Raw genomic sequence first — 55,837 nt, forward strand, 5'->3', positions numbered from 1 at the left:
GCTCGAAAGAGTGGCCTTTTTTGTGCCTGGCAGAAAAAGCTCTACATTACAAATATTTTGTAATTATTTTCCTTCGCGGGGATTGGTAACTTGGCTGGATACCCCCATCCTGTCGCGCATAGCTCAAGAGGTGATTGATGCGCGCCCACTCGTCTGACCCGCAAGACCCTGTTACTGCAACACAACCGATCAAAGCCGAACGATTGCGCTGGCTGGATCGGATCAGTCAATACCGTCAGCCTATTGGTCTCGCGGTCACGTTGCTACTGTTTGCGATTGCCTTGATTGCCTGTCGCCACTTGCTGAGCGAGCTCGATCTTTACGCCCTGCACGATTCAATTCTGGAAGTGCCACGACCGGCCCTGCTGGGCGCGATCGCCGCCACGGTAGCCGGCTTCATCATTCTTTTGGGCTACGAATGGTCCGCCAGCCGTTATGCCGGGGTGACACTGCCGCCACAAACCATGGTCCTGGGTGGGTTCACCGCGTTCGCCATCGGCAATGCCATTGGCCTGTCACTGCTGTCGGGCGGCTCTGTTCGCTACCGTCTGTACGCGCGTCATGGCCTGGGGGCCTCGGATGTCGCCCACATGACGCTGTTCGCCAGCCTGTCCCTGGGCTGCGCGTTGCCGCCGTTGGCGGCCCTGGCGACGCTCAGCAACCTGCCCGCCGCGTCCGCCGCGCTGCACCTGCCTGCGACTTTGCTGGGGGCCATTTCCGTGGCGGTGCTGCTGCTCACCAGCGTGTTGGCCATCGGCATTTACCGCAGACGCCTGCCGGAACAGCCTCATCGTGACAGCCTGCTGGTAAAAGCCGGGCGCCGCACACTGCGCCTGCCGGGCCGACGCCTGACCTTCCTGCAACTGGTGATCACCGCGCTGGATGTCGCCGCCGCCGCCACCGTGTTGTATCTGTTGCTGCCCGAAGCGCCGCCGTTTGGCGCCTTCCTGCTGGTGTACCTGCTGGCGTTGGCTGCCGGGGTGCTCAGCCATGTACCGGGCGGTGTCGGCGTGTTCGAAGCGATCCTGCTGGCCGCGTTCGCCGACAAACTCGGGGCCGCGCCACTGGCCGCCGCGCTGTTGCTGTATCGCTTGATCTATGTGCTGTTGCCGATGCTGGTGGCCTGCGTACTGTTGCTGATCAACGAAGCGCAACGGCTGTTCCAGACGCGCCAGAGCCTGCGGGCGGCATCGGGTTTCGCTGCGCCGATCCTGGCGGTGCTGGTGTTTCTTTCGGGCGTGGTGCTGCTGTTTTCCGGGGTGACACCGGAAATCGACACCCGCCTGGAGCACATCGGCTTCCTGATCCCTCATCGACTGGTCGACGCTTCGCACTTCGGCGCCAGCCTGGTGGGCGTGTTGTGCCTGTTGCTCGCCCAAGGCTTGCGCCGTCGCCTGTCAGCCGCCTGGATGCTGACCACGGTCTTGCTCCTGGTGGGCGCCCTGCTCTCGCTGCTCAAGGGCTTCGACTGGGAAGAAGCCACGTTACTGACCCTGACGGCCGCCCTGCTGGCGGTGTTCCGGCGTTCCTTTTATCGTCCCAGCCGCCTGACTGAACTGCCCTTTTCCCCACTGTTCCTGATCGCCAGTATCTGCGTGCTGGGCGCGTCGATCTGGCTGCTGCTGTTTGCTTACCAGGATGTGCCCTACAGCCATCAACTCTGGTGGCAGTTCACGCTTGATGCCGACGCCCCTCGCGGCCTGCGCTCCCTGCTGGGGGCCGCGGTGTTGCTGGTGGTGGTGTCCCTGACCTGGTTGCTGCGCACCGCACGACCGGTGATCCATTTGCCGACGACAGAAGAACTGGAGCGGGCCAAGACGATTCTCATGACGTCTTCGCAACCCGACGGTGGACTGGCCCTGACCGGCGACAAGGCGTTGCTGTTTCACCCCAACGACGAAGCGTTCCTGATGTATGCCCGCCGTGGTCGCAGCCTGGTGGCGTTGTACGATCCGATCGGTCCTACCCAGCAACGGGCTGAAATGATCTGGCAGTTCCGCGACCTGTGTGACATCCACCACGCCCGCCCCGTGTTCTATCAGGTACGTGCCGAGAACCTGCCGTACTACATGGACATCGGCCTGACAGCCATCAAGCTGGGCGAGGAAGCACGGGTCGACCTCAAGCGTTTCGATCTCGAAGCCAAGGGCAAAGAGATGAAGGATTTGCGCTACACCTGGAACCGCGGCACCCGTGACGGCCTGTCGCTGGAGATCCACGAACCGGGCCTGGCGCCGATGGATGAGCTCAAGGTCATTTCCGATGCCTGGCTGACCGGCAAGAACGTGCGTGAGAAAGGTTTCTCCCTGGGCCGTTTCAGTGATGACTACCTCAAGCATTTCCGCATCGCCGTGATTCGTTTCGAGGGCCGGCCGGTGGCGTTCGCCAACCTGCTGGAAACCCACAGCCACGAACTGGCCAGCCTCGACCTGATGCGCGCCCACCCCGAGGCCCCGAAACTGACCATGGAGTTCATGATGGTCGGTCTCATCCAGCATTATAAAAATCATGACTACGCCCGCTTCAGCCTCGGCATGGTCCCGCTGTCAGGCCTGCAACCGCGTCGCGGCGCACCATTGACCCAACGCCTGGGTTCGATGGTGTTCCGCCGTGGCGAGCAGCTCTATAACTTCCAGGGGCTGCGCCGCTTCAAAGACAAATTCCAGCCTGACTGGGAACCTCGCTACATGGCCGTGCCCGCCGGACTCGATCCGCTGGTGGCGCTGGCTGATACCGCCGCCCTGATTGCAGGCGGCCTGACTGGATTGGTGAAACGCTGATGATGCAACGCTCCTGGCGATACGTAGTGGCCGCCCTGCTGGTGCTGGCGGTGATTCTCGGTGGTGGTTACTGGTACTGGAACCGCCCGGCCCCGCAACCGACCCTGGAACAACTGGCGCCCACCGATGGCGTCGCGATGACTCGGGTCATCCCCGGCACCAAGCCGCGCGCCCAGGTGCTGGTGGCGGTCAATGAAGACCAGAAGCTCAGCGACACGCAGTTGACGACCCTCAGCCGCAGCGGCTCGGCGCAGATCGTTCAGGTGATCCTGCCCAAGGACTGCCTGTTGCAAGGTCGCGCCCTGCAGATGGGTCTGCGGCAGCTCCAAGGGTCAGCCACGCTGGTCAGCGGCATCGGCCCTGGCGCTGTGCTGGCCTGGCGCTGGCTGGCCGAGCAGAAGGATGACAAGGCCAAGGCCGTGTCGGTGGACCTGGCCCTGGAAAAACCCGGCTGCACACACTTGCTGCCCAAAAGCGCAGCCCACGGCCACTGGCTGGTGGCCTGGAACGATAACCCCGACGACACCAGCGCCGGCTTCGTACGCGATCAGTCGAATGCCGAGACCAGCATCAGCGACTACGACATCAATCTGCCGCAAGTCCTGAACAACGAACTGCGCAAGATCCTGGTCGACACCGACAAGGCCAAGGGCGGCCTGAGCATCCCGGTGGTGGAAGTCCCAGCCAGCCAGACGCGGGATACCGTGACCCTGTTTCTCTCCGGAGACGGCGGCTGGCGTGATCTGGACCGCGACGTGGCCGATGAAATGGCCAAGATTGGCTACCCAGTGGTCGGCATCGACACCCTGCGCTACTACTGGCAGCACAAGAGCCCGGAGCAAAGCGCGGCGGATCTGACCGAACTGATGCAGCACTACCGTCAGGTCTGGGGCACCAAGCGCTTCATCCTGACCGGCTACTCCTTCGGTGCCGACGTGTTGCCAGCCATCTACAATCGCCTGCCAGCCACCGAACAACAGCGGGTCGATGCGATCATCCTGCTGGCTTTCGCCCGCACCGGCAGCTTCGAGATCGAAGTCGAAGGCTGGCTCGGCAACGCCGGCACCGAAGCCGCCACCGGCCCGGAAATGGCCAAGCTGCCAGCCGAGAAAGTGGTGTGCATCTACGGCGGTGAAGAAGCCGACGAAAGCGGCTGCACCGACAAGACTGCCGTGGGTGAAGCCATCAAGCTGCCCGGCGGCCATCACTTCGACGAAAACTACCCGGCCCTGGCCAAGCGCTTGATCGATGAGATCAACGAGCGGCAGAACAAGGTCGCCGAACAGTAAGTCGACACACGCCTGACAAAAAGCCCCGGCAGCCTCAAGGTTGCCGGGGCTTTTTTGTGCTCGACTGCCCCACCTCTATGGGAGCTATTACCGTTCATTCAAGAAAAATGATGGACCCGTGGCGAGGGAGCTTGCTCCCGCTCGACTGCGAAGCAGTCGCAAACCGGCGGGTGCGGTGTGCCTGACTCCCCGCATTTGGCAGGTTTTGGGGCCGCTTCGCGGCCCAGCGGGAGCAAGCTCCCTCGCCACGGGCTTGTCGATTGCCTTAAGTGAACAGCATTACCTTGGCATCAGCTTTTGTGTCGCCTACAAAAAAGCCCCCGCCGCCGCAAGGCAACGAGGGCTTTTGTTTTCCTGATGCTACATCTCCACCTGCGTCCCCAGTTCAATCACCCGGTTCAACGGCAGATTGAAGAAACGAAGGTTGCCGTTGGCATTTTTCAGCATGAAAGCGAACAGTATCTCGCGCCAGCGGGCCATGCCCTCAAGCTTGGAGGCGATAACGGTCTCGCGACTGAGGAAATAGGTGGTGCGCATCGGGCTGAAGTCCAGATCATCGAGATGACAGAGCTTGAGCGCCTGCGGAACGTCCGGCTCGTCGGTAAAGCCAAAGTGCAGGATCACCCGGAAGAACCCTTCGCCGTAGGCATCGACCTCAAAGCGCCGTTGCGGCGGTACCCGGGGAATGTCTTCGTACACCACCGTCAGCAGCACCACTTGCTCATGCAGCACCTGGTTGTGCAATAGATTGTGCAACAGGGCGTGAGGCACAGCGTCCGAACGCGCGGTCAGGAACACGGCGGTGCCCTGGACACGGTGCGGCGGCTGCACGCGGATGCTGCTGATGAAGATCGGCAGCGGCAGCGCCCCTTCATCCAGGCGCTCCACCAGCAATTGTTTGCCGCGCTTCCACGTGGTCATCAGCACGAACAAGGCAATACCGGCGATGACCGGGAACGCACCGCCCTGGATGATTTTCGGCACGTTGGCGGCGAAGTACAGGCCGTCCACCAAAAGGAAACCGAGGAGCAACGGAACAGCCAGCAGCGGCGGCCACTTCCACAACAGCAGTATCACGGCGGACACCAGGATCGTGGTCATCAGCATGGTACCGGTCACCGCCACGCCATAGGCCGAAGCCAACGCGCCGGAAGATTCGAACCCCAGCACCAGCAGTACCACGCCGACCATCAGCGACCAGTTCACCGCACCGATATAGATCTGGCCCTGCTCGGCGCTGGAGGTGTGCTGGATGTACATGCGCGGGATGTAACCGAGCTGGATCGCCTGGCGCGTCAGGGAGAACGCACCGGAAATCACCGCTTGCGAGGCAATCACCGTGGCCAGGGTCGACAGGCCCACCAACGGGAGCAGCGCCCAGCTCGGCGCCAGCAGATAAAACGGGTTGCGCGCCGCTTCCGGGTCGCCCAGCAACAACGCGCCCTGGCCGAAGTAATTAAGCACCAGCGCCGGCAACACCAGGATGAACCAGGCGCGGGCAATCGGTTTGCGGCCGAAGTGCCCCATGTCGGCGTACAGCGCCTCGGCGCCGGTCAGCGCCAGCACCACGGCACCGAGGATCGCCACGCCCATGCCCGGGTGGACGATAAAAAAACGTACGGCCCAGACCGGGTTCACCGCCTGCAACACTTCCGGATGTTGAGCGATGCCGTACACGCCCAGGGCGCCGAGCACCAGGAACCAGGTCACCATGATCGGGCCAAACAGGGTGCCGATCCGTGCAGTGCCGTGGCGCTGGATCAGGAACAGCCCCACCAGCACCACCAGCGACAAGGGCACCACCCAGTGATCGATGCCTTCGAACGCCAGGCCAAGGCCTTCAATGGCCGAGAGCACGGAGATCGCTGGCGTGATCATGCTGTCGCCGTAGAACAGCGCCGCGCCGATCAGGCCGCAGACCACCAGCAATTTGCGCAACCTCGCCCGTCCCGCCGCTGCCCGCCGCGCCAGGGCGGTAAGCGCCATGATCCCGCCCTCGCCCTGGTTGTCGGCACGCAGCACGAACATCATGTACTTGATCGACACGACCCAGATCAGCGACCAGAAAATCAGCGAGAGAATCCCCAGTACACCATCATGATTGACAGGTACGCCGTAGGCACCGGAAAACACTTCCTTGAGGGTGTACAACGGGCTCGTGCCGATGTCGCCATAAACCACTCCGACCGCCGCGACCAGCATGCTCAGCGGTTTCGCTGCCGAATGCTCGGCACTTGCCGCCTGACTACTTGCATGACCCATCCAACACTCCTGATTCCAGACCTGGCTTCTTGAACGAAGCACTATGCTTTGTTGAGGCAGCATGCGTTGTTTTACGTATTGTTACAGACGTTTTGTTGACTGTAGCAATCGTCAGAACGCAAAGGCGCGAAGCATAGCGCAGCACTCGTCGCATTTCCCGGTATAAAGCTGGTCAAGCAGCCCGGCCACAGATAGAATTGCGCACTTTTTGATCAGAGGCGCGCCAGGCGCCCTGTCTCGGCAAGAGACGATCCCCCTACACCGAGGTTAGACATGTCCACCACTACCGCGCCCGCCAATCCGAAGGTTGGCTTCGTATCCCTGGGTTGCCCGAAGGCTCTGGTCGACTCCGAGCGCATCCTGACCCAGTTGCGCATGGAAGGCTATGACGTTGTGTCCACCTATCAGGACGCTGACGTGGTGGTGGTCAACACCTGCGGCTTCATCGACTCGGCCAAGGCCGAGTCCCTGGAAGTGATCGGCGAAGCCATCAAGGAAAACGGCAAGGTTATCGTCACCGGCTGCATGGGCGTGGAAGAAGGCAACATCCGCAACGTGCACCCGAGCGTGTTGTCCGTGACCGGTCCGCAGCAGTACGAGCAGGTGGTCAACGCCGTGCACGACGTCGTGCCGCCACGCCAGGACCATAACCCGCTGATCGACCTGGTGCCGCCGCAAGGCATCAAGCTGACCCCGCGCCACTACGCCTACCTGAAGATTTCCGAAGGCTGCAACCACAGCTGCAGCTTCTGCATCATCCCGTCGATGCGCGGCAAGCTGGTGAGCCGCCCGGTGGGCGATGTGCTTGACGAGGCCCAGCGCCTGGTCAAGGCCGGCGTCAAGGAACTGCTGGTGATCTCCCAGGACACCAGTGCCTACGGCGTCGACGTGAAATACCGCACCGGCTTCTGGAACGGCGCGCCGGTGAAAACCCGCATGACCGAACTGTGCGAAGCCCTCAGCACCCTCGACGTCTGGGTTCGCCTGCATTACGTCTATCCATACCCGCACGTCGACGAACTGATCCCGCTGATGGCCGCCGGCAAGATCCTGCCGTACCTGGACATCCCGTTCCAGCACGCCAGCCCGAAAGTCCTCAAGGCCATGAAGCGCCCGGCGTTCGAAGACAAGACCCTGGCCCGCATCAAGAACTGGCGCGAAATCTGCCCGGACCTGATCATCCGCTCGACCTTCATCGTCGGCTTCCCCGGTGAAACCGAAGAAGACTTCCAGTACCTGCTGGATTGGCTGACCGAAGCCCAGCTCGACCGCGTCGGCTGCTTCCAGTATTCCCCTGTCGAAGGCGCACCGGCCAACGACCTGGACCTGGACGTGGTGCCGGACGACGTCAAGCAGGACCGGTGGGAACGCTTCATGGCGCACCAGCAGGCCATCAGCTCGGCGCGCCTGCAAATGCGCATCGGCCGTGAAATCGAAGTGCTGGTGGATGAAGTGGACGAGCAAGGCGCCGTGGGCCGCTGCTTCTTCGACGCCCCGGAAATCGACGGCAACGTCTTCATCGACAATGGCAGCAACCTCAAGCCGGGCGACAAAGTCTGGTGCAAGGTGACTGATGCCGACGAGTACGATTTGTGGGCTGAGCAGATCGGTTGATCCAGGCTTCTTGGGCTCAAGCCGAGCCGGCTTTTGTGGCGAGGGAGCTTGCTCCCGCTCGATTGCGCAGCAATCGCAAAAAACCGGGGGCCGCTGCGCTGCCCAGCGGGAGCAAGCTCCCTCGCCACAGGTTCTGTGCCTCCAGCCATTGCTCGGCCACCTCGAAAAAACTGAAAAGCCCTGCCTTGCGACAAGATGCGGGGCTTTTTTACGGCTATCGTATGGAGAAACACCGAACATCCAGCACAAGGAACAGGCGGGCATGCGTCAGCATTCGGTCATCCACACACCGAAACCGAGCGACTACCAGGAACTGACCCAGGTGTGGGAGGCATCGGTACGAGCCACCCACGACTTCCTGCCGGACAGCTACATCGAGCTGCTGAAAAACCTGGTGCTCACCCGTTACCTGGATGCGGTGATGCTCATTTGCACCCGGGACTCGCGCCAGCGGATCACCGGTTTCGCCGGCGTCGCGGCCGGCAAGATCGAGATGCTCTTCATCGACCCGCAGCACCGTGGCCAGGGCCTGGGCAAGCAACTGCTGCACTACGCCATGGAACAGCTGAACGCCGATCAACTGGACGTCAACGAGCAGAACCCGCAAGCCCTGGGCTTTTACCTCAAGCAAGGCTTCGAAGTGGTCGGGCGCTCGGCGAAAGATGGCATGAACCAACCCTACCCGCTGCTGCACATGCGCTACAAGCAGCCCGACCTGAAGGCTGGACGCGGCTAAAAACGGCATGAGGCAAATGGACCCGCGATTAACCGGCGCCAGGCAGGTACAATGCCCACCCTCTTTTTGTTACGGCCCCCGTCATGACTGACCCGATTCGTCTCTCCAAACGCCTCATCGAACTCGTCGGCTGTTCCCGTCGGGAGGCTGAGTTGTTCATCGAGGGCGGCTGGGTCACCGTGGATGGCGAAGTGATCGATGAACCGCAGTTCAAGGTCACCACCCAGAAGGTCGAACTCGACCCCGAGGCCAAGGCCACCGCGCCGGAGCCGGTGACGCTCCTGCTGAACGTCCCGGCGGGCATGGATGTAGACACCGCAATGGCCTCCCTTGGACCGCAGACCCTGAGCGAAGAACATCGCTTCGGCAAACGCCCACTCAAGGGCCATTTCCTGCGCCTGAGCGCCAGCGCCGATCTGCAGGCCAACGCCAGCGGGCTGCTGGTCTTCACCCAGGACTGGAAGATATTGCGCAAGCTCACCGCCGACGCCGCCAAGATCGAGCAGGAATACGTGGTGGAAGTCGAAGGCGAGATGGTCGCCCATGGCCTCAATCGCCTGAACCATGGCTTGACCTACAAGGGCAAGGAACTGCCGGCGGTCAAGGCCAGCTGGCAGAACGAGAACCGCCTGCGCTTTGCCATGAAAAACCCGCAGCCCGGCGTGATCGCCCTGTTTTGCCAGGCGGTCGGGCTCAAGGTCGTCGCCATTCGCCGCATTCGCATCGGCGGCGTGTCCATCGGCAAGGTGCCGCTGGGCCAGTGGCGCTACCTGTCTGCCAAAGAGAAATTCTAATTTTCCGGCGCCGCACCGAACCGGGGCGCCCACTGCCGATCGATCAGGACTGCACACATGATTCACAACGACGTACTGCGCAGCGTGCGCTACATGCTCGACATCAGCGACAAGAAAGTCATCGAGATCATCAAGCTGGGCGGCCTGGAAGTCTCCCTGGCCGACCTGGCGGGCTACCTCAAGAAAGACGAGGAAGAAGGCTTCGTGTTCTGCCCTGACGAGGTCATGGCGCATTTTCTCGATGGCCTGGTGATCTTCAAGCGCGGCAAGGACGAAAGCCGCCCGCCGCAGCCGATCGAAGTGCCGGTGACCAACAACATCATTCTCAAGAAACTGCGAGTGGCGTTCGAGCTGAAGGAGGACGACATGCACGCCATCCTCAAGGCCGCCGAGTTCCCGGTGTCCAAGCCGGAACTGAGCGCGCTGTTCCGCAAGTTCGGCCACACCAACTATCGCCCGTGTGGCGACCAGTTGCTGCGCAATTTCCTCAAGGGCCTGACGCTGCGCGTGCGCGGCTGACGCTGAAGGATTGCTGAATCCTGGGGGCTTTTGTGGCGAGGGAGCTTGCTCCCGCTGGACGCGCAGCGTCCCCTCGCGGTGTGTCAGACAACACCAGGGGGGCCGCTTCGCAGCCCAGCGGGAGCAAGCTCCCTCGCCACAGAGGACCGTGTCGATTTCAGCTCTCGCGTTATCATGCCCTCTCCATCTCGCCTCGATTTCAACCCATGACCTACAGCGTCTCCCCCATCGGCTTCGTCCGCTCCTGTTTCAAGGAGAAGTTCGCCATTCCCCGCCAACCGCAACTGGCCCCCGCCGCGCGCGGAGTGCTGGAGCTGGTGGCGCCGTTCGATCAAGGCGAGGCGGTGCAGGGGTTGGAGCAGGTCAGCCATGTCTGGCTGCTGTTCCTGTTCCACCAGGCCCTGGAAGACAAGCCGCGATTGAAAGTGCGGCCGCCGCGCCTGGGTGGCAATAAGTCCATGGGCGTGTTCGCCACCCGCGCCACCCACCGTCCCAATGGCATCGGCCAATCGGTGGTGAAGCTGGAGCGGGTCGAAGCCGGGCGTCTGTGGATCTCGGGCATCGACCTGCTGGACGGCACGCCGGTGCTGGACATCAAGCCCTACGTGCCTTACGCCGACATCATAGGCGCGGCGTCCAACAACATCGCCAGTGCAGCACCTGAGCTCATCCCCGTGCAATGGGCGGACACAGCCCTGCTACAAGCCCAGGATCACGCCACGCGCCTGGCAGAGCCCTTGGTGGCGCTGATCGAACAATGTCTGGCCCAAGACCCACGCCCGGCATACCAGGTTCCTACAGCGGAACGGGAATATGGTGCGCAGTTCTGGGATGTGGACGTTCGCTGGCATTACCCGCAGCCGGGGTTGATCCGGGTGTTGGAAGTGATTCCAGCTAAGCAGTGATCGCCAGGAACGAAAAAGCCCGCGCGGCCTTATTCAGGCGGCGCGGGCTTTTTTTTGTGGACAACTGTTGGACCGGGTCACGGTCATCAGCCACTCCACAGACTGCAGCTTACTTCTCTACAAACGCCCGCTCGATCAGGTAATCACCCGGCTCGCGCATACGCGGCGAAACGGTCAGGCCGAAGCTGTTAAGCACTTCGCTGGTCTCGTCGAGCATGCTCGGGCTGCCGCACAACATGGCGCGGTCGTCCTGCGGGTTGATCGGTGGCAGGCCGATGTCGCGGAACAGCTTGCCGCTGCGCATCAGGTCGGTCAGGCGGCCTTCGTTCTCGAACGGCTCGCGCGTCACGGTCGGGTAGTAGATCAGCTTGTCACGCAGCGCTTCGCCGAAGAACTCGTTCTGCGGCAGGTGTTCGGTGATGAACTCGCGGTAAGCGACTTCATTGACGTAACGCACGCCGTGGCACAGGATCACTTTTTCGAAACGCTCATAGGTTTCCGGATCCTGGATGACGCTCATGAACGGCGCCAGGCCAGTACCGGTGCTGAGCAGGTACAAATGCTTGCCAGGCTTGAGATCGTCCAGCACAAGGGTGCCGGTGGGTTTCTTGCTGATGATGATCTCGTCACCTTCCTTCAGGTGCTGCAACTGGGAGGTCAGCGGACCATCAGGCACCTTGATGCTGAAGAATTCGAGATGCTCTTCCCAGTTCGGGCTGGCAATCGAGTAAGCGCGCATAAGCGGGCGGCCATTGGGCTGTTGCAGGCCGATCATCACGAACTGACCGTTCTCGAAGCGCAGACCCGGATCGCGGGTGCACTTGAAGCTGAACAGAGTGTCGTTCCAGTGATGAACACTGAGGACACGCTCGTGGTTCATGTTGCTCATGTACGGGGACTCCTGGGAATAATGCCTGCGCCGATAATCTGCGCAATTGCATCGCATTCTAATGGCGGCGACAATATCTGTTAAATGGATTATTAAGATAAGGGTTATCGGTTATATCGATATGCGATTTACTCTCCGTCAACTTCAAGTCTTCGTCGCCGTGGCCCAGCAGGAAAGCGTGTCTCGCGCTGCGGGCCAACTCAATCTGTCGCAGTCGGCGGCCAGCACCTCCATCACCGAACTGGAGCGGCAATCGAGCTGCCAATTGTTCGACCGTGCCGGCAAGCGCCTGAGCCTCAATGCCCTGGGCAAACAACTGCTGCCCCAGGCAGTGGCGCTGCTGGACCAGGCCAAGGAAATCGAAGACCTGCTCAACGGCAAGTCCGGTTTCGGCTCACTGGCGGTCGGCGCGACACTGACCATCGGCAATTACCTGGCGACCTTGTTGATCGGCGGTTTCATGCAGCGCCATCCAGAAAGCCAAGTGAAGCTGCACGTGCAGAACACTGCCAATATCGTGCACCAGGTTGCTCACTATGAAATTGATCTGGGTCTAATCGAAGGTGACTGCAGCCATCCGGACATTGAGGTGCAGAGCTGGGTCGAGGACGAACTGGTGGTGTTCTGCGCCCCTCAACACCCGCTGGCCAAGCGCGGCCAGGCGACGATGGAGGAACTGACCCATGAGGCGTGGATTCTACGGGAACAGGGTTCCGGCACACGCCTGACCTTCGACCAGGCCATGCGTCATCACCGTAGCGCGCTGAATATCCGCCTGGAGCTGGAACACACCGAAGCCATCAAGCGCGCCGTGGAATCCGGCCTGGGCATTGGCTGCATCTCACGCCTGGCCCTGCGCGACGCCTTCCGCCGAGGCAGCCTTGTCGCAGTGGAAACCCCGGACATGGACCTGGCGCGGCAGTTTTATTTCATCTGGCATAAACAGAAGTACCAGACCTCGGCCATGCGCGAATTCCTCGAGCTGTGCCGGGCCTTCACCGCCGGGGCCCAGCGCAGCGACGAAATCGTGCTGCCGACCATTGCCTGAGCCGTTACAGCAGGATCAGGCCCCACACCAACGCGATCATCGTCAGGGCGACGAACTGGGCCGCGCTGCCCATGTCCTTGGCGTTTTTCGACAACGGGTGCAGCTCCAGGGAGATGCGGTCGATGGCCGCCTCCACCGCCGAGTTGAGCAATTCCACGATCAATGCCAACAGGCACACGGCAATCAGCAGCGCCTGCTCGACACGACTGACGTTCAGGAAGAATGACAACGGAATCAACACGACATTGAGCAACACCAACTGACGGAAAGCCGCTTCACCGACAAAAGCTGCACGCAGCCCGTCCAAGGAATAGCCGGAGGCGTTGAGGATGCGTTTCAGGCCGGTCTGGCCTTTAAAAGGTGACATAGAGTGGGCAACTGATCGAAAAGGAGTGGAGAAGCTAATTCAAACCCGGTCAAAAAAGCGTGAACCGGAACACTAAGCCTGCGGTGAAATTGACTCAAGTTGTTGCAGCAGCAAGGCCGCCTGGGTCCGGGTGCGCACGTTCAGTTTACGAAAGATCGCCGTGACGTGAGCCTTGATGGTGGCCTCCGAAACGTTCAGTTCGTAGGCAATCTGTTTGTTCAGCAAGCCTTCGCAGACCATGGTCAACACCCGGAACTGCTGCGGCGTGAGACTGGCCAGCCCCTCGCTGGCGGCCTTGGCTTCCTCGGACACGCTCACCGCCTCGAACGCCTGGGGCGGCCAACAGACATCGCCGTCCAGGACCGCCTTCACGGCCTTCTGAATCATCTCAAGGGAACTGGACTTGGGTATGAATCCGCTGGCGCCGAACTCCCGGGCCTTGACCATCACCGAGGCTTCTTCCTGGGCCGAGACCATGACCACGGGGATCTGCGGGTATTGGCCCCGCAACAGCACCAGCCCTGAAAAACCATAGGCACCGGGCATGTTCAGGTCTAGCAGCACCAGGTCCCAATCGGCCTTCGCCGTCAACTGGACCTCCAGTTCCGCGATACTGGCCACCTCCGTCAACCGGACAGCCGGACCGAGGCCCAGGGTCACAGCCTGATGCAATGCGCTGCGAAAGAGCGGATGGTCATCGGCAATCAGGATTTCGTATGTGGCCATTTTTCAGATGATCCTGTTTTTAATGGCAGGCCCGATGCATTCGCGCCTCGCCAAGACAACTCAAGACACCGCCATGCAGCGGCATCCACAGGGGCACATTCAGCGCCAAACACGGCGTTTCAAACATTGGCGGCGCCCCGGTCGGCGCCAAGCATGCCCAGCGAAGCCGGGGTGGTCAAGCAGCTCGGCCATCACAGTGTCAAGTATGCGCCACTATTGGTCCAATACTGCTTGCGGCGTACGGATAAAGGGTTGCAACTCGGCGTGGGCCGGGGTCGAGACGTTCACCTCCTGCTGGCCCTTGGCGCCCAGGTAATGCTGGCTGAACACATCGAAATAGGCGTCCAGGGCCGAAGCGGCAGCGCTGTCCCCCGCCAGCTCCAGACACAATGCCGCCACTTCGGCGGTGCACAGGTGCTCGCTGCGGGTCGAACGGCGCAGGCGGTAACGCGACAGTCTGTCAGGCAGCAGGCTCAGGATCGGCAGTCGGTCGAAATACGGGCTTTTACGAAAAATCTTCCGCGCCTCGGTCCAGGTCGCATCCAGCAGAATGAACAGCGGGCGCTTGGAATGATCAAGATCAACCGTATGGGTAACCCGTGATGGCTCGACGTATTCGCCCGGAAACACCAGGTACGGTTGCCATTGCGGATCGTTCAGCAGCGCCAGCAGTTGCTCGTCGACGTCGGTGCGCGACCAGATGAACGCGTGATTGTCGCGCACGACGTCGGCAATCAGCCAACCGGTGTTGCTCGGTTTGAACACTTCCTTGTTGGTCATGATCAGGCAAACCCCGGAGCGGGTCTCGACACTCGGACGCCAGGCGCACAGGCAATGGCTCTGGATCACTCGGCAGGCGCCGCAACGGGGCGCACGCCAGCCACGGGCCTGGATCGGCCTGATTCCTTCATCGATGCGCTGGTCGCGCAGGCGGGCTACGGCGTTAGGGGCGTGATTCATCATGGGCAACGCCGGCAGAAAGGAAAACTCGACACGAACAACACTCGGCAGGGCAATAAAGGCCGGCAGTCTACCAGAGCGCACGAGCCTGTACCGTCCACCCTGGTGCCCCTATAATTCCCGGCCACTGAACGCACAGTCATGTGATCGGTCGAACCACCAGTCACTGAACCAGGAGAGTTTCATGCTGCGCCTTATCGTCCCTACCGTTGCCGTTCTGCTGGCGACGTCCTTCAGCGCTCAGGCTGCTTCGCTGAAAGAACTCGAACTGAACAAGATGCTGCAGAACGTCGCCAAGGAAAGTAGCGTCGGAACGCCGCGGGCAATCAACGAAGACATTCTCGACCAGGGTTATACCGTCGAAGGCACCGAGCTGATCAACCATCTCAGTGTGCAAAGCAGTCACGCCCAGAAAATGCGCGCAGACCCCAAGGCTGTGTATTTCCAGTTGGGCTCTACGGTGTGCACCAATCCAGGTTTCCGCAAGTTGATGGCCAAGGGCGCAACCATGCGCTACGAGTTCACCGAGGTTAAGACCAACCGCCCGGTCGCGACCGAGCGCTTCCAGGAATCGGATTGCCCGAAACCGGCCAAGACGAAGAAGTAGTCAACCTGAATTTGCGCGCCGCTGCTCATCGTCGGCGCGCAACTCCGCCACCAGCGCCTGCAAGTAACGCGAGCGCCATGCTCGCCCTCCCAGCCGACGACAGCATTCGTCCTCAAGACTCACCCGATTGGCCTGTGCCGACTCCAACAACATCAAGTACAACTGCCTGTCGAGCTCCAGAGTGACCCTGGTCATTTCTCCCGCCTCCCTGCCCCGATTCGCTGCAATCCATCACGTGGCACCCAACCCTGGGCGTCAAATTGCATTGGCACGCTTGTTATCAGTAAATCAGAGCGACACGCACCCGGCCGGCAATCTGACGAGCGGTGCAATCGTTCACGGCATGTATCAGCGGTTGCCAACGGTCACTTTTGCGCGCCATGATCAGGGCAGCAAAGATCGGCATGACGGTCTAGATTCAAAGTATCCATAGTATTTTCATCGGGCAGAAAGAGGCTGCCTGGCCAACACCTTGGTGTGTGATTGTTTTTTATCAAAGGGAAAAGCAGAACCCGCTGGATGGCTTGGTCGCCTTGCTGCAGACCGCGTCAAGCCAGGTCACCCTCCAGGCCGATGCTTGGGCTGACAACGACACACGGAGTGTCGTGGCCTCGATGAATCTCTCGTCCGGGCCGGGGTCCTGTTAAGAAGGAGAAGCTGAATGCCTTACAAACCGAATGACCTGCTCAGTCGTCATTTTGAGAACCATGGCCACGACCTCACCCGCAAGGTCGAAGAGCAACTCAACCTGGTCTCCCCCAACAGCCCCAACCTCCCCATTTACCGAGACATGATCCTGACCGTGCTGCGCATGGCCCAGGAAGATCACAACCGCTGGAATGCCAAGATCACACTACAAGCCCTGAGGGAACTGGAACACGCCTTCCGTACCCTCGAGCAGTTCAAGGGCCGACGCAAGGTCACGGTCTTCGGCTCGGCCCGAACACCCATCGAACATCCGCTGTATGGCCTGGCCCGAGAGCTGGGGGCGGCGCTGGCCCGCTCGGACATGATGGTCATCACCGGCGCCGGCGGTGGCATCATGGCCGCCGCCCATGAAGGCGCAGGGCGCGACCACAGCCTGGGATTCAACATCACCCTGCCTTTCGAGCAACACGCAAACCCGACCGTCGAGGGCACGCCGAACCTGCTGCCGTTCCACTTCTTCTTCACCCGTAAACTGTTTTTTGTCAAAGAGGCCGACGCACTGGTGCTCTGCCCCGGCGGTTTCGGCACGCTTGATGAAGCGCTGGAAGTCCTGACGCTGGTACAGACAGGCAAGAGCCCTTTGGTACCGGTGGTCCTGCTGGATGTTCCAGGGGGCAAGTTCTGGCAAGGAGCCCTGAACTTTATCCGCGAGCAACTGGAGGAAAACCGCTACATCCTGCCCACCGACATGAAGCTGATGCGCCTGGTGTACAACGCCGAAGAGGCCGTGGAAGAAATCAACCAGTTCTACCGCAACTTTCACTCCAGCCGCTGGCTCAAGCATCAGTTCGTGATCCGCATGAATCACAAGCTAAACGAACAGGCGTTGCAGCAGATGCAGGGAGAATTCGCCGATTTGTGCCTCAACGACTGTTTTCATCAACATGACTACAGCGGTGAAGAGCACGACGAAGCCCAGTTCAGTCATCTGACCCGACTGGCGTTTGCCTTCAACGCCCGGGATCACGGTCGCTTGAGGGAACTGGTGGATTACATCAACCTGCCGGAAAACTGGGCCCAGCCCGCCTCAAAACCCCACCCCCTCACCTGGGAGCCGATCAAGGTAACCTGAGCCCATAAAAAAACGGCCTGCTATCGAAATAGCAGGCCGTTTTTGTTTAATCATCCATACCGCGACCGCTGAACAAGCGGTTGATCATTTCCATGGAGTAACCTCGATACGCCAGGAAACGCCCTTGTTTGGCTCGTTCCCGTGCATCGATGGGTAAATGTCCTGAGAACTTGCGGCGCCAGGTGTCCGTCAGTTGCTCCTGCCAATCGATACCGCTTTCGCGCAAGGCAAGTTCGATATCCGGGCGTTGCAAACCACGCTGGCCCAGTTCCTCACGAATTCGCAAAGGACCATAACCGGAGCGAGCGCGATAAGAGACAAAGCTTTCCAGGTAACGGGACTCCGACAGCAAGCCCTCTTCGGTCAAACGGTCGAGGGCTGTGTCGATCAACTCATCGGGAGCGCCGCGCTGACGCAGCTTACGCGTCAGCTCGACTCGACCATGCTCGCGCCTGGCGAGCAGGTCCATCGCGGTTCGTCGCACCGCGACGAGGGTATCGAGTACGACGGTCATCGATTCGATCAGATGTCAGCGTCTGCCAGGTCGTCAGCGGTCTCGCGATTAGCCACGGACTTGACGTCTGCCACCGGGCTCAACAGCTTGTCACGCAGTTGCTTCTCGAGAGCAGCGGCGACTTCCGGGTTATCCGCCAGGAACTTGGCCGAGTTGGCCTTGCCCTGACCGATCTTGGTGCCGTTGTAGGCATACCAGGCGCCCGACTTCTCGACGAAACCGTGCAGCACACCCAGGTCGATCATCTCGCCATTGAGGTAGATGCCCTTGCCGTAAAGAATCTGGAACTCGGCCTGACGGAACGGCGAAGCCACCTTGTTCTTCACGACCTTGACGCGGGTTTCGCTGCCGACCACCTCGTCACCTTCCTTCACCGCGCCAGTACGGCGGATATCGAGGCGAACCGAGGCGTAGAACTTCAGCGCGTTACCACCGGTGGTGGTTTCCGGACTGCCGAACATCACGCCGATCTTCATACGGATCTGGTTGATGAAGATCACCAGGCAGTTGGCGTTCTTGATGTTACCGGTGATCTTGCGCAGGGCCTGGGACATCAGGCGAGCCTGGAGGCCCACGTGCATGTCGCCCATTTCACCTTCGATTTCAGCTTTGGGTACCAGTGCCGCCACGGAGTCGACGATGATCACGTCAACCGCGTTGGAACGCACCAGCATGTCGGTGATTTCCAGGGCCTGTTCGCCGGTATCCGGCTGGGAAACCAGCAGGTCGTCGACGTTGACACCCAGTTTGCCGGCGTATTCCGGGTCCAGGGCGTGTTCGGCGTCGACGAAGGCGCAGGTCGCGCCGGCTTTCTGGGCCTGGGCGATCACGGACAGCGTCAGTGTGGTTTTACCGGAAGACTCAGGACCGTAGATTTCAACGATTCGGCCTTTTGGCAGGCCGCCGATGCCAAGCGCGATGTCCAGGCCCAGGGAGCCGGTGGAGATGGAAGGAATAGCCTGACGGTCCTGATCGCCCATACGCATTACGGCACCCTTGCCGAATTGACGTTCGATCTGACCCAAGGCCGCAGCCAAGGCTTTCTTCTTGTTGTCGTCCATTAAAGTCCTCACGTAATCAATAAGGCCTGACGGCCAACACCTGTATAAGTAGCCAGTATTATTCCACAGCGATTGAGGATCGCCTACCCCTGATTTGAGATTTCTACAGCGGCATGTTGCAGCAGCCCCTCTAGCGCGGCCTTCACCGTTTGTCGGCGGACCTCGTCGCGGTTGCCTGCAAAGAATCGCTGCTCGCTGATCACCGCTTCGCCAACGCCCCAGGCCAGCCACACCGTGCCCACCGGCTTGTTCGGCGAACCACCATCCGGCCCTGCTACACCGCTGACCGCCACGGCAAAACGCGCCAGGCTTTTATGCTGGGCGCCTCGCGCCATGGCCTCGACCACCTCGCGGCTGACCGCCCCTACCGTGCCGAACAACTCGGCCGGTACGCCCAACTGCTGGGTCTTCTGGCGATTGGAATAGGTGACGAAACCGGCCTCGAACCAGGCCGAACTCCCGGGAATCCGGGTAATCGCCTCGGCAATCCCGCCGCCCGTGCAGGACTCAGCCGTGGTGACGTGGGCATTGAGCAACTGCAGGCGCCTGCCCAGCTCAGCGGCCAGTTCGGTGATGTCGTCCATGGTGCTCTCCTGATTCCACACAATTGAGGCCTACCGTACACGAGCAATGGAAGCTTGCAAGGCTTGGCGGATTACCGATCCAGCGCTCTGATATAGGCCTGACAGGCCTGCAAGGCAATCAATCCGCGATCACCGGCGTCGGTGATGGCGATAATTCGTTGAGCATGCGCCGGGTCAAGTCGGGCGCGTGGGGCGCCATGATCCAGGCCGCCGGCGCCGGTGGCGGCAGGCACTGCACAACCGGCGGCAACATCGTTGGCGTCGAGGAGGACTGACAGCCGGACATCGGCAGTAGCAAGGCGATCGCGCAGGCGATCCTGGTCACGTTGGGCATCGCTCAAGGCTCGGTAATGGGTTTGTTCGCTGGCGGACAGCTGCTGCTCAAGGGCTAGACGTTTGTCTTGCTCGGTCTTTTGCCGCGTTGCGGCCGCTTGGGTTATCTGATTCAACATCGCGGCCTGGGCTTGGGCCAACTGCGCCAACTGCTGGCCATAACGCCAATCCTGGATTCGCCACGCCAGCATCGCCGGGCCACCCGCCAACAATGCCAGTAAAACGACGATACCCAGGGTACGAGCAGAGAAAGGCATCAGGCCAAAGGCTGGCATAACACCGCCCTCGCCCGCGCCCAGAGTTGCAGGCGATCCTCCAAGCCGTTCAAACCGCCATTGATGCGTCGGGTGATGCTGTTGAACTGATCACGATCGGCCAGCTCGTTCAAGCCGCTCTGCTCCCAGAACCAAGCGGCGGATTCGGATGCCCATTGCGGCTGCTCAAGAAGCTCAGGCAGCGTCAGCAGCCGTTCATCACCGAACAAGCCAAGACTACAACGACGATAATTGTCACGGCCGGTAATCTGGATCAGACCTCGGCCGCGATACTTCTGGCCGTCACCGTCCGCCACCGGCGTATTGCCCAGGCGAGCGGCCAACGCGCCGGTGTCGTATTTGCTTAGATAGGCTTCGCTGCCCAGCTCGCGCACATACCGTAGCTGCCCCGACTCGTGGCCGATTTGCGCCAGGAACGCAGCGATGCGTTTAGGCGTGGCGATACGGTGACGGGACATGGCGATGTTAAGGGCTGAAACAAAAACGCCCGCTTGGGAGCGGGCGTTGGGCATGATGTTGATAAGTTGTGCTTGGGTGACGTCCATAGACCGTCCCTCGAAAAAACATTACTGAAGTTGCGTTGCCAGCCAGGGCGGCGCGACGATGCCCGGCCGCGGGGAACCACTCATCCTACGGCCACGCTCCCAGGGCATGTTGAGAGAAAGTGCAGTCACCAGCCCCACAGGAATGGCGTCAAGCCTTGGCATCCAGGCAGGTCGCATCAATCAGGCAGCGATAGCTTTTTTCCCGGTCGCCACTGGCGGTGACCTTGTCGATCGACCAGCGACCGCGCATGAAATCCGGCCAGGTGGCGTCCAGCAGTACGATACCCTCGGCGGACAGCCCCGGGTTGCCAGGGCACTCGATCGCCACCTTGAGGGCTTCGCGCATCATCCTGCGCACCTCGCCTTCACCGGCAGCGCGGGCGTCATCTGCGCTCTGGAAGCGCTGGCGCAGGGTCTTGAACGGCGCGAGGCCGCTCTCCTCGACCTGCAGCTTGCCGGCCGTCGCGTCCCACCAACGGGTCTTGCAGCCTTGGTATTTCGCCCGGGCGGTTTCATCCAGCTTGGCCGAAATAAAAGCCTGGTCGCCAGGACGATTGTTGGTCGTCACCGACAGTTTTATCTCGGGCAGGACCTTGCCCGACAACGACTTCGCCTGGCCGCGCCGAGCCAGCACATACAGCTCGTTGATCGGCTTGGCGACGGCGTCATAACGATGGGCCAGGCGCGTCAGGAACCCCATGTCGGTTTCGTTGGACTGGTCGATGTGCTCGATCTTGATCAGCGCCAGGTCTGGCGCCACTCGGGGAGAAAAACCGTGCCTGGACGCCAGTTGACGAAACAGCGCGCCCAGGGTCGTCGGTCCATGGCTGACGGATCGGCGCTGCTTGAACCCGGTCTGGTCCGCCGCGCTGAACGGCGCGGCCATGGCCACCAAGGTCAGGCGCAACGGGAACAGCGTCGGCGTGCGCCGGGTGATGACGAACTCGCCCTTGTCCACCAGCCCCGACTCCAGGTAGCCGACCCGCAAACCGATTTTCCCGCCCAGGCTGGGCAACCCTTCCAGCCCGTCCAGGCTGATAGTGAGGGTCAATTGATCCGACTCGATTCCTGCCGCGTCGACGTGTGTCCAACTGAGCAATCGTGCGTTGAGCAGCGCGGCGTTCGCGCCGTACACTTCCACCGCAGGCGTGAAACCCAATGACATGTTGCCTCCTTAATCCCAGGCCGAAACCGGTGGGGTTGCCACGGGCTTGAGGTCCACTTCCGGCAAGACCACCCATACGCCCGCCGGCAATACAGGCCCCCATTCAGCCAGCCCCGGATTGAGCCGCCAGAGCGCCTCTTCGACGATGTCGTCACAGCGCTCAAGCTCGCGGTACAGCAACAGATTCACCGAATCACCGGCGATACTTCGAACCCTACGCATTGGCGAACTCCGTCAATTCAACCACCCAGCCGACCACCATCGCCGTGCCGTCATCAATGATCTCGGTCTGGGTTTCCGTCACCTTGTTGATCTGCCACAGGCCCCAATTGCGACCGACGCCATCGACCAACGGCACGGGGACTCGCTGCGCCTGCAAGGCACGCAACTCATCGAGGCGATCCATGGCGGTGGCGTACATCGACTTGCCGGTGATCGTCAGCCCTTGCAGGCCTTGGCCGACCTGGCTGGACTTGGGTTTGCTGGTGAGGATGTCGATGCTCTTCCAGCCACCGTCCGAGGTGCGTACCAGGCTGTGGTACGCAAAGTTTCTCGACAAACCGAAAATGAAACTGCCGAGTGCCATTTGCTGACGCATCACGTACCTCCGTCGGTCAGGGCCGCGTCACTGCGCATGGCGAGTGAGTTGGGCATGGTCGTCAAGCCGAATTGGCCCGAGAGCTGCTGCACGACCAGGTTGGCCAACTGACTCGCGCTGGCCTGGTCCTGGCCGTTGATGTAGATGTTTGCGGTCATGGTGTTCTGCGCGATGGTGGCCTGGGCATTGCTCAGATCCTTGGCGGCTTGATCCGGAGGGGGGAGTTTGTCGGCGGGCGCGGCGAGTTTGTCACCCAGCCAGGCACCCGACTCTCCGCCAATCCAGCTCCCCGCCAGTCCGCCTGCGACCGCACCGAGCGCACCACCAATAGCCGCGCCAAGCGGACCGAAAAAAGCGCCGACAGTAGCTCCGCCGGTAACGCCTGCCGACGCTCCCGCCCAGCCGCCGCCAGCACTGCCCAGGCCAGCCCCGACCTGGCGGGGGTCGCCGTCCATGGCCCCGCCCACCACCTCGGGGACCGCGCTTAACGCGAACATGCCGGGGATCCAGCGGGTAAACGAGCGCAACGAGGCCATCATGCCTCCCGAGGAAAGTGCGGAGCTCCCCACAGCCTGCGCATCCGTAACGCTCGCAGTCCCCAAGACTCGTTTGGCCGCTTGGCTGCCCACCTCATCCCCGAGGGCTTTGAGCAGCATGCCCACCAGCGGTTTGATCGCGGCGGCAACCAGCACAACGGCAGCGGTGGCTTTAGGTGAGGATTCGGCCAACTCGCTCATACCATCCGCCACCGAACCCAGCGCTTGAAGCGAGATTTCCTCGACGGGCGCCAGGGCATTGCCCGTGGTCACCGATAGCCGCTCGGCACGCGCACTCAAGACGTTCAACTGACCTTGCCGAGTGTTCGACAGCGCCAACGCGTCCTGCCTCACGGAGCCCCCATTCCCCAACTGCGATGTGGCGTACTGGGCTGGGTCTTTCACCTGTCCGAAGGCTTCATTCACATCGGCCAGTTTCTGCGCCATGCGCAGCACCGCTTCATCACCGGAGCTAAACAACGTGGAGGCCAGCGCCGAACGCTTCTCGGCAGGTTGCGCGCTCAAAGCCGCAAGCACCGACATCACTGTGCCAGGCGCGGTGTCCTTGTCGCGCAAGCCGCTCGCCACCGCGTTCGGTTCCAGCCCCAACTGCTTCCAGGCCGCTTGCTCAGTGGCGGAGGCTTGATCGCCCTTGCCCATGGCAGTCGTGAAGCTATTGAGCGCTACGCTGGCTTCAGTTTGTTGCGAACCGGTATTGAGCAATGCCGCTGTCAACGCAGCGGCTTGCGCAGGGGCCAGGCCCGCCACCGTCGCGGCCGCACCGTCACGCTGCAACACTGTGCCGATCTCACTCGCTTTCGCACCACCGGGAATCTTGCTCAGGTGGTTGGTAGCGTCCGCCAGATCAAACGCTTTCTCTGCGCTGAGCTTCATGGAGGTGCGCCAGCCAAGCAGCATCTCGGCGGCTTCCATGGCTGGCATTTTGAACGTCGATGCTGTAACACCCGCATCACTGGCGAAACGCAACAGCGCCAATTGCCGGTCCGAGGCATTGGGCAAATCGCTGCCGACTCCTGCCCTGGCCGCCAGGCTTTGCATCCTCACCACCTCAACCGCCGTGGTCCCGCCGGCCGCCACCAACGGCGCACTGGCGATACGCTGGGTTGGCTCCGCCATTTCTGCAATCTGGCGAGGCGTGAAGTGGCCGGCCTGCTTCAGATCGGCCATGGCCGAGTCCATCGCTATCGCGGGTTTGAGCAGCGCCGGTGGTTCGATACCGCCACCCGACTTACCCTTTGGCTCATTGGCCGACTCACCCTTGGTGCCAGCGCCCATCGTTTGGGAAAACAATCGTTGCGCCGATAGCTTCACGGTCAGCGACTCGATCGCCGTGGTCAGCAACCCGAGTTTGAGCCCAAGTTTCTCCAGCGCCAGGTCGAGGCCCGACAGCTGATCCCTCGCGAACGTGCCTGGTGCTGACACACCGTTCGTAGGGCTGGTATTACCGAACGCCAACCCACTCTCATTGAAGGCTGCGTATTTGAGCGAATATCTATCGTCCGCCATCCCGCTCTACTCCTGTTTCACGCCAAGGCGAGTGATCGCAATGTCGTAGCGGCGCAAGGCCTTGCCGGCGTCCCACTCCAGGATTTCCGCCTCACTTACCGAGTAAATGAGCGGCACCACATCGAGGATCACTTCGATGTCGCGCTCCGAAAGAAGTCCGCCGGTTTGTTTAAAAAATCGTCGATGCGCACCTGCAGTTGCGTCCAGTCGGGCACGGTCAGCCGGTCCAGATCGGGAATCATCAGGCCGGTGCAGTGGGCGGTGATGAACTCGGCGCGCTCCTTGGCCGTCTTCAGTTTTTTCATCGCCTTGGTCGCACGCAGCACCGGCATTTCCAGGGTCAGCGACGTCAGGCTGCGACCCGCGACGTCGAGCGGTTGCAGCAGTTGCACCTGGTCGGGATCGCCCTGTGGCTCATCCAGAAAGTGCGACGCCGGGCGCGTCGACATGTCGTGCACGTACTGGGCAATGCTCACGTAGTCCGGGCGCTTGAGCTGGTCGAGTTCCTTGACCGACAGCCCGGTGGCCAGTTTGGCCAGTTCGAAGAACTGATCGTCTTCATCATCGCCGGCGCGGGCCAGGGCGTCTTTTTGCGCGGCGTAGTACAGCGGTTTGAGGGGGAGCTGCTCGATCTGCGCATCGTCGTCACCGATGATCGGCGACAGCAAGACGTGAACGGGAGGTGTCCAGGGCATGGAATCAGTTCCTTGGTAAATCAGAGGACAACCTGTGGGAGCGAGCTCGCTCGCGATGACGTCGGATCAGTCAGCATCGATGTTGGCTGACACACCGCTATCGCGAGCAAGCTCGCTCCCACAAGGATTGGGTTCAACTGACGGGCATTCGTTTACGGCAACAACACCGCACGGCGAGCATCGCCGAGGATGTCGACGCCGTTGAGTACGAACTTCTGGGTGCGCACGTCAATGTCGATCACCGGGACGCCGTTTTCCAGGCGGTTGTAGGTGCGGCAGGACAGCTCCAGGTTGGTCTTGGGTTTCTCGCCCATTTTCAGCAGGGTTTCCTCGAGGGACTTCAACTTGCCACCCACCGTGTGGTAGGTAAACCAGGTGTTGCCGTCCTGATCCTGGCCGGCTTCACGCACGTTCAGCAGAATGTCGTCGCCCACGCTCACGCCCAGCGCCAGCATGACTTCCGGACCAAGGCCTTGCAGCGTCAGCTTGGCTGTCAGCACTTTGCCGGCCTTGGCCATCTCCTCGCCAATGAAACGGCCGCCACGCATCTCTTCCATGTCGAATTCGATCTTCGGCGGGGTGAACTCTTCCACGGTCGCCGACAACGGCAAGCCTTGCAGGGTGGCCGCGATGGCCTGTCTTACGCGGTTGGTAAACATTAGAGAACGTCCTCCAGGAACTGCTCGATGATTTCATCGCGGGCATTGAGTTGATAAATCATGTGTTCGTTCGGCGCGTAGCGGCCGTAGTCGATGACCACGTACCAGGTGCCGTTCTTGTACTTCTCGACGCTGTTCAATTCAGGGTGCAGGTACACGCTGCCGCCGGGAATGGTTTCGTCGGCGACCAGGGTTTGCAGCCAGTCGTTGATGCGCTTCACTTCCTGGTCCATGAACGACTTGGTCAGATTCTTCGCCATGGCCTTCTGCCCGGCCTTGACCAGCTTGCGGCTGATGGCGTCTTCCAGGCCGACGTAGCTGATGAACTTGCCGGTGATGGAGCGGTTGCCCAGCAAGGAGAAGCCGCCAAGGATGGTCCGGGCGTAGTAACTGACGCCGTAGCGGTTGAGCAGATCGCCTTCGGTGGAGGTGTCGAGGATGTTGTATTCCACGGTGCGGGAAACGTCTTCGGCGTAGGTGACCTGGTTGCCCGGGCTCTCCCATTGCTTGACCTTGGCGAGGGCGGCGATGGCCAGGCTCGACGGCGCCAGGAAGACGTTTTTCTTCGCGGCCTTGGAGTACACCGCCGGCATGTTGTGCACCACCAGGCAACGGTCGAAACCGAGGTCCGCACCGCCCAGCTCCTGGCTGTAAGTCACCTGGTCGGCGACCGAGGCATCCTTGCCATCGAGCACCACACGGGCCTTGATGCGCTTGCCGAACGAGGCGAACTCACTGGCGACGGCCTTGGTGCCGGTAAAGCCTGGCGCGCCGATGATGGTCAGGTCTTCAGCGACCCCACTCAACGCCGCCAAGCCCAACTTGCGACCGGTCTGCGCTTCGATGCCGCCGATCACATTGTTCTGCGTGTCGGCCAGCGTGGCGCCCTCTTCGACGATGACGACATAGACCGGCACCTTGACCACTTTGAGGATCTGGTAGACCGCCTGGAACAACGTCCCCGCTTCGGCACCGGTCGGGTCCAACTGGGCCTGGGTGGTGAAGCTGTTGATGCGGAACGGGGTGTTTTTCGGAATCAGCGGATTGGCATTCGGCGCGGTGCCGACCAGCCCGATGACGTTGTCACCCAGGCCACCCATGGCCTCGGGAGATTCAGTGGCATTGACGGTAATGCCGTTGTGCTCGAAGTTCAAAACCTCAGCCATGGTTATTCAGCCTTTTTGGTGGCGGCCTTCAAGGCCTTGGTGGTTGGGGTGGCTTGCGTGTCAGCAGCCGGTTTCTGCGTATCCAGGACGCTGGTCAGCTCGAGACGACCGGCACTGCGCAAGGCATTGGCCTCGACATCCAAGAGTTCGAGTTTCTGGCCGATGCTCGACCAGTGGCCGCCACCGGTAGGAAATGGCAGCACCACGGTGTATTGCTTACGAATAGGCATCTACGGTCTCTCCAGATGCGAAAAACACAAAAGCCCTTAGCGGGATTTGGTGCGGGCGAAAAAAAACCGCTTTCGCGGTCGTGGTCTACTTGATGAAATCTGGCAGTACAGGCCAGAGCAGCCTGGACGGCTCCGCATCCGTTTCGGGGATGTCTCGCAAGGCCTGGCGATAAGCCTTGATCTCGGCCAGCTGGGCTTCTGTTGCGGGGAAGTCCGCTAATTGGGTGAAGTCCGTGTCTCGTAGCAGTTGGTTGCGGCGTGTGCGAATGGCGGCCCATTCGATTTCACGCGACGGTACGGCGATTGGAGTTTCGGGAGTGTCATTGTTGGACAGATCAGACATGTTCATTCCTTAGCTGAAAACAACGGTTTCGGCCAGCGACAACCTAGTGGTCAAATCCCCAAGATTGAATAGCCGACCATTGCCCACGCGCATGGTGTCAATACGCACGGTGGTGTAATAAACGTTGGGAATCAGAATTCGCATGACGACATTGCCGTTTGTATCGGCATAGACAGCAGGGGTCATATTCCCAAAGGTCGAAACGCTATGCAGAACGCGAGTGGGCTGATAGCAATACCCCACCAGCGTTTCGTCGATTATTTTCGCCGTTCCATAGCTGTAGCCCTTGATGTTGAACCAGAACATCTCCGAATTGACATTGATGTTAAGCGGCACTCTGAAATGCATGTACACATTTACGCTGGCACCCAGGTTGGTAGTGACAAAGTCCCCCTGCGCATTTGCGCTGTAACTGCCGCCAGTGCCATAAACATGTCCTTGCAAGACGCCACGACGAATCGTGCCCAGGGCACTCGGGTCCCCTTCCACGTCCTTCAGGCTTCGCCATTCATTGAACTGGGTCAAAGCCGTGGCCATGGTCGTGTTGATACTGCCGATTTTTCCATTGACCACAGTGGTCAAGTTATTGGCCGCTGATACCAGCGATGCGATAGTGGTTTCCAGACTCACATTCAGGTTCCTTGTGCTATTTGATTATTTGGCTTCGAGCGCCATCACCCGAAACATCAGGCCAACGTGTCGCGCCATGTTGTCGATATTGGCCGTCGCCACGGTGGCGACTTCCTCGCTCAACAGGATGTTCAGATTGTCAGACCCGACCACCACCGTGACGCTTTGCGCCGGTAATGGCGAAATATCCAGCGTGAACTTTTGCAGTACACGGGCCGCGGCCGCCTTGTAGGTCAGCAACTTTCCAGCCACCGAATACACCGCCAGCAACGTCCCAGTTGACAGATAAAATCCGAACTCACCGATCTCGTATTCATCTGCCCCGTCGAACAGCGCGGCCATTCTCAGTTGTCCAGGATCAAGGTCTTCGTAATCCACAATCGCCACGCGCTGCCGTTCATTGCGAAGCGCTGTTTCCGATCCATTTGGATCGTAGCGGGCGGTGCCGGCACCAATGTGAGTGATTTCACCTTTCAAACCTTGGTTCTTTGCCTGCAGCACCTCCGCCAAGCCGGCGGAAGTGAAGCGAACCAAACGCGTTATATCTTCTGTCATGGCTGCGCCCTAAGGTCGTAATCGTTAATGATGTAGGGTTGGAAAAACCCGGTATTGGCAAGCCTCGCGTCGAGTTCGAGCATGGGCAGCGTCCCGCACAGAAACAGCTCTGCGTCGCTCAGCGGGCCGTGCATGGCTGCGGTTGCTGCGAGTCCTCCGCTCGTTTGATGCACGAGTGTGATGGTGGCTTGGTCGCGCTCGCTCTTGGCTGCATTGATTCGCTGTATCAGCCGATTGTGATCACCACTGGCCCAGCTTTGGCCGATGATGGCTTGCACATCAAAGGTGTAGGGGTGAGCGTGAGGGTGCTGTTCATACCAAGCAGTAACCTGAGGTGTGAACCCCAGAGATTCGACGGCGTGGTTCAAAGCCTGGCGAGTACCGGCCTGGCGCTGGGTCTGCCAGGACAATGAAACCGTCAAACGTTTTTCCTGATCGCTGGCTCGCGCATCCCATTCGCTGACACCCCGATCCGCCGCCAAGTAAGGCAAGAAGGCGGACGCGGTTTCACCTGGGTTCATCAACTCGGGAAACGGCGGATCGATGCGTTCGAGCAGCCGAGCGAACCCCAGATCCAGTGCCCTTTCCAACGGTGAGCTGTTGACCGGCAGCAGGCTCGGGCGAGGTATGTCGTCACTCATAACGTGTCCACCTCAACCTCGACGCCTGTGCAGTACGGGGCTTGGAAAGCCGTGGTCACAATCGGCACCAGCGGTTCGAGAATCTCAAGCTGGACCGCGCCGGCGCTATGCAGCGTGTAGTCGATCCAGCTCGGGTCCACCCGCCCTTCCAAGCGATGACAGGCCTGGGCATACGCCTGCAACTGCTGCTCGGCGGCAACCTGGGTCAAGCCCGAATCCGGGCCGGCATTGATCCTCGCCACGACACGGATTTTGTAGGGTTTGATTTGTGCGGCCTGCACGATGACCAGGTCGGTTTCCGGTCGCACATCAGGCCGGGCGAAGTGCTGGCGAACACCATTGAGCAGCGCTTCGGACGGTGTGCCGTCGCCCTCGCGGGAAAGCACTGTGACCGTGACCTCCCCCGGCGCCGTCCGGCGTCCGTTGCCGTCCTTGACCTGCGCGGCGAGACCGTCCGGATCGAATGTGTAGGTCACGTTCACGACACCGCCAGCGGCACTGTCCACCTTCACCACTGGCCGTTCACCCAAGGTAAAAATCTCCCGCCGATACTGCATGCGCGAGCCGGCCGCTGGCGCATGAGGCGCCAGGTAGTAGCGCAACCGCGCATCGTCATCGCTCTCGTAGACCGGGGGGATGGGCGGGAAGGCCGCCGGGTCGCCCGGTTCGAGCAACTGACGCTCAAGGCCCATGTCCGCGAGACGAGCGTCGAGGTTGGTCCCGGTGGCCCACCACGCCAACATCTGCTTGATGCGGGCGTTGTATTTGCGTTCGTGGGTTTGCAGCCGCACGCAGAACGCCTCAAGCGCCAGGGTCAGCAGTTCACTTTCGTTTTCAAGACTGTCCACCAGCTTCGCCGCACTTGCTGGCGAGCGTGCGCCGACGTACTCGACCACGAAGGTCTTGAACTCTGCGAGCAAGTCCTCGAACGCTTCAACAGTGACGATGGCCGGTTCGGCCAACTGGTTCTGGCCGGGTATCAGCATGCTCATGTCACCACCTCGAACGTCTGTTTGCGGTTTTTCCAGGTGCCGGCGAAACGCAACAGCAAGCCGGCGCCGTGTCGACTGGCGACAATGACCTGCGGCTCGAAATCACCGATGCCGTTTTGTGGGTTGTAGAACGCTTGGGCCGCGTGGCTCTGGGCGAGAATCAGCAGGTCGTCACCAAGGTTCTGCCCCAGCAACTGCGTGAGTGCGCAGCCATACAACGGGCGCTTCTGGCGAGTGCCCAACGGCGTCGTCAACGCCCGGGTGGCGCGCTGTACGAACTGCAGCCAGTCGTCGACCGTGGCGCCGGTATTTCGATCGATTCCAATCATGAGGAAATCTCTTATGCGGTACTGATGACGCGTCCCTGGTGATCCACCACCGGGCCGCTCAGGTGCACGCCGGAGGCGTCGAGCCGAATGCCGACGGCGCCCAGCTGCCATTCGATGGCGTCGGCGGTCATCGCCAACCGCGACGGGCCGATGCTCAGTTGGAGCGCTTCACGGGAACCGCTGAACGTCGCCGGGCCGTTCTGCCAGTGCAGGACATGGCTGGCATGGTCGTAGCCGTTTTCCGTACCGTCCTGATAGAGGCGCCGCGTCAGCGAGGCCTGGGTCGAGACGGGCGGAAACTGACCGCCGTTAAGGCCGAACAACGCCACTGCCTGCCCGCCGCTCTCGCCGCCGCCATGGTTGAGCAACAGGCACTGCTCGCCCACGGACGGAATCCGCGACTCGCTCTGGGCGCCGGCGCTCGGGTTGAAAAAGCGGATCGCCGGGGTCAGCAGGCCACCATGGCTGACCTTGCAGGTGTTGCTGGCCGCATCGACTTCCTGGCAAACGCCGATGCGGCAGAAACTCTCCGCACGCCGATGCAAATCTTCCAGCTCGGTTTCCATCTGAGCCAGACGCTCGATGATCGGCCCCAGATGCATCCGTAACAGCCCATCGAACATGGCTCAGCCCTCGAGTGCGGTGTATTGATCCGGGTCGTCGATGTTCGACACTTCCCAGGTACGGGCAAATTTCGGGATGCCCAACGGGTCCTCCAGCAGCGTCGGGCCGAGGTACAGGGTTTGGTTGAAGGAAAGGGTCCAGGCGCTGTACGCCCGTGCTTCGTGGATGAACGTGGATGCGATGCCATCGATTTCCGTGGGCAGGTCGCATTGATCACCCGAAAGGCCCCAGCGGTTATCCATGACCAGGTGTTTCAATTCACCGGCCAGATCACAGGCCTCCCATCCTGGAACGGCCATGACCACTTGCAAGGAAACCGTCAGGACATGGGCGATACGCCCGTCATTGGCGCGGTTACCGGGCGCATCACGCTCAAGCGCAATCAGCACCCAGGGTTGGTCGTCGGCGCCATCGAACTCCTGGGGGCTGCCGACTTTCAAGGCGGGATAAATGGCGCGCAGCGTCTGGGCAATGGCCGAGAACAACTGCGACGGTTTTTCGATAAGGGCAGGCATTGATCGCCTCCTTGTGTATGGATCAGCGCTGTCGATTCACTGCTGGTCGGGCGGCAGGTCCCGCGGTGGCACTTCGCAAACGCCGATCCGCTTGGCGACCCAGCGCTCGTAAAGACCGATCGCCACATCGGCACCGGCCATGGCGGTCAGGCAACCCAGGGCGCAAGCACTCCAGATCGACATGCCGAGGGCATACAACAGCATGGTTGCCGACACGCCGCAGACCACGCAGGCACCGGAACGCAGCACCACGCGGCGCAGCAACGGCCAACCACGGGCGCCCTCCTTGTCGGCGCGCCACATCTCGCCGGACACCCCGCCCACCAGGGCGAGCACGATGACCAGCCAGATCGGCATGTCCAGCAACGCTTGTTGCTCGTTTGTCATGTCTCGTTTCCTGGGGGTGATTAAGATTGGGCGGGGAAGTTGTTTGAAGTTGAAAGAGATGTGGGTCGGTGAAACCCATTAAGTCGCTAGAAACGGCGTTCAAACGTTTGTCAGGTAATTGGGGGCTGACATCACTTTGGCGCAGCGCAGGTCGCGCCTTTGTAAGTCATGGTGTAGGTGTAGTGCCTGTCCCAAGACAGCGGTAGCGCACTGGGTGCGGCCCATTCCGCGTAGTTACCCGACATCGAACCAGCGACAGCTAACTTACCCATGGCAATGGTCGCGAGATTGTTGGCACTCCCTGCACCCGGCATTGGCACACTCCCGTTCCATTGGAGATCGTCCCCGTTCTGGAACCATGCGCCCTTCCAGCCGGCCTGGGAACTCGAGTACCAGGTGTTGTCTTCTTTGAAACAGATCGTTTGGTTGGCATAAAAACCGCCGCCCGGAACGTGGTAATAAGCGAATTGCCAGGAGCCGACAGGTGAGGTTTCAGCAAACGCGTGGAGGGCCTGGGTCGCCAGGACGGCTGCGATCAATACGCTGAGCAATTTTTTCATTAATTGATTTCCTTTGGATAAATTAAGCTTGACGGGATCGTGCGTAAGGCCGGCGACGTTTACAGTCGCTCGACAATGACGTTGTCAATAAAAGCGAAGTGAGCATTCGGATCCTGCTCATTCCAGAAGCTCAACGTGGTTTGATCGCTCACGGCGGTGAAATCGTAGGTTCTGGTTTCCCATACGGTCGCATCACTGGTGGCGACAGGGGTGTCGAAACGGGTGGTCTGGCCTGCCACCTTGACGTTGATGATGCCGGTCCCCGTGCGGTTCACGTACCTGGAACTGCCGGCACTGAACGTCAGGCGATAACGTGCGCCTACTACCGTGTTGATGTTCTGCTGGATGCCACCACCGTTTTGATAGGTGTAGTTGGCGAGGTCGACGCTCATTACACCTTCGGCGGCGACCGAACTGCCAATGGCAGCTCTGACATTGATGTACTCCACGCCTGACAGAAACGTGGTCCAACCGGTCACGAAGTCGGCTTGGGCCGGGGTATTCAGTACGCAGTCATTGCCACAACCGGGGGTTTCAAAGCTGCCGTTCACAACCAGGTTGGCTGCGAAGGCAGCACCGCTGGCCGCCAACAGCGCCATGGACAGAACGAACGAGCCGATAAGACGTTTGATTTTTTTCATGCGTTCACCTTAAGAGTCGATGTTTTTGCGCGGAGCATTCCGCATCCATGTCGCTCAAAGGCGATAACTCGAGGCTCAGGGCCTTCACATGATTCAACGCCCCACACCGGGAACATTTGATCTGGAGTTCGGTGTTCTCGCCCACGCGGGCCAGAAGTCGTTTGCAGTGACCGCATCTGAAATCCTTCAGCATCGGAAGCCCTCCATTGGCGGCGGTGATGTGTTTGAACGCACCTCACGGTGCAGGCATTCCAAAAAGCCCGGTTGCCCAGGCTTTTCAGTAATGCGCTTGATCTTTCGGCGCGACTGGCGCGGTACGGATCCATTCAAATTGTTTTTCCGACCGCGGTCCCTGCCCGCCGGATAACTGCTTCTGGTGCTTTACGCTGCACACCCGGGTCAGTTGCCAACCCTCTGAACCGTCAAGGCCGGTTCATCGCTGCCTGTTGGTGGAACTAAAGAGCTTTGTTGCCAGCCGCTTTGTCGAGCGGCTTGGACACAGAATATGCATGGATGCATATACAGTCAATGCGTAAATGCATTTATTTATGCAGATCGAATGCGCAAATGCATGGAGCCCTTGCAAATACGGGGTTGCGGGTTTTCGAGAGGCGAAAAAAAACCCGCACGGCGGCGGGTTTTATCTGACAGCGGAGGGGTTAACGGGCGTACATGCCCCACCAGAAGACGTGACCGAGGATGACGATTTGCTCGTCCTGCATTTCCTGGAAGGTGTAGTCCTCGTCCGGATGCTCATCGCGGTTGAAGCTGCGCAGGCGGATGCCGGTGGGCAGGCGATAAAGCTGCTTCACCCGCAGTTGGCCGTTGTGATTGATGGCGTAGAGGTCACCGTCGACGATGTCGCCGATCCCGCATTTGCCTGCGTTCACCCCGACCGTGGCACCGTCGCGCAGCACCGGCAACATACTGTTGCCGCGCACCGTCACGCACTTGGCCTGGTCGAACTGCACGCCGTTATGGCGCAGGCTGCGCTTGCCAAAGCGCAGGCTGGAGCGCTCGCTTTCCTCGATGACGAATCTTCCTGATCCAGCAGCCAATTCAACCTCGCGCAGAAAAGGGACCGACACTTCGTCTTCTTCGACGGGTGTTTCGTCGTCCCACAGGCTTATGTCCTTGAGTTCGGAATGCGGCTCATCGCGGCGGCTATTGCCGGCAGGCGCAACGTCCGCGCGCCCGCGCAACTGGTCGGTGCTCACGGCGAAGTACTCGGCGATCTTCGAGATGTGTTTATCCGAAGGATCGACAATCTTGCCGCTGAGGATCCGCGAGAGGGTGGACTGAGGCACGCCGGTACGCCGGTGAAGCTCCGTGGGGGAGATCCCGTGCTGATCGAGCAATGCTCTTAATACGGTAGAAACGTTGCGTTTTTGCATAACGCGCATAGTGCTTGTTCTTTTCGCAGAAGACAAATGCTGTTTTGCATAAGCGTGCATATCGATGAAGAAACCATTCACTCAAGGTCGGCCCGATCCACCGTTGCGAGGGAGCTTGCTCCCGCTGGGCTGCGCAGCAGCCCCAAAAAACCTCCAATCACTGAGCATTCGGCGAATTGAGCTCAGTCCTTTTGGGCGCGCTACGCACGCCAGCGGGAGCAAGCTCCCTCGCCACGGGTTCAGTCCAATCCTTATATTGGGGAATTTCCCCTACAACTTCTTGGGAAATCCCTCAATCCGCGTCCTTCAAATATGCGACACCAGGCTACATCGCCTTGCGCCTATGCCTACCACTGCGCCAGAATCCGCCGGCTTGTCCACCTTGGATCCCATCGGTACTTTGGTTCTCGTCACTGCCCATCAGTGATCGGGTTTAGTCGCTCGGTATTCCAAGGTGTTCATTGCTCCATTCAGTCAGGTATTCCTTATTCCTGCACTTGATGGTAGCTGTGCGCAGGGCGCCCTCGGGCGCGCCGGTTCCTTGGATCCCCGGTCGACTAACCTGCGTACAGCCGCCGCCCTCGTTTAGTCGCGAGTGAGCGCTTCGCGCTGGAGCGCCAATGAACCGCCATCGGGAGCGCACTATGATTTCGATCAAGCAAGGCTTGTCCAAAGGAGCCAAACGCCCCTTTGCTGATTTCATTCGTAACGCAAAATCGAAGGAAAAGAAGCGTGTTTACCGCAAGGTATTGGCCGAGGCTACCAAGCAGCAGAATCTGGTGATGATGCAAGCCGAGGTAAAACGAGCCTGATCTCCAGATTCAAGAGAGCTCGATCAAGTGTCGTAATGCCGTCCAACATTTTCATCGACTGTGGTGCCGCCTTCACGAGTTCAAGCCCGCTCCCACAGGGGGAAACGCGGTCCCGCCAAGAATCAGGTCGGCTATCAGGCCGCCTCGCGGTGGACGTTGATCTCCGCGCCCCATTAACCACGCTGGATTTTCGAAAGTGAGCCCGCCGTCGGGGCGGAACCCTAAGCAGCCGTTACCGCAGCAACGGATATGCACACAATCCCAAACGCTGGGTAGCACCAGACCGCCCATGTTAACCTTGCGCCCATCGCGGAAAAGCCGGGCCAATGCCCCTCCTTTTGCCCCACACCTTTCAACGAGCTTGCCTGACACCCATGAATACCGCCGTGAACGACCTCTCCAGCCACACGCCGATGATGCAACAATACTGGCGCCTGAAGAACCAGCACCCCGATCAGCTGATGTTCTACCGCATGGGCGACTTCTACGAGATCTTCTACGAGGATGCGAAGAAAGCCGCCAAGTTGCTAGACATCACCCTGACGGCACGTGGGCAATCGGCAGGCATGGCGATTCCGATGTGTGGGATTCCTTACCACGCGGCGGAAGGTTACCTGGCGAAACTGGTCAAGCTCGGCGAATCCGTGGTGATTTGCGAGCAAGTCGGCGACCCGGCCACCAGCAAGGGCCCCGTGGAACGCCAAGTCGTGCGGATCATCACCCCGGGTACAGTCAGTGACGAGGCCCTGCTGGACGAACGCCGGGACAACCTGATCGCCGCAGTCCTGGGCGATGAGCGCCTGTTCGGCCTGGCGGTGCTGGACATCACCAGCGGCAATTTCTCGGTGCTGGAAATCAAGGGCTGGGAAAACCTGCTGGCGGAGCTGGAGCGGGTCAATCCGGTGGAGCTGTTGATCCCGGACGACTGGCCAAAGGACCTGCCGGCAGAAAAACGCCGTGGCGTGCGTCGTCGGGCGCCGTGGGATTTCGAGCGTGATTCGGCGCTGAAAAGTCTCTGCCAGCAGTTTTCCACCCAGGACCTCAAGGGCTTCGGCTGCGAAAACCTGACCCTGGCCATCGGCGCGGCCGGTTGCCTGCTGGCCTACGCCAAGGAAACCCAGCGCACCGCCCTGCCCCATTTGCGCAGCCTGCGTCACGAGCGCCTGGATGACACCGTGGTGCTGGACGGCGCGAGCCGACGCAACCTGGAGTTGGACACCAACCTGGCCGGCGGGCGCGACAACACCTTGCAATCGGTGGTCGATCGCTGCCAGACCGCCATGGGCAGCCGTCTGCTGACTCGCTGGTTGAATCGGCCGCTGCGGGACCTGACCGTGCTGTTGGCGCGCCAGTCCTCCATTACCTGCCTGCTGGATCGCTATCGCTTCGAGCAGTTGCAACCGCAACTCAAGGAAATCGGTGACATCGAGCGAATCCTCGCCCGAATCGGCCTGCGCAACGCCCGTCCCCGTGACCTGGCGCGCTTGCGCGATGCCCTCGGCGCGTTGCCTGAACTGCAGGTGGCGATGACCGACCTCGAAGCGCCGCACCTGCAACAACTGGCACGCACCACCAGCACCTACCCGGAACTGGCCGCGCTGCTGGAAAAAGCCATCATCGACAACCCACCGGCGGTGATCCGCGACGGCGGCGTGCTGAAAACCGGCTACGACGCCGAACTCGACGAGCTGCAAGCGCTGAGCGAGAACGCCGGTCAGTTCCTGATCGACCTCGAAGCCCGAGAAAAAGCCCGTACCGGCCTGGCCAACCTCAAGGTCGGCTACAACCGCATCCACGGTTATTTCATCGAATTGCCGAGCAAGCAGGCCGAACAGGCCCCGGCCGATTACGTTCGCCGCCAGACCCTCAAGGGCGCCGAGCGGTTCATTACCCCGGAACTCAAGGCGTTCGAAGACAAGGCGTTGTCGGCCAAGAGCCGCGCCCTGGCCCGGGAAAAGATGCTCTACGAAGCGCTGCTCGAAGACTTGATCAGCCAACTGCCGCCGTTGCAGGACACCGCCGGCGCCTTGGCGGAACTGGACGTGCTGAGCAACCTGGCCGAGCGCGCGCTGAACCTGGACCTCAACTGCCCGCGCTTCGTCAGCGAGCCGTGCATGCGCATCAGCCAGGGTCGTCACCCAGTGGTCGAACAAGTACTGACCACGCCGTTCGTGGCCAACGACCTGAGCCTGGACGACAACACCCGCATGCTGGTGATCACCGGTCCGAACATGGGCGGTAAATCCACCTACATGCGCCAAACCGCGTTGATCGTGCTGCTGGCCCACATCGGTAGTTTCGTCCCGGCGGCCAGTTGCGAATTGTCCCTGGTGGACCGGATTTTCACCCGGATCGGCTCCAGCGACGACCTGGCCGGCGGGCGTTCGACCTTCATGGTGGAAATGAGCGAAACCGCGAACATCCTGCACAACGCCACCGAACGCAGCCTGGTGCTGATGGACGAAGTCGGACGCGGCACCAGCACCTTCGACGGCTTGTCCCTGGCCTGGGCCGCGGCCGAGCGCCTCGCGCACCTGCGGGCCTACACGCTGTTCGCCACCCATTACTTCGAACTCACCGTGTTGCCGGAAAGCCAGCCGCTGGTGGCCAACGTTCACCTCAATGCCACCGAGCACAACGAGCGCATCGTCTTCCTGCACCACGTGCTGCCCGGCCCGGCCAGCCAGAGCTACGGCTTGGCGGTGGCGCAACTGGCCGGCGTGCCAAGTGAAGTCATTACCCGTGCCCGCGAGCATCTGAGCCGCCTGGAAACCACCAGCCTGCCCCACGAAGCGCCGCGCCCGACCAAAGGCAAACCGGCCGCACCGCAGCAAAGCGACCTGTTCGCCAGCCTGCCGCATCCGGTACTCGATGAACTGGCCAAGCTCGACCTGGACGACCTGACACCTCGTCGGGCACTGGATTTACTCTATACATTGAAGACACGGATCTAACATACAGGCTTTCAAGCTGTTAGAATCGCGCGCGGTTTGGGATGCTGCGGACTATTAGCCTGGTTCGCAGACTATCGCTCCCAAACCTGGCGACCCTACCGTGAAGGGGCTTCGCTGCCGCCGCCTGAGGAGAGAATTAGAAATGACCTTCGTCGTCACCGACAACTGCATCAAGTGCAAGTACACCGACTGCGTAGAAGTGTGTCCGGTGGACTGCTTTTACGAAGGGCCGAATTTCCTGGTCATTCACCCGGATGAGTGCATCGACTGCGCCCTGTGTGAACCGGAATGCCCGGCGAATGCCATTTTCTCGGAAGACGAAGTGCCGGCCGGCATGGAGAACTTCATCGAGCTGAACGCCGAACTGGCGGACATCTGGCCGAACATCACCGAAAAGAAAGACGCTCTGCCGGACGCCGCTGAGTGGGATGGCAAGGACGATAAGCTCAAGGAGCTCGAACGCTGATCATCCCTGCGTTCGTCGAAAAGGCCCCTGCGGGCCTTTTTGCTTTTCCGGATTCAAGAAATCGCAGGCAAAAAAAGGGGCGGTTTGACCCGCCCACATTTTTTCCCTAATCCCTTTAATCCTTTTCATCATCCTGATGAATCGCGTCCTGCGATGTCCTTCCTTCCCATCATCCTTGACGGGTGTGTCTGTCCGTCGACACAGGACTGATATTAGTATTTTCCCAGGCGAGTGCAACGCGGCTGATACAGGTGGTTTGCTCTGTCACGCCACCTTCACAAAATAAAAGTCCTTATAAATCATATAAATACAAAAAAATCACAATGCTTATAGCAGTCTATCCCGCCAATGAGAAACCGATCACTTACGCGACACTAGGCAAAGGCTTACACGCTGAATCTATAAATAGAGAAGGCGTAGAAACGCACTCTGGTGGCGAGGGGATTTAGCGAAACGTCGCAACGCCCCGTGGGACTGCGTAGAGTCTCAAATTATTGAATTGAACGCCGCGGTTTCTGTTTCAGGGCCGCTTCGCGCCCCAGCGGGGATAAATCCCCTCGCCACAAGAGTGCATCGCATAGCGTAGTGCTCAATACATCTGCCCAAACACGGAAAAGCCCCGAACCAGTCGGGGCTTTTCTTGCTGCGCTGCACTCGGGTTATTGAAACAGCGACTCACTCGACAGGCCATTCTTCTCCAGGATCTCCCGGAGGCGCTTGAGGCCCTCCACCTGGATCTGCCTGACCCGCTCACGGGTCAAACCAATCTCCAGGCCTACATCTTCAAGCGTGCTGCTTTCGTGACCGCGCAAGCCGAAGCGGCGAATCACCACTTCCCGTTGCTTGTCCGTAAGTTCCGAAAGCCACTGGTCAATGCTCTGGGACAAGTCATCGTCCTGGAGCAACTCGCACGGATCGGTCGGACGATCGTCGGTCAGGGTATCCAGCAGGGTCTTATCCGAGTCCGGCCCCAGCGAGACATCTACCGAAGAGACACGCTCGTTGAGCCCAAGCATGCGCTTGACCTCACCTACCGGTTTTTCCAGCAGGTTGGCGATTTCTTCGGGTGAAGGCTCATGGTCGAGTTTCTGGGTCAACTCGCGGGCGGCCCGCAGATAGACGTTCAGTTCCTTGACCACATGAATCGGCAACCGGATCGTCCGGGTCTGGTTCATGATCGCCCGTTCGATGGTCTGGCGGATCCACCAGGTGGCGTAGGTCGAGAAGCGGAAGCCGCGCTCGGGGTCGAATTTTTCGACGGCGCGAATCAGGCCCAGGTTGCCCTCTTCGATCAGGTCCAGCAGCGAAAGCCCACGATTGACGTAGCGTCGGGCGATTTTCACCACCAGGCGCAGGTTGCTTTCAATCATGCGTTTTCGACCGGCCGGGTCGCCACTTTGCGACAGCCGCGCAAAATGAACTTCTTCCTCGGGGGAGAGCAGTGGCGAAAAACCGATTTCGTTGAGGTACAGCTGAGTGGCGTCCAGCGCCCGGGTGTAATCGATGTACTTATGTTGTTTAAGCGAAGCGGAGTGTTTGGATTTGGCACGAACGGAAGGTGGAGTCGCCCCTTCATCATTCGACATCGAATCCATAGCGATGCCGGTCTCCATAAGGAGAACCTCATCGTCGATGTCAAACTCCGGCACTTCTTTACTGAGAGCCATTGTTATAGTCCTTTGGTGAGTTCGACCTCAAGCCCAAGCGACGCCTTTATCCTTGGCAACGCTGGAGCCTGTTCCCTCTACGTGACGGAACAGGCTGACAATCAAATCAACGCCGAGGCAGGAATTGCAGCGGATCGACTGGTTTACCTTGCCGGCGAATCTCAAAATGCAGTTTCACCCGGTCTGTTCCCGTTGATCCCATTTCGGCAATTGTCTGTCCGACTTTGACCTGCTGCCCCTCCCGAACCAACAGCCTGCGGTTGTGACCGTAGGCACTGACGTAGGTATCGCTGTGTTTGATGATCACGAGTTCGCCGTAGCCCCTTAAACCACTCCCGGCGTACACAACCGTGCCATCAGACGCGGCTAAAACAGGCTGTCCCAAATCCCCGGCGATATCAATTCCTTTATTCAAACTACCGTTTGAAGAGAATTTTCCAATGAGAACGCCATTAGAAGGCCATCCCCAGCCGGTCGGGGCGGGGCCTGCGGGAGGCATCGGAGCAGGGGCTGGTTTGCTCGCGACGGACGGTACTACCGCCGTCCCAGCCCCCGTCGGCCGGCGAATGACCGTGGTCTTGCTCGACGAAGAAGGCGTCGAACCCGACTGCGTAACCACCGCGGTAGGCGTTGAACCGCTACGGCCATCGAAGCGAATCGTCTGACCGGGGTGAATCGTATAAGGCGCAGGAATGTTGTTGCGCGCCGCGAGGGCTTTGTAGTCCCAGCCGTAGCGGAAAGCGATGGAAAACAGCGTATCGCCGCGACGGACTACATATTGGCCGGTCGTTACTGTAGGACGTTGCGGTGTTGCACTGTTGCGATCGACAACCCGGACATTACTCGACGGCGTACTCGAACATCCGACCAGCAAAGTGCTCAAGACGAGGCCAGTCACCAGGCGCTGAAAGCTCGTGATACCCATACGCTGCGCAATGACTGTGAGACTCACCCGCCGCTCCCTTTGTGGTGGCAGAAAAATTGGAAACTGCCTGTCCAGGCAGAACTCATACAAATATAGCTGGCAACGACTACGCCTCTATTAATGAAGCGCAACGTGTCGCCGCACACGTTTGCTCGACGCTGTTGGACTCTGTTCAGCAAATCGGTGCCGCTGTAAGACACAGGCCAGGCCACGGAATTCAGCGTGTGTTTATAAATGCTCAGGCCAACGGCCCATTGAGTAACGGCACGAACCGCACCGCCCCCAGGACGTGTCGTGAAAAACCATGTTCTTCACGTACGATCAGCATCAACTGCTGGACTTCACCTGCGCCCACCGGAATGACCAGTCGTCCGCCGGGAGCAAGCTGATCCAGCAGGGCCTGGGGTACATCGGTGGCCACCGCGGTCACGATGATGCCGTTGTACGGCGCCAGGGCCGGCCACCCCTCCCAGCCATCTCCCCAGCGAAACACCACGTTGCGCAGGTTCAACTCCACCAGGCGTTCCTTGGCGCGGTCCTGCAGTACCTTGATCCGCTCTACGGAAAACACCCGCTCGACCAGTTGCGACAACACCGCCGTCTGGTAACCCGAGCCGGTACCGATCTCCATCACCTTGTCCAGCGGCCCGGCCTCGAGCAGCAACTCGCTCATGCGGGCCACCATGTATGGCTGGGAAATGGTCTGGTTATGGCCGATCGGCAACGCCGTGTCTTCATAGGCGCGATGGGCCAGGGCTTCGTCGACGAACAGATGGCGCGGCGTACGGCGAATCACCTCCAACACCTGGGCGTTGGAGAGACCTTCTTCGTAGAGACGCTGGATCAATCGTTCACGGGTGCGCTGGGAGGTCATGCCGATTCCGCGGCGCAGCATATCGTCTTGCTCACGAGCCATCAGCGCAGCCCCTCCAGCCAGCCATCGAGATTTCGAAAGGCGTCGTTGAAGGTACGGTCCAACTGCAACGGCGTGATCGAGACATAACCTTGCATCACCGCATGGAAATCAGTGCCCGGCCCGCCGTCTTCGGCATCACCGGCGGCGGCGATCCAGTAACCGGCCTTGCCGCGCGGGTCGACGACATGCATAGGTTTGGCGGCCCGGGCACGGTGGCCCAGGCGAGTGAGCTGGATGCCACGGATATGATCGAGCGGCAGGTTGGGGATATTCACGTTCAGCACCGTGCGTGGCGGCAGCTCCAACTCGCCGTGGGCTTCGACCAGTTTACGGGCGAAATAAGCGGCGGTCGGCAAGTTATCGACCTGCCGCGAAACAAACGAAAAGGCAAACGATGGCTTGTCCAGGAAACGACCTTCCAGGGCGGCGGCAACCGTGCCGGAATAAAGCACGTCGTCCCCCAGGTTGGCGCCCAGGTTGATGCCTGACACCACCATGTCCGGCTCACGCTCCAGCAAGCCGTTGAGGCCCAGGTGCACGCAATCGGTCGGAGTACCGTTGAGGCTGATGAAACCGTTATCCAGATAGCAGGGGTGCAACGGACGGTCGAGCGTCAGCGAGCTGCTGGCGCCGCTTTTGTCCTGGTCCGGGGCGATGACCACGCACTCGGCAAAATCCGCCAGCGCAGCATAAAGCGCGGCAAGACCGGGTGCTGTCACCCCGTCGTCGTTAGAAATCAGAATACGCATGGGCTGTCCGTCTGCCCCACCGGCACCAAATCGACGAGTTCGCGCACCAAGACAGTGGCGAAACATCCGGCCGGCAGGACGAATTCCAGTTGCAGAATGTCAGGCTGGGGATAATGCCACGACAGGCCGCCAATGGGCAGTCGCAGGATGCGACGTTCGTGACTCATTCCCGCGTTTATCAACCAGTCCCGCAGGTCGGCTTCACCCGCGGCGATAGCTTGTTCCAACTCGAACGTCGCGCCAGCGGCAGGCGAAGGTCCCTCGCCCCACTGTGGCCCGGTCGGGTGCAAGTCGAGAATGGCCAGGCGCGGGTCGCTGCACTCAGCCTCGCCGGCTGGGAAAAAACTGCGGCTGTCGGTGAAGGCAAGCAAATCGCCAACCTGGGCCTGCTGCCAGGTGCCGTCGGCAACCCGCGCCGCCAACACCCGGTTGAACAGAAAGCTGCGGGCGGTGGACAACAACCGCGAGCGTACATTGCGCTGTTCCGGCAACGCCTTGCGCGCCGCCCAGGCCCGGGCATCGACGACATTGCCGCCGTCATGGCCGAAGCGCTGGGCGCCAAAATAGTTGGGGATGCCCTGGCGGACAATCTGTTGCAGCCGCGCATCGATCGCCGTCGTGTCGCCGTTGAATTGAGTCAGCCGCAAGGTAAAGCCATTGGCCGAGTGCGCGCCGCGTTGCAGCTTGCGCCTGTGGCGTGCGGTCTTGAGAATTTTCAGCGTGTCGTTCTCTGCCGCCGACAGGTCCGGATCGGCCTTGCCCGGCAATTGGATGCTGAACCACTGGCGGGTCAGGGCCTGACGGTCCTTGAGCCCGGCGTAGCTGACAGTGCGCAACGGCACGCCGGCAGCCTTGGCGATTCGCCGGGCGGCTTCTTCGGTGTTCAAACCACGTTTTTCAACCCAGATCCACAAGTGCTCGCCATCACCGGTCAACGGGATGTCGAGCACTTCATCGACCTGGAAATCTTCAGCGGTGGCCTTGAGTACCGCACTGCCCAGCGGTTCGCCGTAGGCACGCGGGCCCAGTAGTTCCAGTTCAGTCATGGGCGCAGCAACAAGGCGACGGAGTGGACGGCAATGCCCTCTTCGCGACCGACGAAACCAAGCTTCTCGGTGGTGGTGGCTTTCACGTTCACTTGGTCCAACTCAACTTGAAGATCCTCGGCAATCAGCTGGCGCATCGCTTCGATGTGCGGCGCCATCTTGGGGGCCTGGGCAACGATGGTGTTATCGACATTGCCGACTTTCCAGCCCTTGGCGTGGATCAGCGAAACCACATGACGCAGCAGCACGCGGCTGTCGGCGCCCTTGAATTGCGGGTCGGTGTCGGGGAAGTGCTGGCCGATGTCACCCAGGGCCGCGGCGCCGAGCAGTGCATCGCTCAAGGCATGCAGCAGGACATCACCGTCAGAATGCGCGAGCAGCCCGAAGCCGTGTGCGATCCGCACGCCGCCCAGAGTAATGAAGTCGCCTTCAGCGAAACGGTGAACATCGTAGCCGTGGCCAATACGCATAAAAAAACGCCCCGATTTTTGTCAGGGCGTGATTCTACCTGCATTAGAGGTTTAGAGCGCGCGCATGATGCTGCAAGTGGTCGTCGATGAAGCTGGCGATGAAGAAGTAGCTGTGGTCGTAGCCCGGTTGCAGGCGCAATTCCAACGGATGATCGGCCGCCTTGGCCGCCTGTTGCAGGGCTTCGGGCTTGAGCTGGTTGGCCAGGAAATCATCACGATCACCCTGGTCCACCAGCAATGGCAGCTTCTCCTGCGCCTCGGCAATCAACGCACAGGCATCCCATTCACGCCATTTCGAGCGGTCGTCCCCCAGGTAACGAGAGAAAGCCTTCTGGCCCCATGGACAATCCATCGGATTGTTGATCGGCGAAAAGGCCGACACCGAACGGTAACGCCCCGGGTTGCGCAAGGCGCAGACCAGCGCACCGTGGCCGCCCATGGAGTGGCCACTGATGCCACGTTTGTCAGAAGCCGGGAAATGCGCTTCGACCAGCGCCGGCAATTCCTGCACCACGTAGTCATGCATCCGATAGTGCCGCGCCCACGGATCCTGCGTGGCGTTCAGATAAAAACCCGCCCCCAGGCCGAAGTCCCAGGCGCCGTCCGGATCGCCCGGCACGTCGGCGCCACGGGGGCTGGTGTCCGGCGCAACGATGATCAAGCCCAACTCGGCGGCCATGCGCTGGGCACCGGCCTTTTGCATGAAGTTCTCGTCGGTGCAGGTCAACCCGGACAACCAGTACAGAACAGGCAACTTGCCGCCCTGCTCCGCTTGCGGCGGTAGGTACACGGCAAACACCATGTCACAACCGAGCACGTCGGAACGGTGCCGGTAACGTTTGTGCCAGCCGTCGAAGCTTTTCTGGCAGGAGAGATTTTCGAGGTTCATTGCATTTCAGCCTCAAGCCTCAAGCCTCAAGCTGCAAGAGAACGCGATGCCCACTTGCAGCTTGTAGCTTGCCGCTTGCAGCTGCTCCTTAAAAATTAATGACGGTGCGGATGCTCTTGCCTTCATGCATCAGGTCGAATGCCTTGTTGATATCTTCCAGGCCCATGGTGTGGGTAATGAAAGTATCCAGCGGGATCTCGCCCTTCTCGGCCATTTCCACATAGCTTGGCAATTCGCTGCGACCGCGCACGCCACCAAAGGCCGAACCGCGCCAGACGCGCCCGGTCACCAACTGGAAGGGACGGGTGGCGATTTCCTGGCCGGCGCCGGCCACGCCGATGATCACCGACTCGCCCCACCCTTTGTGGCAGCACTCCAGCGCGGCACGCATCAACTGGACATTGCCGATGCACTCGAAGGAAAAGTCCACGCCGCCGTCGGTCATATCCACGATGACCTCCTGGATCGGACGATCGAAGTCTTTCGGGTTGACGCAATCGGTAGCGCCCAGTTGCTTGGCGATTTCGAACTTGGCCGGATTGATGTCAATGGCAATGATGCGCGAGGCCTTGGCCTTCACGGCACCAATCACCGCCGACAGGCCAATGCCGCCCAGGCCGAAGATCGCCACGGTATCACCTGGCTTGACCTTGGCAGTGTTGAGGACCGCGCCGATGCCGGTGGTGACGCCGCAACCCAGCAGGCAGACTTTTTCCAGCGGCGCTTCTTTTGGAATCTTCGCGACGGAGATTTCCGGCAGCACGGTGTACTCCGAGAACGTCGAGGTGCCCATGTAGTGGAAAATCGTCTCGCCCTTGTAGGAAAAGCGCGAAGTGCCGTCCGGCATCAGGCCTTTGCCCTGGGTGGCGCGAATCGCTTGGCAGAGGTTGGTCTTGCCCGACTTACAGAATTTGCACTGGCCGCACTCCGGGGTGTACAGCGGGATCACATGGTCCCCCACCGCGACCGAGGTCACGCCTTCGCCGACGGCTTCGACAATAGCGCCGCCTTCGTGGCCGAGGATCGACGGGAAGATCCCTTCCGGGTCGGCGCCCGACAAGGTGTAGGCATCGGTGTGGCAGACACCGGAAGCCACCACGCGCAACAGCACTTCGCCCGCCTTGGGCATGGCGACGTCGACTTCAACGATTTCCAGGGGTTTCTTGGCCTCGAAGGCAACGGCAGCGCGCGACTTGATCATCCGGTCTCTCCAGCAAATAAAAACAAGACCGGGAGTGTAATCCTCCGCCGGACGATGAATAATCCAACCAAAAGCAAAACATTATTGCCGTACAGGGATAATCCTTCATGTCCGAAAACCGCTGGGAGGGGATCGACGAGTTCGTCGCCGTGGCCGAATGCAGTCAATTCACCGCCGCCGCCGAACGCCTCGGGGTGTCGTCCTCCCATATCAGTCGACAAATCGTACGGCTCGAAGAACGTCTACAAACACGTTTGCTGTACCGCAGCACCCGCCGGGTGACACTGACCGAAGCCGGGCAAACCTTTTTGCAGCATTGCCAACGCCTGCAGGACGGACGCGAGGAAGCACTGCGGGCCGTCGGCGACTTGGCCAGCGAACCCAAGGGCATGCTGCGCATGACCTGCGCCGTGGCCTATGGCGAGCGGTTTATCGTGCCGCTGGTGACGCGCTTCATGGGGCTCTACCCACAGTTGCGGGTCGACATCGAGCTGAGCAATCGCCCATTGGACCTGGTACATGAGAGCCTGGACCTGGCGATTCGCCTGGGTCGCTTGCAGGACTCCCGCCTGGTCGCTACGCGCCTGGCACCGCGGCGCATGTACCTGTGCGCTTCCCCCTCATACCTGGAACGCTACGGGCGGCCCCATAGTCTGTCGGAACTGAGCCGCCACAACTGCCTGATCGGCAGCTCCGACATCTGGCAGTTGGAGCAGAATGGGCGGGAATTTTCCCAGCGGGTACAGGGAAACTGGCGCTGCAACAGCGGGCAAGCGGTGCTCGATGCGGCGTTGCAAGGTGTGGGGTTGTGCCAACTGCCGGATTATTACGTGCTGGAGCATTTGCACAGCGGTGCATTGATCTCGCTGTTGGAAGCCCATCAACCGCCGAATACGGCAGTGTGGGCGTTGTACCCACAGCAGCGACACCTGTCGCCGAAGGTGCGCAAGTTGGTGGATTACTTGAAGGAAGGGTTGGCTGGGCGGCCGGAATATCGGGGGTGACCGGGGGGGCTTTGTTGCCTGGCTCGCGATGGCGCCGGCCCAGATGCTGACGATCTAACGAGAGAACAGATCCCGTTTAACGCCGATTCGCCCAGCGCTGGCGCAACCACTCCAAATCTTCCGGCCGGGTGACCTTGATGTTATCGGCCCGCCCTTCGATCAGCCGTGGCGCCTGCCCCGCCCACTCCATGGCGGACGCTTCATCGGTAATCACCGCATCCGCCACCAGGCTGTCAGCCAGGGCCCGATGCAAGGCGCCGAGGCGGAACATCTGTGGCGTGTAGGCTTGCCAGATCACGCTGCGGTCAACGGTCTCCAGCACGCGGCCGTGTTTGTCGACGCGCTTGAGGGTGTCGCGCGCCGGAACGGCCAGCAGGCCACCGACCGGGTCGTTCGCCAACTCGCTGAGCAGCGTGTCCAGGTCGGCCCGGGCCAGGTTGGGCCGGGCAGCGTCGTGCACCAGCACCCAGTCGTGATCGTCGGCGCCCTGCTCGTGCAGGTGCAGCAAGGCATTGAGCACTGAATCCGAACGTTGCTCGCCACCGTCGACACGCTGGATGCGTGTGTCGTTGGCACAGGCCAGGGTCGGCCAGTAGGGATCATCGTGTGCAAGGCTGACCACCACGCCCTTGACGGTGGGATGGTCGAGAAAACAGCCGAGGCTGTGTTCAAGAATTGTGCGTCCGCCCAATTGCAGGTATTGCTTGGGACGGTCCGCAGCCATACGAGCGCCAACGCCCGCGGCAGGAATCACGGCCCAGAAGGCCGGCAAACGAATACTCATTGGGCCAACTGGTAGAGGGTTTCGCCCTCCTTGACCATGCCCAGTTCATGTCGAGCCCGCTCTTCAACGGTCTCCATGCCTTTTTTCAGCTCTGTCACTTCGGCGTCCATCACCCGATTACGCTCCAGCAGCGCCTCGTTTTCGGCGTGTTGGTCGGCAATTTGCTGAGTCAGGTCGGCCACTTGCGCCAAGCTGCCATTGCCCACCCACAGGCGGTACTGCAGGCCGGCCAGCAACAGGAGCAAGACAAGAAACAACCAATTGGGACTGCGCATCGAATATCAGGTATCCAGTGAAAAAAGACCGCCATGCCAAACTTTGAAGCGTCTGATAGCACGAAGCCTGGAAGAACCAGGCTTGTGCTTGATAAGGCATCAGATTAGAGACAAAACCGCCGCCATGGCGACTTTTGCGACCTAAACCGCTGTCTTTTTACCATTTACCGCTTAACCGCGAAACTCGGCGCGACCGTTGTACTTGGCCTTGCCATTCAATTGCTCTTCGATACGCAGCAGTTGGTTGTACTTGGAAACGCGGTCGGAACGGCACAGCGAACCGGTCTTGATCTGGCCTGCCGCAGTGCCCACGGCCAGGTCGGCAATGGTCGAGTCTTCGGTTTCACCGGAACGGTGGGAGATCACGGCGGTGTAGCCGGCAGCCTTGGCCATCTGGATGGCTTCCAGGGTTTCGGTCAGGGTGCCGATCTGGTTGAACTTGATCAGGATCGAGTTGGCGATCTTCTTGTCGATGCCTTCTTTCAGGATCTTGGTGTTGGTCACGAACAGGTCGTCACCCACCAGCTGGGTTTTCTCGCCGATCTTGTCGGTGAGGATTTTCCAGCCAGCCCAGTCGGACTCGTCCAGGCCGTCCTCGATGGAGATGATCGGATAACGCTCGGTCAGGCCCTTGAGGTAGTCGGCGAAACCTTCGGCAGTGAACACCTGGCCTTCGCCGGACAGGTTGTACTTGCCGTCTTCGAAGAACTCGCTGGCGGCGCAGTCCAGGGCCAGGGTCACGTCGGTGCCCAGCTTGTAGCCAGCGTTGGCCACGGCTTCGGAGATCACTTTCAGCGCGTCTTCGTTGGACGCCAGGTTCGGTGCGAAACCGCCTTCGTCGCCAACGGCAGTGCTCAGGCCACGGGCCTTCAGCACGGCCTTGAGGTGATGGAAAATCTCGGTGCCCATGCGCAGGCCTTCGGAGAAGGTCTTGGCGCCAACCGGCTGCACCATGAACTCCTGGATGTCGACGTTGTTATCGGCATGCTCGCCGCCGTTGATGATGTTCATCATCGGCACCGGCATCGAGTAGACACCCGGGGTACCGTTGAGGTTGGCGATGTGGGCGTACAGCGGCAGGTCCTGGTCCTGGGCCGCAGCCTTGGCAGCGGCCAGGGACACGGCGAGGATCGCGTTGGCGCCCAGGGTGGCTTTGTTTTCGGTACCGTCGAGCTTGATCATCGCGTGATCGAGGGCTTTCTGGTCGGCAGGATCCTTGCCCAGCAACAGGTCACGGATCGGACCGTTGATGTTGGCGACGGCTTTGAGCACGCCCTTGCCCAGGTAACGGCTCTTGTCGCCATCACGCAGCTCCAGCGCTTCGCGCGAGCCAGTGGAAGCACCGGACGGCGCGCAGGCGCTGCCGATGATACCGTTGTCGAGAAGCACGTCCGCTTCAACAGTGGGGTTGCCACGGGAGTCGAGAACTTCACGACCTTTGATGTCGACGATTTTTGCCATTGTTGTAAACACTCCAAAGTTGACTAGAACGTTGCAGGAAGCTTGCTCCCACTCGGCTGCGACACGACTTGAACTCAACGGGAGCGCTTCGCACTCCAGCGGGAGCAAGCTCCCTCGCCACAGGGTACAAGGCGTGCCCTCAAGAACGGTGCGGCCCGCAGGCCAGAGCGATTATCGGGCGGTACTTTACCGGAGAAATCCGCGTTACGCGGTTTCTATCGTCGGAAAACTCTTGACCAACTCGTCCAACGCCTTGAGCTGAGACAGGAAGGGTTCCAGCTTGTTCAAACGCAAGGCACAAGGACCATCGCACTTGGCGTTGTCTGGATCGGGGTGGGCTTCGAGGAACAGACCGGCCAGGGACTGGCTCATGCCCGCCTTGGCCAGATCAGTGACCTGGGCGCGCCGACCGCCAGCGGAGTCGGAACGACCGCCAGGCATCTGCAAGGCATGCGTCACGTCGAAGAGCACCGGGTACTCAAACTGCTTCATGATGCCGAAGCCGAGCATGTCCACCACCAGGTTGTTGTAGCCGAAGCTCGAACCACGCTCGCAGAGGATCAACTGGTCATTGCCGGCCTCTTCGCACTTGCTCAGGATGTGTTTCATTTCCTGGGGCGCGAGGAACTGGGCTTTCTTGATATTGATCACCGCGCCGGTCTTGGCCATCGCGACCACCAGGTCGGTCTGGCGCGACAGGAAGGCCGGCAACTGGATGACGTCGCAGACCTCGGCGGCGACGGCGGCCTGGACCGGCTCGTGGACGTCGGTGATGATCGGCACGCCAAAGGCTTGCTTGATGTCCTGGAAGATCCGCATGCCTTCTTCCAGGCCTGGGCCACGGTAGGACGTCACGGACGAACGGTTGGCCTTGTCGAAACTGGCCTTGAAGACATAAGGAATCCCCAGTTTCTGGGTGACCTTCACGTACTCTTCGCAGACCTGCATCGCCATGTCGCGGCTTTCCAGCACGTTCATGCCGCCAAACAGCACCATGGGCTTGTCGTTGGCAACCTCGATGTCGCCGACGCGGATTATCTTCTGAGCCATCGTCTTATGCCTTTTTCTGGTGTTGAGCCAAAGCGGCTTTCACGAAACCGCTGAACAACGGATGACCGTCCCGTGGTGTCGAGGTGAACTCGGGGTGGAACTGGCAGGCGACGAACCATGGGTGATCCGGAGCCTCGACCACTTCGACCAGCGCGCCGTCACCGGAACGACCGGAGATCTTCAGGCCGGCTTCGATCAACTGTGGCAACAGGTTGTTGTTCACTTCGTAGCGATGACGGTGACGCTCGACGATCACATCCTTGGCGTAGCAATCGTGCACCTTGGAGCCGGCTTCCAGCAGGCATTCCTGGGCACCGAGACGCATGGTGCCGCCCAGGTCCGAACTTTCGGTACGCACTTCCACGGCACCGGTAGCATCTTCCCACTCGGTGATCAGGCCCACGACCGGATGGCCGCTGGCACGATCGAACTCGGTGGAGTTGGCATCTTTCCAGCCCAACACGTTACGGGCGAACTCGATGACCGCCACTTGCATGCCCAGGCAGATACCCAGGTAGGGCACCTTGTTTTCGCGAGCGTATTGCACGGCAGTGATCTTGCCTTCCACGCCCCGCAGGCCGAAGCCGCCCGGCACGAGGATCGCATCGGCGCCTTCGAGCAGGCCGGTGCCCTGGTTCTCGATGTCTTCGGAATCGATGTAGCGCAGGTTGACCTTGGTACGGTTGCTGATGCCGGCGTGACTCATCGCCTCGATCAGCGACTTGTAGGCGTCCAGCAGTTCCATGTACTTGCCGACCATGGCGATGGTGACTTCGTGCTCCGGGTTGAGCTTGGCATCGACCACGGCTTCCCACTCGGACAGATCGGCACTGGCGCATTGCAGGCCGAAGCGCTCGACGACGAAGTCGTCCAGGCCCTGGGAGTGCAGGATGCCCGGAATCTTGTAGATGGTGTCGGCGTCTTCCAGACCGATGACCGCACGCTCTTCAACGTTGGTGAACTGGGCGATCTTGCGACGCGAAGAGATGTCGATCGGGTGATCGGAGCGGCAGATCAGCACGTCCGGCTGCAGGCCGATGGAACGCAGTTCCTTGACCGAGTGCTGGGTCGGCTTGGTCTTGGTTTCGCCAGCGGTGGCGATGTACGGGACCAGGGTCAGGTGCATCAGCATCGCGCGCTTGGCGCCGATTTCAAAACGCAACTGGCGGATGGCTTCGAGGAACGGCTGGGACTCGATGTCGCCCACGGTACCACCGATCTCGACCATCGCCACGTCGGCATCGCCGGCACCCTTGATGATGCGGCGCTTGATTTCGTCGGTGATGTGCGGGATGACCTGGATGGTCGCGCCCAGGTAGTCACCACGACGCTCCTTGCGCAGCACGTGCTCGTAGACACGGCCGGTGGTGAAGTTGTTGTTCTGGGTCATGGTGGTGCGGATGAACCGCTCGTAGTGGCCCAGGTCCAGGTCGGTCTCGGCGCCGTCGTGGGTGACGAACACTTCACCGTGCTGGAACGGGCTCATGGTGCCCGGGTCGACGTTGATGTACGGGTCCAGCTTGAGCATGGTGACCTTAAGTCCCCGCGCCTCCAGGATGGCCGCCAATGAAGCCGAGGCAATGCCTTTCCCCAATGAAGAAACAACACCGCCCGTGACGAATATGTAGCGCGTCATGAAAAACCCTAGAAGTCTGCGTTAAAGCGGTCCGAGCCGCCGGGGAAAGCGAAGGAAGGCCGAAGCCCCCGATCACCTGCATTAATCACAGTGCACCTTTCAAAAAAACCGCCGCGTTGGGACAGACCGGAAGTGAAATCACCGGTACGTTGCTCGCTACACATTTTTTGGAATCGCCCAGCAAAGACTGCTTGGTAATCGGCAACTCCTGCAATTCAGGCGAATCCACAGAAGTTGTATCAAGAAGGGAGCGTAGTCTACCGGAAAGCCCCTTTCAGCTCAAACCCAGATCTTGGCTTCCTGGCGTCCAGATCAATTGCCAACTGCCATCAGCCTGTGCATCGAGCCCGGTCAGGTTGGCCACCGCCAGCAATTGCTCGCCCTGATAGAGCAGCGGCAATCGGCCGCGAACGAACACCGGCACGGCCTTTTCATTGAGCAAACGCTTGAGGTCACGATGACCACGACCCGCTAACACCATCACCTCGCCGCCTTGACGATAGCGCACGCTAAGCGGTCCCGCAGGCGGCGTGCCGTCGAGCACTACCCGACCATTGCCCGGCAAGCGCAGCGCAACCGCCGGATCGGCCCAGTCGACGGTGCCTGGCAGCGAACATAGCCAGTGGTCGGATAACCACCAGACCCGCCCGGCGGCGCGATGCAGCTCGCCACCGGCCAGGCGCCAGATCGGCCTGGCATCGTCGGCAGCATCGCGCAACGAGTCCCAGCCCGACCAGTGATCGGTGTCGGGCAGCAGGGTCATCGGTGCCAGCCAGTGGCTCAAGGCGTTGCGCTGACGGGCCGGCGACAACGCCCGCAAAGGCGCCAGCGCCAGGGATTGCAGCCCGAGCCAGTCGAACGCGCCCGGGGTCGCGGCCTGGGCCAGGTCGATTTGCGCCAGATCGTCCAGCAACCCCTGGGCTTCGCCCATGTGCGCAGCGCTACGAGCCAGGGTCGTCGAAGCTTGGGGCCATTGCTTGGCCAACACTGGAAAAACTCGCTGGCGCAGGTAATTGCGCGCGTACCGATGGTCGTCGTTGGATGGGTCTTCGATCCAGCTCAAGCCACGCTGCCTCGCATAGGCTTCCAGCTCCGCCCGGGGCACATCGAGCAAGGGCCGCAGCAAATGCCCTTGGCCCAAAGGACGCTGCGCCGGCATCGCCGCCAGGCCCTTCACCCCCGCTCCCCTGAGCAGGCGAAACAGCAGGGTTTCGGCCTGGTCATCGCGATGCTGGGCGGTCAGCAGCACTTCATTGCGGTGGATCGCCGCGACAAAGGCCGCGTAACGCGCTTCCCGCGCGGCGCGCTCGACACTGGGGCCAAGGCGCACTTGCACAGCCACCACATCCAGCGGCACGCCCAGGGCCGCACAGACCGAACGGCAATGGTCCGGCCACGCCTCGGCCACCGCCTGGAGGCCGTGATGCACATGGATAGCGCTCAGCGGGGGCAAGGGTTGGCGTTGAGAAAGGGTTACGAGCAGGTGCAGCAGGACGGTGGAGTCGAGGCCGCCGGAGAAGGCGATGCGCCAGGTGGCGGCGTTGCGCCAGGGGGATAGCTGTGTGAGGAGCCGGGTTGGCAGGTCCGTGCTGTGGTTCATAAGGGTTTGCCTTGGCACAAACAAATGTGGGAGCGGGCTTGCTCGCGAAAGCGGTGTACCAGTCAACGCATCTGTTGAATGTTAAACCGCTTTCGCGAGCAAGCCCGCTCCCACATGGGTGTTGCAGTCAGATCAGAGGCCGTAGCTCATCAACCGCTCGTAGCGACGAGCCAGCAGCGCTTCGTTGTCGAACTTCTTGAGCATCGACAGTTGCGAGCTCAGCTCGGCGCGGATCAGTGCCGCCGCTGCAGCCGGATCGCGGTGAGCGCCGCCGACTGGCTCGCTGATCACTTTATCGACGATACCCAGGCCTTTTAGACGCTCGGCGGTAATGCCCATGGCCTCGGCGGCATCCGGCGCCTTCTCGGCGGTTTTCCACAGGATCGAGGCGCAACCTTCCGGCGAGATCACCGCATAAGTGGAATATTGCAGCATGTTCAACTGGTCGCAGACGCCGATGGCCAACGCACCGCCGGAACCGCCTTCGCCAATCACGGTGGCGATGATCGGGGTTTTCAGGCGCGCCATGACGCGCAGGTTCCAGGCAATTGCTTCGCTCTGGTTGCGCTCTTCGGCGTCGATGCCCGGGTAGGCACCCGGCGTGTCGATGAAGGTCAGGATCGGCATCTTGAAGCGCTCGGCCATTTCCATCAGGCGGCAGGCCTTGCGGTAGCCTTCCGGACGCGGCATGCCGAAGTTGCGACGTACTTTCTCGCGCACTTCGCGGCCTTTCTGATGGCCGATCACCATCACTGGCTGGTCTTCCAGACGGGCGACACCGCCGACGATCGCGGCGTCGTCGGAGAAGTGACGGTCGCCATGCAGCTCATCGAACTCGGTGAAGATGTGCTCGATGTAGTCCAGGGTATAGGGACGACGCGGGTGACGCGCCAGGCGAGCGATCTGCCAGCTGGTCAGCTTGCCGAAGATGTCTTCGGTCAGCGTGCGGCTTTTGTCCTGCAGACGAGAGATTTCATCGCCGATATTCAGCGAATTGTCATTACCGACCAAGCGCAACTCTTCGATCTTGGCTTGCAGGTCGGCGATCGGCTGTTCGAAATCTAGAAAATTCGGGTTCATAGGCGTCCGTCTTGGGTCGACGTCCAAGAGAGCTTGGGCCGGCCGGTTGTCTATTCGCGCCTACCTTAAGGGAGAGG

Annotated in this window: 61 protein-coding genes; 14 read left to right on the forward strand and 47 right to left on the reverse strand. The window is 60.6% G+C overall.

The annotated features are described in order from the left end of the window. Positions 1–137: 137 nt before the first annotated feature. Positions 138–2,780, forward strand: a complete 2,643-nt coding sequence (gene mprF / locus V7773_RS23200; protein WP_092223208.1) for a bifunctional lysylphosphatidylglycerol flippase/synthetase MprF — start codon at positions 138–140, stop codon at positions 2,778–2,780. Beyond that, positions 2,780–4,069: a virulence factor family protein gene (locus V7773_RS23205; protein ID WP_336075383.1), complete on the forward strand. Its 1,290-nt coding sequence runs from the start codon at positions 2,780–2,782 to the stop codon at positions 4,067–4,069. The genes mprF and V7773_RS23205 overlap by 1 nt, the downstream gene beginning before the upstream one ends. A 360-nt stretch (positions 4,070–4,429) precedes the next feature. On the opposite strand, the gene V7773_RS23210 is transcribed toward V7773_RS23205, so the two are convergent. Continuing rightward, positions 4,430–6,271, reverse strand: coding sequence for a potassium transporter Kup (locus tag V7773_RS23210; protein ID WP_442963499.1), 1,842 nt, complete (start codon positions 6,269–6,271; stop codon positions 4,430–4,432). A gap of 333 nt (positions 6,272–6,604) precedes the next feature. On the opposite strand from V7773_RS23210, the gene rimO reads away from it, so the two are divergent. From rimO to tsaA, 5 genes are all read left to right on the forward strand, one after another. Continuing rightward, positions 6,605–7,945, forward strand: coding sequence for a 30S ribosomal protein S12 methylthiotransferase RimO (gene rimO, locus V7773_RS23215; protein ID WP_336075388.1), 1,341 nt, complete (start codon positions 6,605–6,607; stop codon positions 7,943–7,945). 262 nt (positions 7,946–8,207) lie between these two features. After that, positions 8,208–8,681: a GNAT family N-acetyltransferase gene (locus V7773_RS23220; protein WP_063322705.1), complete on the forward strand. Its 474-nt coding sequence runs from the start codon at positions 8,208–8,210 to the stop codon at positions 8,679–8,681. A gap of 83 nt (positions 8,682–8,764) precedes the next feature. Then, positions 8,765–9,475 (forward strand): rRNA pseudouridine synthase, encoded by a 711-nt coding sequence (locus V7773_RS23225; protein ID WP_063322706.1) that lies wholly within the window; start codon positions 8,765–8,767, stop codon positions 9,473–9,475. A 57-nt stretch (positions 9,476–9,532) separates the two neighbouring features. Continuing rightward, positions 9,533–9,994 carry a DUF1456 family protein gene (locus tag V7773_RS23230; protein WP_063322707.1) on the forward strand — a complete coding sequence of 154 codons (462 nt, stop codon included), beginning with the start codon at positions 9,533–9,535 and terminating at the stop codon, positions 9,992–9,994. A 206-nt stretch (positions 9,995–10,200) separates the two neighbouring features. Continuing rightward, the gene (tsaA, locus tag V7773_RS23235; RefSeq protein ID WP_092144137.1) at positions 10,201–10,899 is read left to right on the forward strand and encodes a tRNA (N6-threonylcarbamoyladenosine(37)-N6)-methyltransferase TrmO; all 699 of its coding nucleotides are present in this window, start codon (positions 10,201–10,203) and stop codon (positions 10,897–10,899) included. 109 nt (positions 10,900–11,008) lie between these two features. On the opposite strand, the gene fpr is transcribed toward tsaA, so the two are convergent. Further along, positions 11,009–11,788, reverse strand: a complete 780-nt coding sequence (gene fpr / locus V7773_RS23240; RefSeq protein ID WP_003184787.1) for a ferredoxin-NADP reductase — start codon at positions 11,786–11,788, stop codon at positions 11,009–11,011. Positions 11,789–11,909: 121 nt separating this feature from the next. Between fpr and V7773_RS23245 the strand changes: the two genes are divergently transcribed. Further along, the gene (locus V7773_RS23245) at positions 11,910–12,836 is read left to right on the forward strand and encodes a LysR family transcriptional regulator (protein ID WP_063322709.1); all 927 of its coding nucleotides are present in this window, start codon (positions 11,910–11,912) and stop codon (positions 12,834–12,836) included. A 4-nt stretch (positions 12,837–12,840) separates the two neighbouring features. Here the strand turns inward: V7773_RS23245 and V7773_RS23250 are convergent, their stop codons facing one another. The 3 genes from V7773_RS23250 to V7773_RS23260 all read right to left on the reverse strand — a co-directional run bounded on the left by V7773_RS23250 (position 12,841) and on the right by V7773_RS23260 (position 14,889). Further along, positions 12,841–13,203, reverse strand: coding sequence for a diacylglycerol kinase (locus V7773_RS23250; RefSeq protein WP_053118952.1), 363 nt, complete (start codon positions 13,201–13,203; stop codon positions 12,841–12,843). A gap of 72 nt (positions 13,204–13,275) precedes the next feature. Next, positions 13,276–13,929, reverse strand: coding sequence for a response regulator transcription factor ErdR (gene erdR, locus V7773_RS23255; protein WP_003198362.1), 654 nt, complete (start codon positions 13,927–13,929; stop codon positions 13,276–13,278). Between the two features lie 213 nt (positions 13,930–14,142). Next, positions 14,143–14,889: a tRNA-uridine aminocarboxypropyltransferase gene (locus tag V7773_RS23260; RefSeq protein ID WP_336075460.1), complete on the reverse strand. Its 747-nt coding sequence runs from the start codon at positions 14,887–14,889 to the stop codon at positions 14,143–14,145. A gap of 184 nt (positions 14,890–15,073) precedes the next feature. On the opposite strand from V7773_RS23260, the gene V7773_RS23265 reads away from it, so the two are divergent. Beyond that, positions 15,074–15,496 carry a quorum-sensing-regulated virulence factor family protein gene (locus V7773_RS23265; protein ID WP_003198359.1) on the forward strand — a complete coding sequence of 141 codons (423 nt, stop codon included), beginning with the start codon at positions 15,074–15,076 and terminating at the stop codon, positions 15,494–15,496. On the opposite strand, the gene V7773_RS23270 is transcribed toward V7773_RS23265, so the two are convergent. Next, positions 15,497–15,691, reverse strand: a complete 195-nt coding sequence (locus V7773_RS23270; RefSeq protein WP_336075398.1) for a hypothetical protein — start codon at positions 15,689–15,691, stop codon at positions 15,497–15,499. A gap of 466 nt (positions 15,692–16,157) precedes the next feature. On the opposite strand from V7773_RS23270, the gene V7773_RS23275 reads away from it, so the two are divergent. Beyond that, complete coding sequence (locus V7773_RS23275) at positions 16,158–17,276, forward strand: TIGR00730 family Rossman fold protein (protein WP_336075399.1); 1,119 nt, start codon at positions 16,158–16,160, stop codon at positions 17,274–17,276. A 46-nt stretch (positions 17,277–17,322) separates the two neighbouring features. Here the strand turns inward: V7773_RS23275 and recX are convergent, their stop codons facing one another. From recX to V7773_RS23405, 26 genes are all read right to left on the reverse strand, one after another. Beyond that, positions 17,323–17,790: a recombination regulator RecX gene (recX, locus tag V7773_RS23280; RefSeq protein ID WP_003198353.1), complete on the reverse strand. Its 468-nt coding sequence runs from the start codon at positions 17,788–17,790 to the stop codon at positions 17,323–17,325. A gap of 8 nt (positions 17,791–17,798) precedes the next feature. Then, complete coding sequence (gene recA, locus V7773_RS23285; RefSeq protein ID WP_003198351.1) at positions 17,799–18,851, reverse strand: recombinase RecA; 1,053 nt, start codon at positions 18,849–18,851, stop codon at positions 17,799–17,801. An 83-nt stretch (positions 18,852–18,934) separates the two neighbouring features. Then, complete coding sequence (locus V7773_RS23290) at positions 18,935–19,435, reverse strand: CinA family protein (RefSeq protein ID WP_336075400.1); 501 nt, start codon at positions 19,433–19,435, stop codon at positions 18,935–18,937. Between the two features lie 71 nt (positions 19,436–19,506). Then, complete coding sequence (locus V7773_RS23295) at positions 19,507–20,043, reverse strand: lysis system i-spanin subunit Rz (RefSeq protein WP_336075401.1); 537 nt, start codon at positions 20,041–20,043, stop codon at positions 19,507–19,509. Then, complete coding sequence (locus V7773_RS23300) at positions 20,025–20,588, reverse strand: glycoside hydrolase family 19 protein (RefSeq protein ID WP_336075402.1); 564 nt, start codon at positions 20,586–20,588, stop codon at positions 20,025–20,027. Before V7773_RS23300 ends, V7773_RS23295 begins: the two co-directional genes overlap by 19 nt. A 148-nt stretch (positions 20,589–20,736) precedes the next feature. Further along, positions 20,737–21,753, reverse strand: coding sequence for a contractile injection system protein, VgrG/Pvc8 family (locus V7773_RS23305; RefSeq protein WP_336075405.1), 1,017 nt, complete (start codon positions 21,751–21,753; stop codon positions 20,737–20,739). 9 nt (positions 21,754–21,762) lie between these two features. After that, positions 21,763–21,975 (reverse strand): tail protein X, encoded by a 213-nt coding sequence (locus V7773_RS23310; RefSeq protein WP_063322730.1) that lies wholly within the window; start codon positions 21,973–21,975, stop codon positions 21,763–21,765. Then, the gene (locus V7773_RS23315) at positions 21,968–22,351 is read right to left on the reverse strand and encodes a phage tail protein (RefSeq protein WP_336075407.1); all 384 of its coding nucleotides are present in this window, start codon (positions 22,349–22,351) and stop codon (positions 21,968–21,970) included. The genes V7773_RS23310 and V7773_RS23315 overlap by 8 nt, the downstream gene beginning before the upstream one ends. After that, positions 22,351–24,414, reverse strand: a complete 2,064-nt coding sequence (locus V7773_RS23320; RefSeq protein ID WP_336075409.1) for a phage tail tape measure protein — start codon at positions 24,412–24,414, stop codon at positions 22,351–22,353. Before V7773_RS23320 ends, V7773_RS23315 begins: the two co-directional genes overlap by 1 nt. 128 nt (positions 24,415–24,542) lie before the next feature. Continuing rightward, positions 24,543–25,109 carry a phage tail assembly protein gene (locus tag V7773_RS23325; protein ID WP_092223224.1) on the reverse strand — a complete coding sequence of 189 codons (567 nt, stop codon included), beginning with the start codon at positions 25,107–25,109 and terminating at the stop codon, positions 24,543–24,545. Between the two features lie 152 nt (positions 25,110–25,261). Continuing rightward, complete coding sequence (locus V7773_RS23330; RefSeq protein WP_092144123.1) at positions 25,262–25,768, reverse strand: phage major tail tube protein; 507 nt, start codon at positions 25,766–25,768, stop codon at positions 25,262–25,264. Then, complete coding sequence (locus V7773_RS23335; RefSeq protein ID WP_072387869.1) at positions 25,768–26,934, reverse strand: phage tail protein; 1,167 nt, start codon at positions 26,932–26,934, stop codon at positions 25,768–25,770. Before V7773_RS23335 ends, V7773_RS23330 begins: the two co-directional genes overlap by 1 nt. Before the next feature lie 2 nt (positions 26,935–26,936). Next, positions 26,937–27,164 (reverse strand): hypothetical protein, encoded by a 228-nt coding sequence (locus V7773_RS23340; RefSeq protein WP_336075413.1) that lies wholly within the window; start codon positions 27,162–27,164, stop codon positions 26,937–26,939. A gap of 85 nt (positions 27,165–27,249) precedes the next feature. Further along, positions 27,250–27,507, reverse strand: coding sequence for a tail fiber assembly protein (locus tag V7773_RS23345; protein WP_325918342.1), 258 nt, complete (start codon positions 27,505–27,507; stop codon positions 27,250–27,252). Between the two features lie 9 nt (positions 27,508–27,516). After that, positions 27,517–28,137, reverse strand: a complete 621-nt coding sequence (locus tag V7773_RS23350; RefSeq protein ID WP_336075417.1) for a hypothetical protein — start codon at positions 28,135–28,137, stop codon at positions 27,517–27,519. Between the two features lie 24 nt (positions 28,138–28,161). Beyond that, positions 28,162–28,692, reverse strand: coding sequence for a hypothetical protein (locus tag V7773_RS23355; RefSeq protein WP_336075418.1), 531 nt, complete (start codon positions 28,690–28,692; stop codon positions 28,162–28,164). Next, positions 28,689–29,333, reverse strand: coding sequence for a phage tail protein I (locus V7773_RS23360; RefSeq protein ID WP_336075419.1), 645 nt, complete (start codon positions 29,331–29,333; stop codon positions 28,689–28,691). Before V7773_RS23360 ends, V7773_RS23355 begins: the two co-directional genes overlap by 4 nt. Continuing rightward, positions 29,330–30,325, reverse strand: coding sequence for a baseplate J/gp47 family protein (locus tag V7773_RS23365; RefSeq protein WP_336075421.1), 996 nt, complete (start codon positions 30,323–30,325; stop codon positions 29,330–29,332). The genes V7773_RS23360 and V7773_RS23365 overlap by 4 nt, the downstream gene beginning before the upstream one ends. After that, entirely contained in the window at positions 30,322–30,654 is a 333-nt protein-coding gene (locus V7773_RS23370) for a hypothetical protein (protein ID WP_063322739.1), read from the reverse strand. Before V7773_RS23370 ends, V7773_RS23365 begins: the two co-directional genes overlap by 4 nt. An 11-nt stretch (positions 30,655–30,665) precedes the next feature. Further along, the gene (locus tag V7773_RS23375; RefSeq protein WP_336075424.1) at positions 30,666–31,277 is read right to left on the reverse strand and encodes a phage baseplate assembly protein V; all 612 of its coding nucleotides are present in this window, start codon (positions 31,275–31,277) and stop codon (positions 30,666–30,668) included. Between the two features lie 3 nt (positions 31,278–31,280). Further along, positions 31,281–31,793: a hypothetical protein gene (locus V7773_RS23380; RefSeq protein ID WP_336075427.1), complete on the reverse strand. Its 513-nt coding sequence runs from the start codon at positions 31,791–31,793 to the stop codon at positions 31,281–31,283. Between the two features lie 36 nt (positions 31,794–31,829). After that, complete coding sequence (locus tag V7773_RS23385) at positions 31,830–32,180, reverse strand: phage holin family protein (RefSeq protein WP_060738977.1); 351 nt, start codon at positions 32,178–32,180, stop codon at positions 31,830–31,832. 131 nt (positions 32,181–32,311) lie between these two features. Next, positions 32,312–32,740 (reverse strand): hypothetical protein, encoded by a 429-nt coding sequence (locus tag V7773_RS23390; RefSeq protein WP_092144101.1) that lies wholly within the window; start codon positions 32,738–32,740, stop codon positions 32,312–32,314. Between the two features lie 59 nt (positions 32,741–32,799). Next, on the reverse strand, positions 32,800–33,381 hold the full coding sequence (locus V7773_RS23395; protein ID WP_092144098.1) for a DUF642 domain-containing protein: 582 nt from the start codon (positions 33,379–33,381) through the stop codon (positions 32,800–32,802). Positions 33,382–33,385: 4 nt separating this feature from the next. Continuing rightward, positions 33,386–33,574 (reverse strand): Com family DNA-binding transcriptional regulator, encoded by a 189-nt coding sequence (locus V7773_RS23400; protein WP_336075429.1) that lies wholly within the window; start codon positions 33,572–33,574, stop codon positions 33,386–33,388. 466 nt (positions 33,575–34,040) lie between these two features. Then, a complete protein-coding gene (locus V7773_RS23405; protein ID WP_092223366.1) occupies positions 34,041–34,775 on the reverse strand; it encodes a LexA family transcriptional regulator in 735 nt (244 codons plus the stop codon). 620 nt (positions 34,776–35,395) lie between these two features. On the opposite strand from V7773_RS23405, the gene V7773_RS23410 reads away from it, so the two are divergent. The 3 genes from V7773_RS23410 (at position 35,396) to fdxA (ending at position 39,007) form a co-directional block, all read left to right on the forward strand. Further along, on the forward strand, positions 35,396–35,587 hold the full coding sequence (locus V7773_RS23410) for a hypothetical protein (RefSeq protein WP_092144092.1): 192 nt from the start codon (positions 35,396–35,398) through the stop codon (positions 35,585–35,587). 386 nt (positions 35,588–35,973) lie between these two features. After that, positions 35,974–38,541 carry a DNA mismatch repair protein MutS gene (gene mutS, locus V7773_RS23415; protein WP_167331288.1) on the forward strand — a complete coding sequence of 856 codons (2,568 nt, stop codon included), beginning with the start codon at positions 35,974–35,976 and terminating at the stop codon, positions 38,539–38,541. Between the two features lie 142 nt (positions 38,542–38,683). After that, on the forward strand, positions 38,684–39,007 hold the full coding sequence (gene fdxA / locus V7773_RS23420) for a ferredoxin FdxA (RefSeq protein ID WP_336075432.1): 324 nt from the start codon (positions 38,684–38,686) through the stop codon (positions 39,005–39,007). A 659-nt stretch (positions 39,008–39,666) separates the two neighbouring features. Here the strand turns inward: fdxA and rpoS are convergent. From rpoS to V7773_RS23460, 8 genes are all read right to left on the reverse strand, one after another. Further along, a complete protein-coding gene (rpoS, locus tag V7773_RS23425) occupies positions 39,667–40,674 on the reverse strand; it encodes an RNA polymerase sigma factor RpoS (RefSeq protein ID WP_003198289.1) in 1,008 nt (335 codons plus the stop codon). A gap of 106 nt (positions 40,675–40,780) precedes the next feature. Next, a complete protein-coding gene (locus V7773_RS23430; RefSeq protein ID WP_086936656.1) occupies positions 40,781–41,626 on the reverse strand; it encodes a peptidoglycan DD-metalloendopeptidase family protein in 846 nt (281 codons plus the stop codon). A 211-nt stretch (positions 41,627–41,837) separates the two neighbouring features. Then, the gene (locus tag V7773_RS23435) at positions 41,838–42,473 is read right to left on the reverse strand and encodes a protein-L-isoaspartate(D-aspartate) O-methyltransferase (protein WP_170862085.1); all 636 of its coding nucleotides are present in this window, start codon (positions 42,471–42,473) and stop codon (positions 41,838–41,840) included. Between the two features lie 41 nt (positions 42,474–42,514). Beyond that, on the reverse strand, positions 42,515–43,264 hold the full coding sequence (gene surE / locus V7773_RS23440) for a 5'/3'-nucleotidase SurE (RefSeq protein WP_038856712.1): 750 nt from the start codon (positions 43,262–43,264) through the stop codon (positions 42,515–42,517). Next, positions 43,252–44,310: a tRNA pseudouridine(13) synthase TruD gene (truD, locus tag V7773_RS23445; protein WP_092144080.1), complete on the reverse strand. Its 1,059-nt coding sequence runs from the start codon at positions 44,308–44,310 to the stop codon at positions 43,252–43,254. The genes surE and truD overlap by 13 nt, the downstream gene beginning before the upstream one ends. Beyond that, positions 44,307–44,780, reverse strand: a complete 474-nt coding sequence (ispF, locus tag V7773_RS23450) for a 2-C-methyl-D-erythritol 2,4-cyclodiphosphate synthase (protein ID WP_072343388.1) — start codon at positions 44,778–44,780, stop codon at positions 44,307–44,309. Before ispF ends, truD begins: the two co-directional genes overlap by 4 nt. Positions 44,781–44,823: 43 nt before the next feature. Then, positions 44,824–45,669, reverse strand: coding sequence for an S-formylglutathione hydrolase (gene fghA / locus V7773_RS23455; RefSeq protein ID WP_336075437.1), 846 nt, complete (start codon positions 45,667–45,669; stop codon positions 44,824–44,826). 88 nt (positions 45,670–45,757) lie between these two features. Further along, entirely contained in the window at positions 45,758–46,870 is a 1,113-nt protein-coding gene (locus V7773_RS23460; RefSeq protein ID WP_072343393.1) for an S-(hydroxymethyl)glutathione dehydrogenase/class III alcohol dehydrogenase, read from the reverse strand. A 107-nt stretch (positions 46,871–46,977) separates the two neighbouring features. On the opposite strand from V7773_RS23460, the gene V7773_RS23465 reads away from it, so the two are divergent. After that, complete coding sequence (locus V7773_RS23465) at positions 46,978–47,874, forward strand: LysR substrate-binding domain-containing protein (protein WP_063322751.1); 897 nt, start codon at positions 46,978–46,980, stop codon at positions 47,872–47,874. Between the two features lie 76 nt (positions 47,875–47,950). On the opposite strand, the gene ispD is transcribed toward V7773_RS23465, so the two are convergent. The 7 genes from ispD to V7773_RS23500 form a co-directional block, all read right to left on the reverse strand. Further along, positions 47,951–48,658 (reverse strand): 2-C-methyl-D-erythritol 4-phosphate cytidylyltransferase, encoded by a 708-nt coding sequence (gene ispD, locus V7773_RS23470; protein WP_336075439.1) that lies wholly within the window; start codon positions 48,656–48,658, stop codon positions 47,951–47,953. Further along, positions 48,655–48,933 carry a cell division protein FtsB gene (gene ftsB / locus V7773_RS23475; RefSeq protein ID WP_003184873.1) on the reverse strand — a complete coding sequence of 93 codons (279 nt, stop codon included), beginning with the start codon at positions 48,931–48,933 and terminating at the stop codon, positions 48,655–48,657. Before ftsB ends, ispD begins: the two co-directional genes overlap by 4 nt. A gap of 171 nt (positions 48,934–49,104) precedes the next feature. Beyond that, positions 49,105–50,394, reverse strand: coding sequence for a phosphopyruvate hydratase (gene eno, locus V7773_RS23480; RefSeq protein WP_030139475.1), 1,290 nt, complete (start codon positions 50,392–50,394; stop codon positions 49,105–49,107). Positions 50,395–50,598: 204 nt separating this feature from the next. Continuing rightward, on the reverse strand, positions 50,599–51,444 hold the full coding sequence (gene kdsA / locus V7773_RS23485; protein WP_063322754.1) for a 3-deoxy-8-phosphooctulonate synthase: 846 nt from the start codon (positions 51,442–51,444) through the stop codon (positions 50,599–50,601). A 4-nt stretch (positions 51,445–51,448) separates the two neighbouring features. Continuing rightward, positions 51,449–53,080 (reverse strand): CTP synthase, encoded by a 1,632-nt coding sequence (locus V7773_RS23490; RefSeq protein ID WP_003198266.1) that lies wholly within the window; start codon positions 53,078–53,080, stop codon positions 51,449–51,451. 274 nt (positions 53,081–53,354) lie between these two features. Further along, complete coding sequence (gene tilS, locus V7773_RS23495) at positions 53,355–54,680, reverse strand: tRNA lysidine(34) synthetase TilS (protein ID WP_336075443.1); 1,326 nt, start codon at positions 54,678–54,680, stop codon at positions 53,355–53,357. Between the two features lie 132 nt (positions 54,681–54,812). Further along, complete coding sequence (locus tag V7773_RS23500; protein WP_063322756.1) at positions 54,813–55,760, reverse strand: acetyl-CoA carboxylase carboxyltransferase subunit alpha; 948 nt, start codon at positions 55,758–55,760, stop codon at positions 54,813–54,815. Positions 55,761–55,837: the final 77 nt, after the last annotated feature.

Source organism: Pseudomonas sp. 3JA (assembly GCF_036961705.1).
GTDB classification, from domain to species: domain Bacteria; phylum Pseudomonadota; class Gammaproteobacteria; order Pseudomonadales; family Pseudomonadaceae; genus Aquipseudomonas; species Aquipseudomonas fluorescens_Q.

Coding starts and splice junctions, on each gene's coding strand:
- V7773_RS23355 (WP_336075418.1), bottom strand. CDS start 28,692: ATGACAGAAGATATAACGCGTTTGGTTCGCTTCACTTCCGCCGGCTTG.
- V7773_RS23385 (WP_060738977.1), bottom strand. CDS start 32,180: ATGACAAACGAGCAACAAGCGTTGCTGGACATGCCGATCTGGCTGGTC.
- V7773_RS23325 (WP_092223224.1), bottom strand. CDS start 25,109: ATGCCCTGGACACCTCCCGTTCACGTCTTGCTGTCGCCGATCATCGGT.
- ftsB (WP_003184873.1), bottom strand. CDS start 48,933: ATGCGCAGTCCCAATTGGTTGTTTCTTGTCTTGCTCCTGTTGCTGGCC.
- rimO (WP_336075388.1), top strand. CDS start 6,605: ATGTCCACCACTACCGCGCCCGCCAATCCGAAGGTTGGCTTCGTATCC.
- V7773_RS23410 (WP_092144092.1), top strand. CDS start 35,396: ATGAACCGCCATCGGGAGCGCACTATGATTTCGATCAAGCAAGGCTTG.
- V7773_RS23375 (WP_336075424.1), bottom strand. CDS start 31,277: ATGTTCGATGGGCTGTTACGGATGCATCTGGGGCCGATCATCGAGCGT.
- V7773_RS23320 (WP_336075409.1), bottom strand. CDS start 24,414: ATGGCGGACGATAGATATTCGCTCAAATACGCAGCCTTCAATGAGAGT.
- fpr (WP_003184787.1), bottom strand. CDS start 11,788: ATGAGCAACATGAACCACGAGCGTGTCCTCAGTGTTCATCACTGGAAC.
- recX (WP_003198353.1), bottom strand. CDS start 17,790: ATGACCGTCGTACTCGATACCCTCGTCGCGGTGCGACGAACCGCGATG.
- V7773_RS23435 (WP_170862085.1), bottom strand. CDS start 42,473: ATGACCTCCCAGCGCACCCGTGAACGATTGATCCAGCGTCTCTACGAA.
- V7773_RS23330 (WP_092144123.1), bottom strand. CDS start 25,768: ATGTTTACCAACCGCGTAAGACAGGCCATCGCGGCCACCCTGCAAGGC.
- eno (WP_030139475.1), bottom strand. CDS start 50,394: ATGGCAAAAATCGTCGACATCAAAGGTCGTGAAGTTCTCGACTCCCGT.
- V7773_RS23230 (WP_063322707.1), top strand. CDS start 9,533: ATGATTCACAACGACGTACTGCGCAGCGTGCGCTACATGCTCGACATC.
- V7773_RS23465 (WP_063322751.1), top strand. CDS start 46,978: ATGTCCGAAAACCGCTGGGAGGGGATCGACGAGTTCGTCGCCGTGGCC.
- V7773_RS23265 (WP_003198359.1), top strand. CDS start 15,074: ATGCTGCGCCTTATCGTCCCTACCGTTGCCGTTCTGCTGGCGACGTCC.
- V7773_RS23275 (WP_336075399.1), top strand. CDS start 16,158: ATGCCTTACAAACCGAATGACCTGCTCAGTCGTCATTTTGAGAACCAT.
- surE (WP_038856712.1), bottom strand. CDS start 43,264: ATGCGTATTCTGATTTCTAACGACGACGGGGTGACAGCACCCGGTCTT.
- erdR (WP_003198362.1), bottom strand. CDS start 13,929: ATGGCCACATACGAAATCCTGATTGCCGATGACCATCCGCTCTTTCGC.
- V7773_RS23370 (WP_063322739.1), bottom strand. CDS start 30,654: ATGATTGGAATCGATCGAAATACCGGCGCCACGGTCGACGACTGGCTG.
- recA (WP_003198351.1), bottom strand. CDS start 18,851: ATGGACGACAACAAGAAGAAAGCCTTGGCTGCGGCCTTGGGTCAGATC.
- V7773_RS23260 (WP_336075460.1), bottom strand. CDS start 14,889: ATGAATCACGCCCCTAACGCCGTAGCCCGCCTGCGCGACCAGCGCATC.
- V7773_RS23345 (WP_325918342.1), bottom strand. CDS start 27,507: ATGTCTGATCTGTCCAACAATGACACTCCCGAAACTCCAATCGCCGTA.
- V7773_RS23360 (WP_336075419.1), bottom strand. CDS start 29,333: ATGAGTGACGACATACCTCGCCCGAGCCTGCTGCCGGTCAACAGCTCA.
- V7773_RS23250 (WP_053118952.1), bottom strand. CDS start 13,203: ATGTCACCTTTTAAAGGCCAGACCGGCCTGAAACGCATCCTCAACGCC.
- kdsA (WP_063322754.1), bottom strand. CDS start 51,444: ATGGCTCAGAAGATAATCCGCGTCGGCGACATCGAGGTTGCCAACGAC.
- V7773_RS23460 (WP_072343393.1), bottom strand. CDS start 46,870: ATGATCAAGTCGCGCGCTGCCGTTGCCTTCGAGGCCAAGAAACCCCTG.
- V7773_RS23400 (WP_336075429.1), bottom strand. CDS start 33,574: ATGCTGAAGGATTTCAGATGCGGTCACTGCAAACGACTTCTGGCCCGC.
- V7773_RS23500 (WP_063322756.1), bottom strand. CDS start 55,760: ATGAACCCGAATTTTCTAGATTTCGAACAGCCGATCGCCGACCTGCAA.
- V7773_RS23295 (WP_336075401.1), bottom strand. CDS start 20,043: ATGCCAGCCTTTGGCCTGATGCCTTTCTCTGCTCGTACCCTGGGTATC.
- V7773_RS23490 (WP_003198266.1), bottom strand. CDS start 53,080: ATGACGCGCTACATATTCGTCACGGGCGGTGTTGTTTCTTCATTGGGG.
- ispF (WP_072343388.1), bottom strand. CDS start 44,780: ATGCGTATTGGCCACGGCTACGATGTTCACCGTTTCGCTGAAGGCGAC.
- V7773_RS23300 (WP_336075402.1), bottom strand. CDS start 20,588: ATGGACGTCACCCAAGCACAACTTATCAACATCATGCCCAACGCCCGC.
- fdxA (WP_336075432.1), top strand. CDS start 38,684: ATGACCTTCGTCGTCACCGACAACTGCATCAAGTGCAAGTACACCGAC.
- V7773_RS23210 (WP_442963499.1), bottom strand. CDS start 6,271: ATGCTGGTCGCGGCGGTCGGAGTGGTTTATGGCGACATCGGCACGAGC.
- V7773_RS23225 (WP_063322706.1), top strand. CDS start 8,765: ATGACTGACCCGATTCGTCTCTCCAAACGCCTCATCGAACTCGTCGGC.
- V7773_RS23220 (WP_063322705.1), top strand. CDS start 8,208: ATGCGTCAGCATTCGGTCATCCACACACCGAAACCGAGCGACTACCAG.
- tilS (WP_336075443.1), bottom strand. CDS start 54,680: ATGAACCACAGCACGGACCTGCCAACCCGGCTCCTCACACAGCTATCC.
- V7773_RS23340 (WP_336075413.1), bottom strand. CDS start 27,164: ATGCCTATTCGTAAGCAATACACCGTGGTGCTGCCATTTCCTACCGGT.
- V7773_RS23365 (WP_336075421.1), bottom strand. CDS start 30,325: ATGAGCATGCTGATACCCGGCCAGAACCAGTTGGCCGAACCGGCCATC.
- truD (WP_092144080.1), bottom strand. CDS start 44,310: ATGACTGAACTGGAACTACTGGGCCCGCGTGCCTACGGCGAACCGCTG.
- V7773_RS23390 (WP_092144101.1), bottom strand. CDS start 32,740: ATGAAAAAATTGCTCAGCGTATTGATCGCAGCCGTCCTGGCGACCCAG.
- V7773_RS23245 (WP_063322709.1), top strand. CDS start 11,910: ATGCGATTTACTCTCCGTCAACTTCAAGTCTTCGTCGCCGTGGCCCAG.
- fghA (WP_336075437.1), bottom strand. CDS start 45,669: ATGAACCTCGAAAATCTCTCCTGCCAGAAAAGCTTCGACGGCTGGCAC.
- V7773_RS23380 (WP_336075427.1), bottom strand. CDS start 31,793: ATGCCTGCCCTTATCGAAAAACCGTCGCAGTTGTTCTCGGCCATTGCC.
- V7773_RS23205 (WP_336075383.1), top strand. CDS start 2,780: ATGATGCAACGCTCCTGGCGATACGTAGTGGCCGCCCTGCTGGTGCTG.
- V7773_RS23270 (WP_336075398.1), bottom strand. CDS start 15,691: ATGACCAGGGTCACTCTGGAGCTCGACAGGCAGTTGTACTTGATGTTG.
- mprF (WP_092223208.1), top strand. CDS start 138: ATGCGCGCCCACTCGTCTGACCCGCAAGACCCTGTTACTGCAACACAA.
- V7773_RS23405 (WP_092223366.1), bottom strand. CDS start 34,775: ATGCAAAAACGCAACGTTTCTACCGTATTAAGAGCATTGCTCGATCAG.
- V7773_RS23335 (WP_072387869.1), bottom strand. CDS start 26,934: ATGGCTGAGGTTTTGAACTTCGAGCACAACGGCATTACCGTCAATGCC.
- rpoS (WP_003198289.1), bottom strand. CDS start 40,674: ATGGCTCTCAGTAAAGAAGTGCCGGAGTTTGACATCGACGATGAGGTT.
- V7773_RS23310 (WP_063322730.1), bottom strand. CDS start 21,975: ATGCGTAGGGTTCGAAGTATCGCCGGTGATTCGGTGAATCTGTTGCTG.
- V7773_RS23395 (WP_092144098.1), bottom strand. CDS start 33,381: ATGAAAAAAATCAAACGTCTTATCGGCTCGTTCGTTCTGTCCATGGCG.
- tsaA (WP_092144137.1), top strand. CDS start 10,201: ATGACCTACAGCGTCTCCCCCATCGGCTTCGTCCGCTCCTGTTTCAAG.
- V7773_RS23290 (WP_336075400.1), bottom strand. CDS start 19,435: ATGGACGACATCACCGAACTGGCCGCTGAGCTGGGCAGGCGCCTGCAG.
- V7773_RS23305 (WP_336075405.1), bottom strand. CDS start 21,753: ATGTCATTGGGTTTCACGCCTGCGGTGGAAGTGTACGGCGCGAACGCC.
- ispD (WP_336075439.1), bottom strand. CDS start 48,658: ATGAGTATTCGTTTGCCGGCCTTCTGGGCCGTGATTCCTGCCGCGGGC.
- V7773_RS23315 (WP_336075407.1), bottom strand. CDS start 22,351: ATGCGTCAGCAAATGGCACTCGGCAGTTTCATTTTCGGTTTGTCGAGA.